The 55,477-nt window shown below is 66.9% G+C and carries 54 protein-coding genes and 1 pseudogene (2 of these 55 running past the window's edge); 33 read left to right on the top strand and 22 right to left on the bottom strand.

Features of this window, described 5'->3' with window-relative positions; all coding sequences use genetic code 11:
• The 7 genes from ACFWPH_RS05630 to ACFWPH_RS05600 all read left to right on the top strand — a co-directional run.
• A protein-coding gene (locus tag ACFWPH_RS05630; protein WP_378748356.1) for an ABC transporter ATP-binding protein crosses the window boundary here: on the top strand, positions 1-388 show its 3' portion. It extends 317 nt beyond the left edge of the window; 388 of the gene's 705 nt are visible here — the last part of the coding sequence; the start codon falls outside the window, past its left edge; it ends in the stop codon at positions 386-388.
• 1 nt (position 389) lies between these two features.
• The gene (locus ACFWPH_RS05625) at positions 390-1,253 is read left to right on the top strand and encodes an ABC transporter permease (RefSeq protein ID WP_378748355.1); all 864 of its coding nucleotides are present in this window, start codon (positions 390-392) and stop codon (positions 1,251-1,253) included.
• A 326-nt stretch (positions 1,254-1,579) separates the two neighbouring features.
• The gene (locus ACFWPH_RS05620) at positions 1,580-2,446 is read left to right on the top strand and encodes an ABC transporter substrate-binding protein (RefSeq protein WP_378748354.1); all 867 of its coding nucleotides are present in this window, start codon (positions 1,580-1,582) and stop codon (positions 2,444-2,446) included.
• A 58-nt stretch (positions 2,447-2,504) separates the two neighbouring features.
• Positions 2,505-4,634, top strand: coding sequence for an acetate--CoA ligase family protein (locus ACFWPH_RS05615; RefSeq protein ID WP_378748353.1), 2,130 nt, complete (start codon positions 2,505-2,507; stop codon positions 4,632-4,634).
• Complete coding sequence (locus ACFWPH_RS05610; RefSeq protein ID WP_378748351.1) at positions 4,631-5,800, top strand: transporter; 1,170 nt, start codon at positions 4,631-4,633, stop codon at positions 5,798-5,800. The genes ACFWPH_RS05615 and ACFWPH_RS05610 overlap by 4 nt, the downstream gene beginning before the upstream one ends.
• Complete coding sequence (locus ACFWPH_RS05605; protein WP_378748350.1) at positions 5,797-6,216, top strand: Zn-ribbon domain-containing OB-fold protein; 420 nt, start codon at positions 5,797-5,799, stop codon at positions 6,214-6,216. Before ACFWPH_RS05610 ends, ACFWPH_RS05605 begins: the two co-directional genes overlap by 4 nt.
• A gap of 44 nt (positions 6,217-6,260) precedes the next feature.
• Complete coding sequence (locus ACFWPH_RS05600) at positions 6,261-6,911, top strand: TetR family transcriptional regulator (RefSeq protein WP_378748349.1); 651 nt, start codon at positions 6,261-6,263, stop codon at positions 6,909-6,911.
• 31 nt (positions 6,912-6,942) lie between these two features.
• Here ACFWPH_RS05600 and ACFWPH_RS05595 read toward each other — a convergent pair whose 3' ends face one another.
• Genes ACFWPH_RS05595 through ACFWPH_RS05585 form a run of 3 tightly spaced genes read right to left on the bottom strand, consistent with a single transcriptional unit; the run spans position 6,943 to position 8,904 of the window.
• Entirely contained in the window at positions 6,943-7,311 is a 369-nt protein-coding gene (locus ACFWPH_RS05595; protein ID WP_378748347.1) for a thiocyanate hydrolase, read from the bottom strand.
• Between the two features lie 18 nt (positions 7,312-7,329).
• Positions 7,330-8,052, bottom strand: a complete 723-nt coding sequence (gene scnC / locus ACFWPH_RS05590; protein ID WP_378748346.1) for a thiocyanate hydrolase subunit gamma — start codon at positions 8,050-8,052, stop codon at positions 7,330-7,332.
• A gap of 30 nt (positions 8,053-8,082) precedes the next feature.
• Positions 8,083-8,904: an SH3-like domain-containing protein gene (locus ACFWPH_RS05585; RefSeq protein WP_378748345.1), complete on the bottom strand. Its 822-nt coding sequence runs from the start codon at positions 8,902-8,904 to the stop codon at positions 8,083-8,085.
• A gap of 119 nt (positions 8,905-9,023) precedes the next feature.
• Between ACFWPH_RS05585 and ACFWPH_RS05580 the strand changes: the two genes are divergently transcribed.
• Both ACFWPH_RS05580 and ACFWPH_RS05575 read left to right on the top strand, forming a co-directional pair.
• A complete protein-coding gene (locus ACFWPH_RS05580; protein ID WP_378748344.1) occupies positions 9,024-9,749 on the top strand; it encodes a DUF6882 domain-containing protein in 726 nt (241 codons plus the stop codon).
• Between the two features lie 399 nt (positions 9,750-10,148).
• The gene (locus ACFWPH_RS05575; RefSeq protein WP_378748343.1) at positions 10,149-11,414 is read left to right on the top strand and encodes an ATP-binding protein; all 1,266 of its coding nucleotides are present in this window, start codon (positions 10,149-10,151) and stop codon (positions 11,412-11,414) included.
• 43 nt (positions 11,415-11,457) lie between these two features.
• Here ACFWPH_RS05575 and ACFWPH_RS05570 read toward each other — a convergent pair whose 3' ends face one another.
• Positions 11,458-12,099, bottom strand: coding sequence for a TetR/AcrR family transcriptional regulator (locus ACFWPH_RS05570; RefSeq protein ID WP_378748342.1), 642 nt, complete (start codon positions 12,097-12,099; stop codon positions 11,458-11,460).
• A 70-nt stretch (positions 12,100-12,169) separates the two neighbouring features.
• On the opposite strand from ACFWPH_RS05570, the gene ACFWPH_RS05565 reads away from it, so the two are divergent.
• From ACFWPH_RS05565 to ACFWPH_RS05545, 5 genes and pseudogenes are all read left to right on the top strand, one after another.
• On the top strand, positions 12,170-13,063 hold the full coding sequence (locus ACFWPH_RS05565; RefSeq protein WP_378748341.1) for an NADP-dependent oxidoreductase: 894 nt from the start codon (positions 12,170-12,172) through the stop codon (positions 13,061-13,063).
• Positions 13,064-13,214: 151 nt separating this feature from the next.
• Positions 13,215-13,676, top strand: a complete 462-nt coding sequence (locus ACFWPH_RS05560) for a GNAT family N-acetyltransferase (protein ID WP_378748340.1) — start codon at positions 13,215-13,217, stop codon at positions 13,674-13,676.
• Positions 13,677-14,004: 328 nt separating this feature from the next.
• A pseudogene (locus ACFWPH_RS05555) lies at positions 14,005-14,712 on the top strand (GlxA family transcriptional regulator); the annotation flags it as partial.
• 10 nt (positions 14,713-14,722) lie between these two features.
• Entirely contained in the window at positions 14,723-14,941 is a 219-nt protein-coding gene (locus tag ACFWPH_RS05550; RefSeq protein ID WP_378748339.1) for a hypothetical protein, read from the top strand.
• A 120-nt stretch (positions 14,942-15,061) separates the two neighbouring features.
• Entirely contained in the window at positions 15,062-15,298 is a 237-nt protein-coding gene (locus tag ACFWPH_RS05545) for a hypothetical protein (protein WP_378748338.1), read from the top strand.
• A gap of 72 nt (positions 15,299-15,370) precedes the next feature.
• Here ACFWPH_RS05545 and ACFWPH_RS05540 read toward each other — a convergent pair whose 3' ends face one another.
• Positions 15,371-16,546, bottom strand: a complete 1,176-nt coding sequence (locus ACFWPH_RS05540) for a YbfB/YjiJ family MFS transporter (RefSeq protein ID WP_378748337.1) — start codon at positions 16,544-16,546, stop codon at positions 15,371-15,373.
• 70 nt (positions 16,547-16,616) lie between these two features.
• Here ACFWPH_RS05540 and ACFWPH_RS05535 point away from each other — a divergent pair, with 70 nt between their 5' ends.
• Both ACFWPH_RS05535 and ACFWPH_RS05530 read left to right on the top strand, forming a co-directional pair.
• Positions 16,617-17,477 (top strand): LysR family transcriptional regulator, encoded by an 861-nt coding sequence (locus tag ACFWPH_RS05535; protein WP_378748336.1) that lies wholly within the window; start codon positions 16,617-16,619, stop codon positions 17,475-17,477.
• Between the two features lie 125 nt (positions 17,478-17,602).
• Complete coding sequence (locus tag ACFWPH_RS05530; RefSeq protein WP_378748335.1) at positions 17,603-18,274, top strand: hypothetical protein; 672 nt, start codon at positions 17,603-17,605, stop codon at positions 18,272-18,274.
• Positions 18,275-18,291: 17 nt separating this feature from the next.
• Here the strand turns inward: ACFWPH_RS05530 and ACFWPH_RS05525 are convergent, their stop codons facing one another.
• Positions 18,292-19,536 (bottom strand): MFS transporter, encoded by a 1,245-nt coding sequence (locus ACFWPH_RS05525; protein ID WP_378748334.1) that lies wholly within the window; start codon positions 19,534-19,536, stop codon positions 18,292-18,294.
• A gap of 348 nt (positions 19,537-19,884) precedes the next feature.
• Here ACFWPH_RS05525 and ACFWPH_RS05520 point away from each other — a divergent pair, with 348 nt between their 5' ends.
• Entirely contained in the window at positions 19,885-21,033 is a 1,149-nt protein-coding gene (locus ACFWPH_RS05520) for a methyltransferase (RefSeq protein ID WP_378748333.1), read from the top strand.
• A 146-nt stretch (positions 21,034-21,179) separates the two neighbouring features.
• Positions 21,180-22,373, top strand: a complete 1,194-nt coding sequence (locus ACFWPH_RS05515; protein WP_378748332.1) for an MFS transporter — start codon at positions 21,180-21,182, stop codon at positions 22,371-22,373.
• Here the strand turns inward: ACFWPH_RS05515 and ACFWPH_RS05510 are convergent.
• Both ACFWPH_RS05510 and ACFWPH_RS05505 read right to left on the bottom strand, forming a co-directional pair.
• A complete protein-coding gene (locus ACFWPH_RS05510) occupies positions 22,354-23,223 on the bottom strand; it encodes a helix-turn-helix domain-containing protein (protein ID WP_378748331.1) in 870 nt (289 codons plus the stop codon). The two genes, ACFWPH_RS05515 and ACFWPH_RS05510, sit on opposite strands and share 20 nt — an antisense overlap.
• Positions 23,224-23,343: 120 nt before the next feature.
• A complete protein-coding gene (locus tag ACFWPH_RS05505) occupies positions 23,344-24,159 on the bottom strand; it encodes a hypothetical protein (RefSeq protein ID WP_378748330.1) in 816 nt (271 codons plus the stop codon).
• A 172-nt stretch (positions 24,160-24,331) separates the two neighbouring features.
• Here ACFWPH_RS05505 and ACFWPH_RS05500 point away from each other — a divergent pair, with 172 nt between their 5' ends.
• On the top strand, positions 24,332-25,225 hold the full coding sequence (locus ACFWPH_RS05500; protein WP_378748329.1) for an SDR family oxidoreductase: 894 nt from the start codon (positions 24,332-24,334) through the stop codon (positions 25,223-25,225).
• A 132-nt stretch (positions 25,226-25,357) separates the two neighbouring features.
• Here ACFWPH_RS05500 and ACFWPH_RS05495 read toward each other — a convergent pair whose 3' ends face one another.
• Together ACFWPH_RS05495 and ACFWPH_RS05490 are read right to left on the bottom strand one after the other, a co-directional pair.
• Complete coding sequence (locus ACFWPH_RS05495) at positions 25,358-25,963, bottom strand: CatB-related O-acetyltransferase (RefSeq protein WP_378749393.1); 606 nt, start codon at positions 25,961-25,963, stop codon at positions 25,358-25,360.
• Between the two features lie 104 nt (positions 25,964-26,067).
• The gene (locus ACFWPH_RS05490; protein ID WP_378748328.1) at positions 26,068-27,819 is read right to left on the bottom strand and encodes an ABC-F family ATP-binding cassette domain-containing protein; all 1,752 of its coding nucleotides are present in this window, start codon (positions 27,817-27,819) and stop codon (positions 26,068-26,070) included.
• Positions 27,820-27,971: 152 nt separating this feature from the next.
• Here ACFWPH_RS05490 and ACFWPH_RS05485 point away from each other — a divergent pair, with 152 nt between their 5' ends.
• The gene (locus ACFWPH_RS05485; RefSeq protein ID WP_378748327.1) at positions 27,972-28,577 is read left to right on the top strand and encodes a TetR/AcrR family transcriptional regulator; all 606 of its coding nucleotides are present in this window, start codon (positions 27,972-27,974) and stop codon (positions 28,575-28,577) included.
• 112 nt (positions 28,578-28,689) lie between these two features.
• Here ACFWPH_RS05485 and ACFWPH_RS05480 read toward each other — a convergent pair whose 3' ends face one another.
• The 3 genes from ACFWPH_RS05480 to ACFWPH_RS05470 all read right to left on the bottom strand — a co-directional run bounded on the left by ACFWPH_RS05480 (position 28,690) and on the right by ACFWPH_RS05470 (position 31,312).
• Complete coding sequence (locus ACFWPH_RS05480) at positions 28,690-29,583, bottom strand: hypothetical protein (protein WP_378748326.1); 894 nt, start codon at positions 29,581-29,583, stop codon at positions 28,690-28,692.
• 275 nt (positions 29,584-29,858) lie between these two features.
• Positions 29,859-30,254 carry a cupin domain-containing protein gene (locus tag ACFWPH_RS05475; protein ID WP_378748325.1) on the bottom strand — a complete coding sequence of 132 codons (396 nt, stop codon included), beginning with the start codon at positions 30,252-30,254 and terminating at the stop codon, positions 29,859-29,861.
• A gap of 35 nt (positions 30,255-30,289) precedes the next feature.
• Entirely contained in the window at positions 30,290-31,312 is a 1,023-nt protein-coding gene (locus ACFWPH_RS05470) for a zinc-dependent alcohol dehydrogenase family protein (protein ID WP_378748324.1), read from the bottom strand.
• A 262-nt stretch (positions 31,313-31,574) separates the two neighbouring features.
• On the opposite strand from ACFWPH_RS05470, the gene ACFWPH_RS05465 reads away from it, so the two are divergent.
• Both ACFWPH_RS05465 and ACFWPH_RS05460 read left to right on the top strand, forming a co-directional pair.
• Positions 31,575-32,450, top strand: a complete 876-nt coding sequence (locus ACFWPH_RS05465; RefSeq protein WP_378748322.1) for a helix-turn-helix transcriptional regulator — start codon at positions 31,575-31,577, stop codon at positions 32,448-32,450.
• Positions 32,451-32,542: 92 nt separating this feature from the next.
• Entirely contained in the window at positions 32,543-33,049 is a 507-nt protein-coding gene (locus ACFWPH_RS05460; protein ID WP_378748320.1) for a nuclear transport factor 2 family protein, read from the top strand.
• 39 nt (positions 33,050-33,088) lie between these two features.
• On the opposite strand, the gene ACFWPH_RS05455 is transcribed toward ACFWPH_RS05460, so the two are convergent.
• The 4 genes from ACFWPH_RS05455 to ACFWPH_RS05440 all read right to left on the bottom strand — a co-directional run bounded on the left by ACFWPH_RS05455 (position 33,089) and on the right by ACFWPH_RS05440 (position 36,471).
• Entirely contained in the window at positions 33,089-33,532 is a 444-nt protein-coding gene (locus ACFWPH_RS05455) for a nitroreductase family deazaflavin-dependent oxidoreductase (RefSeq protein WP_378748318.1), read from the bottom strand.
• A 363-nt stretch (positions 33,533-33,895) separates the two neighbouring features.
• Complete coding sequence (gene nrdF, locus ACFWPH_RS05450; RefSeq protein WP_280416452.1) at positions 33,896-34,858, bottom strand: class 1b ribonucleoside-diphosphate reductase subunit beta; 963 nt, start codon at positions 34,856-34,858, stop codon at positions 33,896-33,898.
• A gap of 205 nt (positions 34,859-35,063) precedes the next feature.
• A complete protein-coding gene (locus ACFWPH_RS05445) occupies positions 35,064-35,285 on the bottom strand; it encodes a hypothetical protein (protein WP_378748316.1) in 222 nt (73 codons plus the stop codon).
• A gap of 94 nt (positions 35,286-35,379) precedes the next feature.
• Complete coding sequence (locus ACFWPH_RS05440) at positions 35,380-36,471, bottom strand: ABC transporter substrate-binding protein (protein ID WP_378748315.1); 1,092 nt, start codon at positions 36,469-36,471, stop codon at positions 35,380-35,382.
• A 431-nt stretch (positions 36,472-36,902) separates the two neighbouring features.
• Here ACFWPH_RS05440 and ctaD point away from each other — a divergent pair, with 431 nt between their 5' ends.
• The 9 genes from ctaD to ACFWPH_RS05395 all read left to right on the top strand — a co-directional run bounded on the left by ctaD (position 36,903) and on the right by ACFWPH_RS05395 (position 47,865).
• On the top strand, positions 36,903-38,651 hold the full coding sequence (ctaD, locus tag ACFWPH_RS05435) for a cytochrome c oxidase subunit I (protein WP_280417039.1): 1,749 nt from the start codon (positions 36,903-36,905) through the stop codon (positions 38,649-38,651).
• Between the two features lie 358 nt (positions 38,652-39,009).
• Positions 39,010-40,227 (top strand): phosphoserine phosphatase SerB, encoded by a 1,218-nt coding sequence (gene serB / locus ACFWPH_RS05430; RefSeq protein WP_378748313.1) that lies wholly within the window; start codon positions 39,010-39,012, stop codon positions 40,225-40,227.
• Between the two features lie 514 nt (positions 40,228-40,741).
• Positions 40,742-41,578, top strand: coding sequence for an aminoacyl-tRNA hydrolase (locus ACFWPH_RS05425; protein ID WP_378748312.1), 837 nt, complete (start codon positions 40,742-40,744; stop codon positions 41,576-41,578).
• Between the two features lie 38 nt (positions 41,579-41,616).
• Entirely contained in the window at positions 41,617-42,450 is an 834-nt protein-coding gene (locus tag ACFWPH_RS05420) for an ABC transporter ATP-binding protein (protein WP_280460827.1), read from the top strand.
• 374 nt (positions 42,451-42,824) lie between these two features.
• Positions 42,825-43,658 (top strand): NUDIX hydrolase, encoded by an 834-nt coding sequence (locus ACFWPH_RS05415; RefSeq protein WP_378749391.1) that lies wholly within the window; start codon positions 42,825-42,827, stop codon positions 43,656-43,658.
• A gap of 11 nt (positions 43,659-43,669) precedes the next feature.
• On the top strand, positions 43,670-44,458 hold the full coding sequence (locus tag ACFWPH_RS05410; RefSeq protein WP_378748311.1) for an enoyl-CoA hydratase-related protein: 789 nt from the start codon (positions 43,670-43,672) through the stop codon (positions 44,456-44,458).
• A gap of 72 nt (positions 44,459-44,530) precedes the next feature.
• Positions 44,531-45,505, top strand: coding sequence for a class I SAM-dependent methyltransferase (locus tag ACFWPH_RS05405; protein ID WP_062979783.1), 975 nt, complete (start codon positions 44,531-44,533; stop codon positions 45,503-45,505).
• Positions 45,506-46,999, top strand: a complete 1,494-nt coding sequence (locus ACFWPH_RS05400) for a class I SAM-dependent methyltransferase (protein WP_378748309.1) — start codon at positions 45,506-45,508, stop codon at positions 46,997-46,999. It abuts the gene before it with no gap.
• A gap of 230 nt (positions 47,000-47,229) precedes the next feature.
• Positions 47,230-47,865, top strand: coding sequence for a GNAT family N-acetyltransferase (locus ACFWPH_RS05395; RefSeq protein ID WP_378748308.1), 636 nt, complete (start codon positions 47,230-47,232; stop codon positions 47,863-47,865).
• Positions 47,866-47,899: 34 nt separating this feature from the next.
• Here ACFWPH_RS05395 and ACFWPH_RS05390 read toward each other — a convergent pair whose 3' ends face one another.
• The 3 genes from ACFWPH_RS05390 to ACFWPH_RS05380 all read right to left on the bottom strand — a co-directional run bounded on the left by ACFWPH_RS05390 (position 47,900) and on the right by ACFWPH_RS05380 (position 51,923).
• Positions 47,900-49,372: an ABC transporter substrate-binding protein gene (locus ACFWPH_RS05390; protein ID WP_378748306.1), complete on the bottom strand. Its 1,473-nt coding sequence runs from the start codon at positions 49,370-49,372 to the stop codon at positions 47,900-47,902.
• On the bottom strand, positions 49,369-51,402 hold the full coding sequence (locus tag ACFWPH_RS05385; protein ID WP_378748305.1) for a hypothetical protein: 2,034 nt from the start codon (positions 51,400-51,402) through the stop codon (positions 49,369-49,371). Before ACFWPH_RS05385 ends, ACFWPH_RS05390 begins: the two co-directional genes overlap by 4 nt.
• A 290-nt stretch (positions 51,403-51,692) precedes the next feature.
• Positions 51,693-51,923 carry a hypothetical protein gene (locus ACFWPH_RS05380; RefSeq protein ID WP_378748304.1) on the bottom strand — a complete coding sequence of 77 codons (231 nt, stop codon included), beginning with the start codon at positions 51,921-51,923 and terminating at the stop codon, positions 51,693-51,695.
• Positions 51,924-52,079: 156 nt separating this feature from the next.
• Here ACFWPH_RS05380 and ACFWPH_RS05375 point away from each other — a divergent pair, with 156 nt between their 5' ends.
• Complete coding sequence (locus ACFWPH_RS05375; protein WP_378748303.1) at positions 52,080-52,634, top strand: DUF1697 domain-containing protein; 555 nt, start codon at positions 52,080-52,082, stop codon at positions 52,632-52,634.
• A 28-nt stretch (positions 52,635-52,662) separates the two neighbouring features.
• On the opposite strand, the gene ACFWPH_RS05370 is transcribed toward ACFWPH_RS05375, so the two are convergent.
• Positions 52,663-53,412, bottom strand: a complete 750-nt coding sequence (locus ACFWPH_RS05370) for an acyltransferase (protein ID WP_378748302.1) — start codon at positions 53,410-53,412, stop codon at positions 52,663-52,665.
• 207 nt (positions 53,413-53,619) lie between these two features.
• Between ACFWPH_RS05370 and ACFWPH_RS05365 the strand changes: the two genes are divergently transcribed.
• Entirely contained in the window at positions 53,620-54,930 is a 1,311-nt protein-coding gene (locus ACFWPH_RS05365; RefSeq protein WP_378748301.1) for a PQQ-binding-like beta-propeller repeat protein, read from the top strand.
• Positions 54,931-55,159: 229 nt separating this feature from the next.
• On the opposite strand, the gene ACFWPH_RS05360 is transcribed toward ACFWPH_RS05365, so the two are convergent.
• Positions 55,160-55,477, bottom strand: the 3' portion of a protein-coding gene (locus ACFWPH_RS05360) for a glycosyltransferase family 4 protein (protein WP_378748299.1). It continues 945 nt past the right edge of the window; the window shows 318 of its 1,263 coding nt (coding positions 946-1,263); its start codon lies beyond the right edge, outside the window; its stop codon occupies positions 55,160-55,162.

Here is a 55,477-nt window from a genome sequence, read left to right as displayed (position 1 = left end):
CTCCGGCGGAATGCGCCAGCGGGTTTCGATCGCTCGTGCCCTCGCGGCCGAACCGGAAATCCTGTTGATGGACGAACCCTTCGCCGCGCTGGATGCCCAGCTTCGCACGATCTTGCAGGAAGAGCTGCTCGAATTGTGCCAAGCCGAGCGTCGCACCGTCCTCTTCGTCACGCACAGCCTCGAGGAGGCGATCATCCTCGGTGACAGGGTCGTGGTGATGAGCGCACGACCAGGAAGAATCCTGGCAGAGCGACGCTCGCCGTATCCGCGGCCCCGGTCCGCCGCCGTGCGCGAGTCCCCAGAGTTCGCGGTGTTCAAGGCAGAGCTGTGGGAACTGCTCCGCGATGAGGTCGAAGCGGGGAAGAGTTCCGCTGGTAGGAGAAATTGAGATGGCGTATATCTCCGAGGTATCTACCGATCGAGTACTGGAGCGAGTACCCGGCCGAGCGGAAATAAACTCCGCCGGCGCCATTCGACGCCGCCGAGGTATCGACGCGACGCTGGCGATCGGCTTCCCGGTGCTGCTGCTCGCGCTATGGCAGTTGGCCAGCACTGTGGGCTGGATAGACAGTCGCCTCTACCCGTCGCCTACGGATATCATTCGAGACGGCTGGGAGCTGGTGAGAAATGGAACCCTCTGGCCCGATATCCGGGTGACGACCATGCGGGTATTCTATGGATTCATCATCGGCGCGTCCGCCGGAATTATTGTCGGTCTCGTCATGGGGTCCATCCGGTGGATTCGAAAGATGCTCGAATCGACGCTCGATGCGCTGTATGTTGTACCGAAACTCGCCCTGCTTCCGATATTGTTGAATATATTCGGGCTGGGCGAAGGGCCGAAAATAGCACTGGTCGCCACGACTGTGTTCTTCTTTGTCTGGATCTCCACCATGTCGGCGGTTATCTCGGTGCCCGAGGGTTACCGAGAGGCTGCACAGTGCTTCGGGGCGAACCGTTGGGATATGTTTCGGCACGTACTCATGCCCGCTTCGCTGCCGCAAATATTCGTCGCGATGCGAGTGGGCGCCGGGATAGCCTTCCTGGTCATCGTCGCGGCTGAATTCATCGTGGGAACCGACGGGCTCGGATATCTGATATTCAACTCCCGAGCACTGTTTCTCAACGGACAGATGTTCGTCGGCATCGTCGCTGTCGCCATCGGTGGCGTGATCTTCACCGAGATTGTCCGATTCATCGGACGACGGTTGACGAAATGGGCGCCGCACGACGGCGCCGCCACGAACGCCTGAAGGCGTGTCTCGTCCCCTACAAGAATGCTGAGGACAGCATGATAAGAACACGTACGTCACTGGGGATCGCCCTCGCCGCAGTACTCACGCTGGCCCTTTCGGCTTGCGGGAGTGGTGAAATGGATGCGTCCCGCGCGTCGGGCCCGATAGTCACCAGAGCGCCGGCGGGCCTTCCCGTCGACGGCTGTGCGGGCGGTTGGACCGATCCCGCCGACCGCTCACCGGACAGGGATCCCGCGCGATGCGTTGCGAATTCTCCCCAGCCGCGGCCGCTACCGAGCAAGACCAAGCTGTTGGTGACCTCCTCGACGCTGAAGAGTGAGTTCATGGCCAACGTTCGTCTCGCGATAGCGAACGGTGAGTTCGAAAAAGAGAACCTGGAGGTCGAACTCACACAGGTTCCCGCAGCGGACAGTATCAATCTCTTGGCCTCGGGTAAGACCGATATCTCTGTCGGTGCACCGGATTCGGCTTTCTTCAACGGGCTGACAGCCGGTATCGACCTCCGATGGGTCCTGGGGAACTACTTTTCGGCCGATGACTCCAAGGCCGGATTATGGGTTCGGGACGTGGACGGGCGCCCTGGGAGAATATCCGACCTGACGGGTAAGAACATCGGCGCGATTGTGGGCTCGGGTAGCGTCACCATGTATCCGCTCACTCAGGGATTCGCCGAGGCGGGTGTCGACATCGACGAGGTGAAGTTCCAGTCGTTGCCCGCCGCGGACCTGGTCACCTCGTTGGAGAACGGTGCGATACCCGCAGCGTGGCTGAGCGACCCGTACTGGACCCGTATCAGCGGCCAGAAGGGCTACACGTTTGCGGTCGGGCAGCCACCTGCGGAGCCGTTCGGCGGGATCATCTTCGGACCGAACATGCTCAAAGAGAAAGGTGATGCAGGTGTCGCCTTCGTCAGGGCTCTCGTGCGCACCGTCAACACGTACCTGACCGGCGACTACAAGGCCGATCCGGAGTCGGCGGCGAAACTGGCCGAGGCGATCGAACTGCCGGTGGACATTCTCACCGAAACCCCATCTCTGATATTCGACTGGGAGATCCGCGAGGGAACTTCGGACCGTCTGCAGGAGAGTTTCCAGAAGACCGGTGTATTCAAGGGAAATCAGATCCTGCCGGAGTCGGAGGTCGTGGATCGTTCGTACTACGAAGAGGCAGTGGGGAAGCCCGCCAGTTGAATTGGCAGTCCTCCGCCACTACGCGGTATCTGACAGTGCCCTCACCAAGGAGTGCTATATGGCGAATACTGGGTCGACAACGAAGCCCGCGCGTTCGGTGCGGGAATCGGATATCGCCTCTTCGGATCCATTGAACCTTCGGACTTTCTATCGGCCGCGGTCCATCGCGGTGGTGGGAGCCCATGACACGCGCGCGGGTCTGGAAAGCGTCACCAGCCGTGCGCTGGCACATGCCAACCGAATAGGCGCGGCCTTCTATCCGGTGAATCCGACCAAGGATGAGGTCTTCGGCATTCCGTCTGTGGCAGACCTCGCCGCCCTGCCGGGACCGATCGATGTGGTCCTGGTCCTGGTGCGAGATGCCGAGGCTGTGGTGAACTCCGCGCGAGACGCAGGGCTCGACGTGGGCTTCTTCCTGGTATTCGCGAACGGATATTCGGAACTCGGCACAGACGCGGGAATCGAACGGGAGAAGTCCCTGGTCTCAGCCGTGCACCGGGCGGGCGCCCGGCTGATCGGGCCCAATACCAATGCGAACGCATGGGATCCGCTCGACGAGCTGCCCGGGCGGCGGATCGGTGTGGTTTCACAGAGCGGCGCTCAGGGCCGGCCGCTGACTCAGGTACAGGAGCTCGGCGTCGCGTTGAGCTACTGGGCACCGACAGGGAACGAGGCGGACCTGGCCGCCGCGGATTTCATCGAGTTCCTGGCGAAGGATGCCGATACCGCCGTCATCAGTGCGTACATCGAAGGGTTCACCTCGGGCAAGCGTTTGCGGGAAGCCGCGGTGGCCGCGATCGAGAATGCGACACCGATCGTTCTGGTGAAGGTCGGGCGCAGCGAGGTGGGCCGTGCGATGGCCCAGTCCCACACCGGGCATCTGGTCGGCACCGACGAAGTGTGGGACGTCTTCTTCGAGCAGTTCGGCATCGTGCGCGTCGACGATTTCGACGAGCTCGTCGAGATCGGTGCGGCGCTTGCCCGCTGTCCGCTACCCACCTCGGACGGGGTCGTTGTGTGCAGCGTGTCCGGCGGCTCTGCCGCGCACGTCGGTGACCTCGCCACAGTTGGCGGTTTGTCTCTTCCAACACTCGGCCCCGCGACGCAATCTCTGTTGCGCGAGGTGATTCCCGCGGAATTGAACATCGCGAACCCTGTCGACAACGGTGGTGTGGCCGTCCTTGCCGGCCATGGGGCTCGCATCTTGGAGTTGTGTGTGCGCGACGACGCCATCGGTGTGATGCTGTGCCCTGTTCCGGCGCCGGGAGGCGGGCTCACCGAGGCCGTCGGCGCCGCCCTCGTCGAGTTCGCGCGAACAGCGAAGAAACCGGTATTGCCGATCTGGAACGGGTCATCTGTCGACCATCCGGTGTATCGGGAGCTCTGGGCCGCCGGCCTGCCGGTCTTCCGGAATGTCCGCAACGCTGTCGGTGCAGCGCGGGCGTTGCTCCGGCACCCGGCCCGAGATCCGGAGCTCCGCGAGGTTGTCCGGCTCGCGCAGGCGTTGCCCGATCCACCCGGTCCCGTACAGCCCGCCACCCTGTTGGATGAGAGTCGGTCGACCCGCTGGCTGGAGGATCGTGGTTTCGAGTTCGCCGCTCACCTGACAGCCGAAACCATTGCGGATGCCTGCGCAGCCGCCGACGAGATCGGGTATCCGGTTGTGTTGAAGGGCCGCGGCCCCGCTCACAAGACGGAGCACGGGTTTGTTCGAACCGGGCTCGACAGCCCCGAAGCCGTGAGTTCGGCCGCCGCGGATATGCGATCACGTGGCGCCGAGGGTTTCCTGATCGCCGAGTATGTCTCGGACGGGATCGAACTGCTGGCGGGTATCAGCGTCGACCCGGTACTCGGCCCGGTCGTCCTCATCGGTGCGGGCGGGGTCGACGCCGAGATATATCGCGACGTGGCCCGCTCCGTTCTGCCCCTGACGCGTTCGCGCGCGGAAAAAATGCTGGCAAGCCTGCGGATCTCTCCGCTGCTCGACGGCCGGCGCGGCGCACAGCCCGTCGACAGGACCGCGGTGGTCGATGCCCTTTTGCGTATCGCCGAACTCGCAGCAACCGGCGAGATCGCGGAACTGGATATCAATCCCCTGCTCGCGCGTGCCGATGGGGTTCTCGGGCTCGACGCGCTGGTGCGGCTGACGACTCCGACGGCCGACGTTCCCGATACCCGGGTGCCATGATGCGTCTGACCGATCATTGCGCAATCGCCGGCATCGGACAGACCGTCTATACGCGAGGAACAGACAGGTCGACGCTCGAACTGCATCTGGAGGCCTGCCGGCGCGCGCTGGCTGATGCCGGTCTGACGGTATCCGACGTCGACGGCGTCATTCCCAGTTCACTTGCCCAAGGCACGGTCGAGGATTTCATCGTCAACCTCGGTGTGCAGGACCTGGCGTTCAGCACCTCGGTCCAGCTCGGCGGTGCAAGCCTGATCGCCTCGGTGCAGAACGCTTGTATGGCGATCACCACGGGCGTGGCCTCGTGTGTCCTGATTCCGGCCGGTCGACGAGGATATTCCGGTGAACGGGTATCGACCGGCAAGGCCGTCACAGCGGCGTCCATGGCGACCGTCCGCGAATTCGAGTTTCCGTTCGGAAACATCGGCGCTGCACAATGGTTCGCGCAGGCAGCTCAGCGCCATATGTTCGAATTCGGCACAACCAGTGAACAACTCGGCCACGTGGCGGTGAACAGCCGTGCGAACGCCAACTTGAACAAGCGTGCGCTCATGTACGGCAAGCCCATGACGCTCGCTGATCATCAGAATTCGAGGATGATCACCTCACCGTTCCGCTTGTTCGACTGTTCACTGGAATCCGATGGGGCGGGAGCACTCGTGATCGTCAGCGCCGAGCGCGGCCGGGATCTTCGAAAGCCGCCGGTATTGATATCGGGAATGGGTATATCCCACAGCGATTCGCCGACGTCGATCACGCAGAAGCCACACATCCCAGGTGTGCCCGCGATAGGGGTGGCAGCGCGGCGCGCTCTCGGGATGGCAGGAATTGACGTGACGGATGCAGATTGTCTGATAATTCATGAGGGATTCACCTGGTATGTCATCGCCGCACTGGAGGCGCTCGGCGTGGTGGGTATGGGCGAAGGTGGACCCTATGTCGAGGAAGGCCATATCCGGCTGGACGGACGCACTCCCGTCAACCCCCATGGCGGTGCGCTCTCGGAGGCACACGTCTCGGGTATGAACCACATCATCGAGGCTGTCCGCCAACTCCGAGACGAAGTGGAGCCGGCCCGGCAAGTCACCGGATGCGAGAACATCCTTGTGGTGAACGAGGGCAACTTCTTCGACGGGGCCGTCCTCTCCTTGCGGGGTGCGTCATGATCCCGCGTCCCGCGCCGGAACCCACCGCGCTGACCCGCGGCTTCTGGGAGGCCGCGCGCCGTCACGAACTGGTGGTACAGCGGTGCTGCACCTGCGGTGTGTATCGCCATTACCCTCGTGTGCTGTGCCCGGACTGTCACAGTGCGGAGTGGCGATGGACCCCGGTCAGCGGTCGCGGCACGATCTTCACGTTCACCGTCACCCACCGGGCCTTCCATCCCGCCTGGGCTGATCGTGTGCCGTATGTCTGTGCCACCATCGAACTCGATGAGGGAGTCCGGATGGTCAGCGATCTGCCTGCCGAGGACACGGCACGCGCAGAGATCGGCATGCGTGTCGAGGTGTTTTTCGAGGAGCAGCCCGAAGGCGGTGCCACGCTGCCCCGGTTTCGTCTATGTGAGAATCCACCCACTTGATGTCGTGCACGTGTAGGACATTCGACCCAAAGGAGTATTTCAGTATGTCGCCGGAACCCTCTGGCCTCGATACCCAGCACATCAAGGCCAGCGATGGTCGCGTACCCCAGGCTCGAGGACTGGCCACGCGCACCAAGTTACTGGAGTCGACATCCGCACTACTCCGAGTACGTACGTACCACGAGATCACGGTGGCGGATATCGCCGGCGAGGCACAGACCAGTACCGCGACGTTCTATCAGTACTTCCCCGATATCGCCTCGGCTGCACTCGAACTGGTCCGGATCGTCACCGCCGAAGGCGGGCGCTTGACGACGATCGTCCGGGAAACCGACTGGAGTGGGCCGTCGGCGTATACCGGCTCCGAGGCCCTCGCGTCAGCGTTCCTCTCGTTTTGGAAGGAGCATATGGTGGTGCTCCGGGTGCTCGACCTTTTCCTAGCCGAAGGTGACCGGCGCTTCTACGAACTGCGTCTCCGGTTTCTCAGCGAGGTCACCGACGAGATCACCGATGTTGCCCACGTGTGCCGCGGTGAAGCGACCCCGGCCGAGCCGCGAGCCATCGGGGCAGTCCTGGTGTCGATGCTCGCACACGTCGCGGCACATCAGAACGGAATGGAGACCGAGGGTATCGCCACGACAGAAACACAGAAGGCCATGGCAGAGATCATTCACCATGCGATCACCGGCAAGTGAGTTCATGGCCGATGTCGGGAACTCGTCCGGTTCACGAGCCGGTACCGTCCGCTTCCAGCCTGGCCCGGACCTCCGCGATATGTTCGGCCAGCTCGTCTTCGTCGATGACCTTCCGGGCGATCAACGAATGTGCCAGCGCGACAAGCTGATTCTCCGGGAAAGGTAGCGCCGGGTACACCTCCCCGGTGAGACGATCCTCCTCGTCACGCCGGGCGAGCAGCGGCAGTGCGGTTCCTTCCCGATCGAGGGCGTCGCACACGCCGTCCAAGCTCGATTTCCAAGGCGGAGAGGGGTTCTCGACACCGTACTTATCGGCCATCCGGGACCACACCTGACCCCGGGTGATCATTTGCTCCAGCAGTCGAACCCTGATCCGGGTGACATCCTGGTCCACTGGCATCTGTTGTCCTCCGGTCGGTCAGTAGTTCTGCGCCGGGTGGACCGCGGCATGTACCGGGCGATCCACATCCGCGGTTCTTCCGGGCTTGGGCAGGGCGACCCCGATCAGACAGTCACGCGTCACGATCTGCGTGAGCTGCTCCTCGTTCCATCCCTGCGTACCGTCCGGCCGCACCGGTAACACCATGAACCGGTGCTTGGAATTGGAATCCTCGACTCGGATCCGGACGTCCTCGGTGAGGTAGAGGCCGAACTCGGCGAGAACCTGACGCGGCCAGCGGACGAGCCGGCGGCGGTAGTTCGGCGTCCGATACCACTCGGGTGAATTTCCGAGCAGCGGGCGGGGGTAGCAGGAGCACAGGCTGCAACAGATCACGTGATGCAGCGTCGGGGTGTCCTCGAGGATGTGGAGCGCCGTGAAATCGCTGGGGGTCCCGAACCCGGTCGGCTTCAACCAGTCGATGCCGACTTCGTGGCAGGCGGTGACGGCATCTTCCAGCGCGAGCCGCTTGAAATCGGGGTCCGACCACGCCTTGGCGACGAACCGCGCGCCCGGCGCCGGGCCCAACTGCTCGAAATACTCCGTGTACCGGCGGTGATCCTCGGCGGTGAACAATCCCTTCTCGATCGCCAGCTCGCGTAACGCGATTTCGAGCACCTCGAAATCGGTGACCTCCTCGACCATCGGCGCCGCATGCCGAGGGGCTGCGTCGTTTTCACCTTCGTTCGATATCCCGCCCATCGTGTTCCTTTCCTCGAGGTGCCACGGGATCTACGAGATCGGCTGAAGCCAGGGTTCCGATATTTCCGCTTGTAGAGTGTCGCCGGCGCACCCTCGATACGGGTCCCACAGCTCGGTCATATCGAAGCGCACGATGTAGAACCATTCGGGTCGCCGATCCTCGCGGTCGAACGCCTCGTCCTCCGGTATCGGGCTTTCATAGGACACCTTGACGACGGTGCCCTGTTTTCCGCGCAGATACTCCTGGGTGCGGGTGTAGAAGATTGTCGGAAGTTCCCGCACCGAAACCTGGTCACCGACCGCGAACCGGGGAGTGTCGGCTTGTCCGGCGAAGCATTGGGGGTCGCCCAGACCGACCGCGTCCCGGTGATGAATATTGCGAGCCACGGCGGTACCGTCCCCGGTGCTACGGGGTGCGGCTTCCAGCGGACCGGGCCGGCCTGCGTACCGCTCACGGATCTCCTCGGTGCGTTCGAGCAGTTCACGCAGCGTGATATGCCGTTTGTCGACGAGACAGCGGGCAATGGCGAGCACCCAGCGGCCGTAATAGGGAAACCCGAGATACTGGGTCCGCCCGATATCGACATTCCCGATCCGCCGGCGTTCCTCGGACGTCCAGATACCCCGCCAGCCGAGCACTTCGCAGGTGACGAACGTATTGAGCTCCCAGACCTCCTCCTCTTTGTCCTCGAAAACAGCGGGTGCATCGGGTTCGCCGCCCACATCGTGCGGGGTTTTCATGAATGCGCGGAAGAGTTCGTGATCTATCTGATCGGGGTAGGGCCAATCGCGGATCTGATGGAGCGCTACGCGCAACTGGCTGACGTAGTCGTCCATAACCGAATTTGCCATGTCAACCATCTCCCTGAAATGGGTAGGCCGCCCCCAACCTTAATGGGAGCAGGCCGGGTTTCCCGGTTTCGAAATCATCAAGTCTGTGACTCGGTACCGACCCAACTAGGCTGCTCGAGGTGCGCCCTACACCTGCCTTCGTGAACCTGCTGGACGACGCCGCCTTCCTCTCCCTCGAACACCAGCTGCACCTGGCCGACGTGCTGGGCGAGCATTCGTGGCAGGTGAACCTGCAGACCAGGTCGTTCACGTTCGACACCGAGCGCGGCAGCGTCGAATGCACCGACTTCCATTTTCTCGGGACCGCGGCACCCGGCCCGGATTCCTGGCTGTGGTCGTGGGCGAATCGGTCCGGGTTCCCGGAATCGGTGGCCGCGCTCGCGGCATCCGTCCGCGAGTTCGGAGTCGAGCACGAGATCAGCGAACTGTCCGCCCCGGAACTACCCTTCGACAGCCTCCCCTTCGACCAGCCGGAGCCGTACCAGGTCGCGGCTGTGCTGACCGAAGCGGCCAAGGCCGTCACCGCCCACTGGACCGGCTATCAGGGGCCCGCCGGCGACGACGGGACCCGCGCGGCATTTCTCGTGGACCATCCTGATTTCCGGCTTCCGCCGGCCGAGGGGGCGCGGATCATGCGGACTCTGACCGAGGGCCTGTCCGGCCTGGCGTTGTGCGACCAGCGCCGCGCGCTGAACAGCTACCTCTCGCTACGCGGGCTGAATCCGGTGTTCTCCGCCGACGAAAGTCAGCTGATCGTCGACTCGCCGGTCCTCGCCGGGACGATCGGATTCGCCGGGCATGGTGTTGCGGCCTCACTCGAGTTGACGGAGCTCGGTTCTCCATAGCGTGCGTGGCGGTACGGCGCCCGGAGCAGCGGTCGATCCGGTATCGGGGGCGGACCTACTGCGCCCCGTCTACACGAAGCGCCAGATAGTTCCTTGTGTGGTCGTGGGGCAAATCCAGGCGCAGAGTGTCGGCGAATACACGCCGCGATCGGCGCGGCAGTTCCACGGGCAGATCAGCGGCAGATCCGCACGCAAATGGCAGCAGATCCGCATGCAAACCAGCGGCAGTTCCGCACGCATACCAGCGGCAGTTCCGCACGCAGACCAGCGGCAGATCCGCACGCAGACCAGCGGCAGATCCGCGAGTATACTAGCGGCAGATCCACGGGCCGCCGGTCGGCAGTTCCACATACGCACCGGTAAGCGAGCCCTCGAGGACCAGCCGAGAGAAGGATCAACATGCAGACCCGACTGGGCCCCGCCTGGCCCCGACATGCGGAGGCCCAGGTCGCCGCGGCCCTGCAGGACACGCGTGTGGTGCTTGTCAATGGAGCTCGGCAAAGCGGAAAAAGCACGCTCGTTCGCTTGGTAGCGAGAGGTCGTGATGCCGAGTGGCGCGATCTCGATACCGCATTGATTCGGCGCGCCGCGTTGGACGACCCCGACGGCTTCGTCGACTACTCGGAACTGATGGTCATCGATGAGATCCAGCGGGCTCCCGAACTCCTGCTGTCGATCAAGGCGGAGGTCGATGCCGACCCCCGCCCAGGGCGCTACCTGCTGACCGGATCGGCACGCGTCCTGGGATTGCGTTCATTACCGGACACTCTGGTCGGCAGGATGGAGACCATCGAATTGTGGCCGTTCTCGCAGGGGGAAATCGACAATGCGCCGGACCGCTTCGTCGATGCTGTCTTCGCCCATGGCGGCCAGATGCGCCACCGGTCCAGTGTTGCGCGTACGGAGTATGCCGAACGACTGGTCCGGGGTGGATTTCCGGAGGCGGTGGCGCGACCCGACAGTCGCCGGCGTCGGAACTTCTTCAGTTCCTATGTCGGCGATCTGATAGCCCGCGATGTGCAGCAACTATCAGAGATAGAGCGAACAGCGGAAATGCGCGCGCTGGTCGGCCTGCTGGCTGCTCGATCCGGGGGGCTCCTGGTGACCGCCAACTTGAGCAACGAGCTCGGTCTGGGGGCCGCAACCGTCAAGAAATACCTCGCATTGCTGGAGGAGGTTTTCCTGATCAAGCGGATTCCGGCCTGGTCACGCAATATCAATAGTCGCGCAACGACCACACCGAAAGTTGCGCTTGTCGATTCCGGTATTGCGGCCAGTTTGATCGGCGCGGATGCGCGGAGCCTCCTACGCCCAGGAGGGCAGTTCGGGCCTTTGCTCGAGGGCTTCGTTTTGATGGAACTGGCACGCCAGCTCACGTGGTCCGATGAAGAGATCGCTCTCTTCCATTACCGGACCCGCGATCAGGTCGAAGTAGACGCGGTCCTGGAGAATCGCCGCGGCGAAGTCGTCGGAATCGAAGTCAAGGCGGCATCTACCGTCGGGTCGGATGATTTCCGGGGGCTGCGTCACCTGGCCGAACGCACCGGCGACGACTTCCTCGCCGGGATCGTTCTGCACACCGGTCAGCAGACACTCCCCTTCGGCCCCAAGATGCTTGCAATGCCAGTGGCGGCCCTGTGGGAAGCGGCGCCGACCAGCGGATGACCTGCCGTATCCTGTTCGGAAACCATGGCCTCTTTCGAGACCATCAGTGACTCGCACCGGCCCGATCGGCCTCCGTTCGGCGGGGAGGGGTAGTTCCCTGCGCAGGGGGAGAGGCGCGGGTTACTTCCCAGGCTGCCTCGATCATGCGGAATATTTCGTCCAGGGCAGCGTCGGGGTCGGGTGCTTCGCGCGCAAGTGAGTAGGCGTCGATCACGAATCTGGCGATTGTTCGGGCGGCCGTAGGGGTTTGGGCCAGGCCGGGGTCGGCGGCGATGGTCGTGGCGAGCGACTCTGCATGGCGTAGCCGCATCGAGTCCTCGTATTTCCGGAGGGGCGGGGAGTCGTCGATCATGCGCCAGATCGGGGCGGCGCCTTCGGCTGTGCAATGTCGTACCAGGGCGTGGATTTCGGTGCGTAACGCCGGGATGAGTGGGTCGTGGGGTGCGCGGGCGGTGACCGCCCGGGTGAGGCGTTGTTCGAAGTCCCGGTCCTGGTCGAACACCAGGGCTTCCTTCGAGGCGAAATGGGAGAAGAGTGTGGTGACGGCAACGTCGGCCTCGGCGGCGATATCGCGGATGCCCACCTCGTCGTACCCGCGTTCCAGGAAGAGCCGCAGGGCGGTATCGGCGATTTTCTGGCGGGTCGCGGCCTTCTTGCGTTCGCGACGTCCGGGCGGCTCGGTCATCCGCTAACACTATCAAGGCCAAAAGTGCAACAGTTTCAAAACACTAACCGTTAGTGTTAGTGTCGGCGGTATGAAGAAAGTGACCTTCGCCGAGTTCGGTGGCCCGGATGTCCTGCAACTCGTCGATGCCGAGGAACCTCATGCAGGCCCCGGCCGGATCCGCATCGCCGTGCGGGCGGCGGGCGTGAATCCCATCGACTGGCGGATACGGGAAGGTCAGTTCCGGCAGACCCGTCCGGCCCGGCTGCCTGCGGGGGTCGGGTTGGACGCCGCCGGGGTGGTGGACGAGGTCGGGCCGGGTGTCGAAGGGGTCGAAGTAGGTGACCACGTGTTCGGCGAAGGTGCCGACACGTATGCGGAGTTCGCCGTGCTGTCGGCCTGGGCTCGGATGCCCGAAGGGCTGTCGTTCGAAGAGGCGGCCGGCTACCCCTCGGTTGTGGAGACCGCGCTGCGCATTCTTCGGGAGTCCGGTGTGCAGCCGGGGCAAACGCTGCTGGTCAACGGTGCATCCGGAGGAGTCGGGTCGGCGGTCCTGCAGATCGCCCGCGACCGCGGCATCAGGGTGATCGGTACAGCCGGGGCCGCGAACCAGGACTACCTGCGCAGCCTGGGTGCCGTCGCCACGACGTACGGCGCGGGCTGGGTCGAACGGGTGCGACAGCACGGTCCCGTCGACGCCGCTCTGGATCTGGCCGGCTCAGGTGTGCTGCCCGATCTCGTCGAGCTGACCGGGGATGCCCAGAAGGTGATCTCCATCGCCGAGTTCGGTGCCGCGGACTTCGGTGTGCGATTCTCCGGTGTGGCCGGGAATCTGTTCGATGCGCTTGCCGAGGCCGCGAGCCTGGTCTCCCGGGGAAAGCTGCATATTCCGATCGCGAAGTCCTACTCGCTCGCCGATGCCGCGTCCGCCCATATCGACAGCCGAGCCGGTCACACTCGTGGGCGTCGGGTCGTAGTCATCTGAGTGTTCCCCGGCCGAGCGGCTCCCCAGTGTGATGCCGATCTCATTCCGTGGACTCCGGCATCGGCGACCGCCTGCGGGATCGCAGCGCACGATGGGGCCTTGCCGGGGAATACTCGTTGCGGAAATGGCGACCGCCGATACGCTCGGTCGAATGGACAATTCGGGTCGAGAGGGGCTGGTGCTCCGTCCTTGCCACGGCTCACAGGAGTGGCCCGTTCTCGTGCGGATCTGGCGCACCGCGGTAGAGGCGACGCACCACTTTCTGACAGTTGACGACATCGACTACTACGAGCATCGTGTGGCGAGCGAGTATCTCGGCGCTGTCGAACTGACAGTCGCGGAGTCGGACGGGGTTTCCGTCGGATTCTCCGGAGTTGCGGCAGGGAAACTGGAGATGCTCTTCGTCGACCGAGCGCACCACGGGCACGGCGCGGGTTCTGCTTTGCTCAGCAAAGCGCTGGCCCGGATTCCCGGCCTGCTGGTCGACGTCAACGAACAGAATCCGCAGGCACTCGCTTTCTACCGGCGCCACGGCTTCGTCGTACTCGATCGCTCCGATACCGACGCCGACGGCCGGCCTTTCCCGATACTGCACCTCGGACGGCGCGGCTGAACAGAGTCCGATCGGGCGCCGAGTCGGTGCCGGTTGTCCTGAGATGTCGGGCTCCTCCGAAGTCGCGCTTACGGTTTCGGAGAGCCCGACGGTTCAGTGAGTGTCGCAGGCAGGGGCCGGTCGTCAGGAGCTGGGTACGGGTGCGGCGGCCGAGCTGCCTGCTATCGCCGAAGCGACCGGATTGCTCTTGGTCAAAGGTGTGCCAGAGCGCAAGGTTCCGATCCATTCGGCCGTTGTGGCGACGGCCGCGTAGTTCGATTGCAGCAGCACCATCAGGGTCGTGTGCGGAACTTCCGCCGAAACCTGCCCGGCCTCGTTGGCGAGGTGGGCCGACGCGGGCCCGCTCGACGGACGCGCGGCCGTCACCCACTGGACCGCGATGCCGCTGCTGGCCGAGCGCCGCCCGGGGGTCCAGGTGGACACCTCGGTGCTCTACATCGACCACGGCGATGTCCTCACCTCGGCGGGCACCGCGGCGGCGCTCGATGCCTGCCTGCACCTGGTCCGTACGCATCTCGGTGCCGCAGCCGCGACCCGGGTGGCGCGGTCGCTGGTGGTCGCACCGCACCGGGAGGGTGGGCAGGCGCAGCACATCGAACGCCCCCTCGCACGACCCGCTACGGGGAGCACGCTGGGGGAGGTACTGGACTGGGCCCTGGCCAGGCTGGACCAGCCGCTCACCGTCGATATGCTGGCCGAACAGGCGCGCATGAGCCGGCGCAGCTTCGTCCGGCATTTCCAGCAGGCCACCGGTGCGACACCGGCCCGCTGGATCCTGGAACGCCGGCTCGACGAAGCGCGGGCGCTGCTGGAAACCACCGACTGGGGTATCGAAAACCTCGCCGCGGCCTGTGGGTTCGGCAGTGCGGTCACCTTCCGGCAGAACTTCACCGCCGCATTCGGCACCAGCCCACCGCCTACTGTCGGCGGTTCACCATCGAATCGGCCGATCGGTGAGCATTCGTCCGGGGTCGTCACGGCTCCGGTTGTGTGTCGCGAAGCCACCTCGATCAACGCTTGCGAGCCCGGGACGTAGCATCGGGGGCATGGTCGGTCCTGCGAAGCGCAATGGTCCCCTGAGTGGCGGTATGGGAGCCGGGCTGGCAATCGGGTTGGCGATCGGCGTGGCCGTGGGAACCGCGCTCGGCAACCTCGCCATCGGCGCGGGCATCGGTGTCGCGATCGGGATTTCCTTCGGCCTGGCGATGAAGGGCGACTCCGACAACGCGCCGGACGACCGGGACGAACCCGAAGTCGACAGCTGACACTTTCGCTGCGCGCGGTCACCGGCACCGATGGTCTTGGCATCGAGCTGCGCCGACTCCTCGCGGCCCGATCGGAAGATCGTGATCGGGTTGCGGGGAACGCCGGAACGAAGGGCGGATGTGGTTCTGCGCATCGGGGAAGACTTCGCGGGTTACCGGATCGAAGAGGAACTCGGTCGCGGTGGTATGGGCGTGGTGTATCGCGCAGTTCACCCGCGTCTGCCGTCGAAAACCGTGGCACTCGAGGTGTTCGATGGAGGTCACCGGCCGCTACGATTTGTCGACCAAATCCGCGATCCGTCAACTGCAGCAGCAGGCAGGCGGGCGGGCGGGTGGACGGAATATACGGCCCGCTGACCCGCGCGAACGTTCTGCAATGGCCGGTGTTCCGGGGATCGGACGGGAAGTTCATGGGATCTTGTCGGCGCCTCACCTGACTTCATTGCCGGACATACGATGGCCGCGCCCTACTCGGGTGGCCGCGCGGGCCAGGGCGGCCGACAACGCGATGATCGACGCGGCCACGGCGAACGCCGAGGTGAAGGAGGCGCCGACGAGGGGGACGACGAGTAGGGGTCCGAGGACCTGGCCGGTCGCGTAGGCGGCGGTCAGCACGGCGGCGGCGTGGGCGATACCGAGCCGGCGGGCGATATCCAGCGTCAGGACCACGACAGCCATGAAGGTGCCGCCGAAGGCAACGGCCGCGACCACGGCCGCGGCGACGCTGTCCGATAGTGCGGCCGTCGCAGTCCCTGCGGCCTGGACGAGCAGCGCCGTCACCAGGGCCGGGCCGGTGCCGATTCGCCCCGACACGGCATGCCAGGCCACTGTGCTCACCGCCGCGGTGAGTCCGACGAGCATCCAGACCAGTGCGCCTGCCGCCGCGCTGCCGGAGCCGGAGACGGCGGCGACGAGGAAGGTGCCGACGATGATGTAGCCGACGCCCTCGGCGAAATAGGACCCCAGGAGCAGCCGCCACGCTCGCCGTGCCACCGGACCACCGCCGGTTTCGGCGGTATCGACCGGTCGGGTTTCCGGGCGGATATCCAGCAGCAGTGCGGGAATCAACAGGATCGCGGTGAGCACGGCCGACCCGATCCACAAGCCCTGCCAGGACAGGTGTGGCGCCGCGAACAGGGTGTAGACACCGGTACCGGCTATCCCCGCGCCGACCCCGGCGAACGCCACACCGGGTGACGCGCCCTCGGCCCGATGCTGCGCGACGGTGGACGCGCAGGCGATGAAGATCGCCGCGCTGGCCACGCCCGCGAGGAAGCGCAACCCTATATGGGCCCAGACCTCAGCTGTCGCGGCCATCGCGACCTCACTCGCGACCAGCAGCAGTGACCAGGTCAGGAACAGTGCGCGGGTCCCGAGCCGGGGCCGGCGGGCCAGGAGCAGTGCGCCCACGAGGTAGCCGGCGTAGTTTCCGGTGGCGATCAGCGCACCGTCCCCGGCGCTGATCCCCGCCGACTCGGTCATGATCGGCAGGAGCGGGGTGAAGACGAACCGGCCCACACCCATCGCGGCGGCCAGCCCTGCCGCCGCGGCCACCCCCACCATCCGGCCCGGCATCGGCGGAGCGGCTATCCGTACCTCGCTCACGTCCCACTACGCTACGAGTTCGCGGAAGCACCCGGAAATGCCGGTTGATCATGAGGTATACGCTGAGCGTATGGACCTGCAGGTGCGGCACCTCGCCGCGTTCGTCGCGCTGTGCGAGGAAGGCACCTACACCGGCGCTGCCGCCCGGCTGCATCTCACCCAGCCGTCGCTCACCCGCATCGTGCAAGACCTCGAGCGGATCCTCGGTACCGCGCTCGTCGACCGCGGGATCCGCCGCCTGGAATTGACCGATGACGGCCGCGAGTTCCGCACCCGAGCCCAGCACATCCTCACCGACCTCACCGAACTCGAGGCCGATATGCGCGGCCGCGCGGAAGTACGGCTGGGTTTCGCCTGGCTACTGCCCTCGGAATGGTTCGGCCGAGTACGCGCCGCCTGGGAAGATCTCGGCGGTCACCTCGCCATCCACCGCACCGACGACCCGGTGGGCGATCTCGCCCGCGGTCGGCTCGATATCGCGCTCGTCCGTAACACCCGGAACGGGAGCGACACCATCACCTGGCATCGCATCGGCACCGAACGCCGCGTCCTGGCAGTCGCCGCGGACTCACCGCTCGCCGAACGCCCCGGCCTCCGCTGGTCCGAGCTCGCGGCCCACCCTCTGGTCGTCAATCCGCGATCCGGCACCACCACACCCGACAGCTGGCCCGACCCACACCCCGGCCGCGAGATCATCAACTGCCGCAATTTCGACGAATGGCTCGAACTCGTCAGTGCGGGCCGCGGTATCGGCGCGGTGCCCGCTATCGCCATCCACCGCGCACCACACCCGGGGGTGGCCTACCGAGAGCTTCCGGGCATCCCCGATTCTCCGCTCTATCTCGGTTGGCGTCGCACCCCGGCACCGTCCCGCTCCACCCGCCGCTTCCTCGACACCGCCCTGCGCCCGGACACGGCGGTCCCTCCGTGATCCCGCGCTAACACTGTCACCCGGACATCCGATGACCCGGTATCGGGCTTATCGGCGAGAGCCGCTCGGCCGGTCGCGCAGCTCACCGTGCCGGTCGTATCGTCCAGAACTCGGAGGTGCGGAACATGAATTTCCGGCGATCCGTTCTCGTACTCGTCGCCGCCGTGACGGGTCTCATGGCGCCGGCAGCGGTCGCGCAGGCGAACACCATTGCGCCTGAACAACTGCCGAACACACAACTGGGGTATGCAGGATTCCGGCGCAGTACCGACGCCTTCCAGGAAATCGACCCCGCCCTGGTGATGTATCCCTCGGCATGTGCACCGGCCACTGTCGAAGACCAGTACTCGGCTCCCTCCGCACACCGTGGCCGCGAATACCCGGTCACCGGATTCGCCGCAATGGGCAACACCGGCCCCGCGGGAACCGTAGGGGTCGACGTCTACGCCTACGAAGCCCCGGACCGGGCCGCGAGCGCCTTCCACCATCTGCGGTCATTGTTCGACCGGCAATGCCCGTTCGACCACGACTCGATCGCCTGGGAATTCTTCCGCGAGTCCCCGATCACCGGCACCGGCTCCCCGTATGCGCCGGCACAGGCCTTCACGGTGACCGCCGGCAACGAAACCCTCGGTTCACGGACCTCGGTGACGTTCTCACAGCGAGACGCCTACATCGTGGCTGCCGGCTACCGAGTCGATCCGGGCGGCGGATCACCGGACCCGGACAGCTCGGCCTACATTGCCGACCGGGCGGCCCGGGCCGCGCTGGAAGCGCTCGTCGAACGCACCGGCTAGGACGCCGACACGGTAAGTTATGTGGCCCGGACATTTTCGGCCGATGCGAGATCGGACTCCGCGAAATGCGACCCTCGCGGCAGCAGAAGCGGGGTGGCGAGCAGCAGCACACCGGAGACGGTTATCGCGGTGAGCGGGCTGGTGAAGGTAGCGAGTACGCCCCCGAGGACGGTCAGGCCGGCCTGGGCGAGTTTGCTGCCGACACTCCAGGTGCTGAGCACGCGGGCGGCGTGCTCCGCGGGGATGCGTTGCAGGCGTTCGGTAGCGTTGATCGGGTTGAAGACGCCCATACAGGTGATCAGCAGGGCCTCGACGACGATGACGGTGGCCAGCCCGGGGATACCGGGCTGGACGAAGGCCAGGCCCAGCGGGAACAGTGAGCGCGACCAGCCCGAGACGGTCATGATCCGGTACCGGCCGTAGCGATCCACGAGCGGAGCGCAGAGGCGGGCGCCCACGAAACCGCCGATCGCGGGGATACCGAAGGCGAGACCGTATTGCCAAGCGGGGAAATGGTATTCGCCGAGCAACAAGACGGCCATGAGTGGCACGGTGGCGGTGATCAGGCCGCTCACGAGAATCGAATTGCGGAACAGGCGGCGTAGGACGGGGTCGTGGTGGATGAGCCGCCCGCCGCCGAGGAGGTCCGCGGCATGCAGGCGGGCGGCGGGGTCGCGTGTGGTGGCGATATCGCCGCCGCGGATACGCAGGACCATCAGCGCGGATATCAGGTAGCTGAAGGCGTCGGCCAGGACGGTGATCACCGGTCCGAGCAGTCCGATGAGCGTGCCGCCGAGCGGTGGACCGATCGCTGTCGCAACCCAGTTGGTGCCCTCGAATCTTCCGTTCGCGGCAACGAGTTGCTCGCCGCGGACGAGATGTTTCAGGTAGGCACCGGAGGCGGCGGCGAAGGCGATATTCGCGGACCCGGACACGACCGAAACGATCAGCAACTGCCCATAGGACAGCGCGCCGAGGAAGTACGCGACCGGAATACTGGTCATCGCGGCGAACCGGATCAGATCCATCCCGACCATCACCGGCCGTTTGGCCCGCTGATCCACCCACGGCCCGAGCGGGAACGCGACCACGGCCGCCACCGCGAGCCCCGCCGCCCCCAGCAGCGACACCGCGAAGGGTGACGAGTGCAGCACCTCGACCGCGAGCAGCGGAAACGCGCCGAAAGCGATCCACGTGCCGTATGTACTGACCGCATACGCCGACCACAGCCGGCCGAAATCGGACCCGAATCGCCCGTGCACCTGACTCCTTGGAAAACACCGATATCAGAGCATCACACCGGATACGGGTACGAAATCTCCAACAACCCGCTCGCGCTGGTTCACAACCATCGGTTGTTGCGGCAGCGCCCTGGCTCCGGGGCATCGCACGCGGCCGTGTCGCGGATCGGCCCGCGTGCGAGGATGGGGGTACACAACGGAGGGAATCGACCGTGGTCATGGGCATGGTGCTGGGCGACAACTGTTGCCGCGCTTCGATAAGGGGTGCGCTCTGCCCGGTCCGCACGCCCGCCGCCGGGTAGTTCCTGCCGTACTCCTGCATCGAAGCGATGCCGACCCGAGGCACCTTCGTTCCCCCAGGAGTACGACATGACCATCATCGGCTGGACAGAGCACGAGTCGACATTCTCGGCGCGCTGGCATTCCGAGAACGCGTCCCCGGCACCGGCCCGCATCGTCGTCATCGACGACAGCACCACGGCGAACGCCGCGCATCGCCTCGCCAAGGCCGGAACAGGGCTGTTGTGGCGGGGTGATTACCACAATGCCCGCCAGCTCATCCGGGCTATGGAACGTCGCCGGCAACGCAGACCGCACGCCGCGGTGACCGGAAGTGATCTGGCCTCGCTCTTCGAGCGCCAACGCGTCGAACGGGCGGCGCGCGCCGAACTGCTCGGCAGAGTCCTGGTGGTACTGGAACCCGGATATCAGCTCGGGCTGCGCCGGGCGCCGGATGTGCGAGGGGCCTGCGAGCACGCCTACGGCACCGCCCCCGACGGCCCGGCAGCCGGTGGCACCGAACCGATCTGCGTATCGCTACCGGAACTACTCGGTGTGCTCAGCGCCCACCAATGGCATCTACGGGGCGTGGACATACCCGCGCTGGACGCACGTATCCACCCGGACTACGGCGTCTTCTCGCCGGTCCGCGGTGAATACATCGACCTCGTCGCCCGCGCACCGCTACCGCCGGATCGCGAACAGCCACAGGTATTCGATCTCGGCACCGGCACCGGTGTGCTCGCCGCCGTCCTCGCCCACCGCGGTGCCCGGGTCGTAGCCACCGATATCAACCCGCGTGCGGTGAACTGTGCCCGCGCGAACCTGCACCGCCTCGGTATCGCAGACCGGGCGCGGGTCGTCGAGGCGGACCTGTGGCCCACCGGCCGTGCCGACCTGGTCGTATGTAACCCGCCCTGGCTCCCCGCCCGGCCGACCTCCACCCTCGAACTCGGCATCTACGACCAGGACTCCGATATGCTGCGCCGCTTCCTGCGTGGACTCCCGGATCACCTCACGCCCGGCGGCGAGGGCTGGCTCATCCTGTCCGATCTCGCCGAACGCCTCGGCCTGCGCGGCCGCGACGAACTCCGCACCCATATCGCCGAGGCCGGCCTCCGCGTCGCCGGCCGCTACGACACCTCGCCACAGCATCCGAAGGCCACCGATGCCGCCGACCCACTCCACGAGGCGCGGCGGCAGGAAATCACCTCCCTGTGGAGGTTGGTGCGGGACTGAATCCCGGCACCACTGCATCGCGGCGATCCACCACCCTGTCGGTACGAGGCGACGGTCCGCGCGGACCCTGCGCAACCGTGGCGTTCGAGTCGGTTGCTGTGGCGTTTCGGTCGCGTGCCCGGCGCCGTCCGCTTGTTGCATCGGGCATGACAACGAGCACTTTGCCGCCCGGCGCGGCGACAGCGGAATCGACCCGGCGGGCGTGGCCCGCCCTGTTCATCATGTTTCTCGGCAGCTTCTCCCTGGTGACCGCCGAATTCCTGCCGCCCGTCGTATTGACCACGCTCGCCGACGATTTGAACGTTGCCGAGGGAATCGTGGGACTGTCGGTGAGCGCTACCGCACTGAGCGCCCTGCTGGCGGCCCTCGGGCTGAGTTCGTTGTTCCCCAGGGTCGACCGGCGCACGCTGCTGGTGACGCTCACCGTCGCCGCCGCGGTCTCCAACATCGTGGTCGCCGTGGCGCCGAATATCGTCCTGTTGCTGATCGCCCGGCTCCTCCTCGGCGTTGCCGTCGGAGGCTACTGGTCGATGGCGTTGGTGATCGCGTCGCAACTCGTGCCGGCGGACAGGCTCGGCAAGGCCATGATGATCGTGAACGCCGGAACCACGGTCGCGACGGTGGCCGGAGTGCCGCTCGGTGTGCTGCTCAGCACCTTCGCCGGGTGGCGGGTCGTTTTCGTGGTCGCGGCGGGACTGACCGTGCTCACCGCGGTCGCGGTGCATCTGGTTCTGCCGCGTATCGCACCGACACCGGGAATCGGCCTGTCCGCGATGGGCAGCGCACTGCGCGCACCGGGAGTGGTATTGGGCCTGGTCAGCGTCGTCGCCGTGATCGGTGGGCACTTCGCCGGGTACACCTATGTGCGGCCGGCGCTGGCCGAACTGCTGGGTGCCGGGCCGGCCGTGATCCCGGTACTGCTCGCACTGTTCGGAATCGGTGGTCTGATCGGCAATTTCGTACTCGGCGCGCTGGCCGATCGGCAGCTGAGCGTGCTGCTGCCGGCGGTCCCGGCCGTTATCGGGCTGTCCCTGATCGCGATCATCGCCTCCGGTGATTTTCCGGCCCTCGGTTACCTGGCGACCATGCTGTGGGGCGCGGCGTTCGGCGGCATCCTGAACCTCGTCCAGGTGTGGATCTCTCGTATGCTGCCCGACCGGATGGAAGCCGGGAGTGGTCTGGTGGTCGGCGGTTTCCAGCTCGCGATCATCCTCGGCTCCGCGGTCGGCGGGCGGGGCGTGGACGGTCTCGGCCTCGCCGCGACCTACGGTCTGGCCGCCGCGGCGGCGGTGATCGGCGGCATCCTGCTCCGGATCTCGCTCAGCCGGGCGCCGCGCTAGCCCGCTCCACGGCCGGCACCCGGGCCGCACGCCGCCACTCCGACGGCGTGCGGCCCGTATGCCGGCGAAACGCCCGCCCGAACGCTGTCTCCGACCGATAGCCGAGTTGCCGGGCCAGGGCACTCACCGAAATCTCCTGCTCGGCCAGGAAGCGCTGCGCCCGCTCGATCCGCAGGTTTGTCAGATAACGCCCCGGTGTGCGGCCCGTCGCCGCCTGGAACCGGGCCGCGAACCCGGATCTCGACGCCAACGCGACCCGCGCCAGCGCTTCGACCGTCCAATCCTGCCCGGGGTCGGCGTGCATGGCGGCCACCGCCCGCGCGATTCCCGGCTCGTTCACGCGCAGCAGCCACCGCTTCGGGGCGCAGCCGCGGGCATGCCAGGTTTCGATCGCCATCGACGCGATCAACGTGGAAACCCGGTCACCCTGCACACCGTGGGGGTCGGGGCATTCCTCGACCAGATGCTGCAGCATCGTCGCGGCCAGTGGCGCATGGCGGGTGAACTCGGTCAGCAGAACCCGCGGCGGCAGCGCGTCCATGGCACCGCCCGCGGTGACCGGCGCGAGCTCGATGCGCAGTACCCGGGCCTGCGATAGGGCGTTGAGAGCGAAACGGCCGGTACGCGGGACGAACAGGAAATCCCCGGGTGCGAGGTCCTCCGCCTCGTCCAGGCCTTCTACCCGGATCAAGCCTTCGGTGACGATGAGCGCACTCGGCTCGCCCGTCAGGAACTGCCATCCACCCGGCTCCAGCACGAACACCTCGCGGCGGACGAACCGCCACCGCAGATCGGCCAGAACCTCATCGAGACCACCCGGGCCCGGAGCGACCAGTGTCACTGTGCACATCCTTCTCGATGCCGATCTTGCCGACTCCACGGTAGTCGGACGGTGATGTGGTGCCGGCGAAGGGCAGTGACCCGATGGGAAAATACGCGGATCGTGGGGGCCGGAGCGGTTGTCGCGGGGTCAGCGGCCCGGGTTCTGGGTTGGATACGGTCCCGCGGGATGCTGGGATGCTGGATACTGCGTAGCCGGGTACTGCGGCGCCTGGGATATCGGGTTCTGCGCTACGGGATACTGAGGTGCCGGATACTGGGCTACCGGATTCTGGGGAGCAGGGTACGGCGGAGGCGACGGGTAGGGCATGCCGTACGGCGCCGGCCGGGCGGTGCGACCCGCACCGGCGGTCCGAGCTATTCCGCTGACGGCACCGGCGAATATCGCGGCGAACAGGAAGAGCACCGTCGTGAGATGCGCCAAGCGGAAGCTGAGCATCTCCGATATCGCACTGTTGACGAACGGTGCGGCCACCGCGGCCAGGACGCCGAGAACCGCCACCACAGTGGCCGCGACAGCCCGCGGGCCCTGGACCCGTCGCAGCACCGCGACGGTGACTCCCAGCGCGACGCCCGCGCCGAGTCCGCTGATCGCACGCCCTGCGAGCAGCATCGCGCCACCACTGGCGAACGAGGTGAGGAGCACACCGGCGACCGTGACGCCGAGCGCGGGAAGTACCGACGCTATCGGAGAACGCCCGCCGAGCAGGAACCCCACCGCAAACGTCATCGCGGCGGCTACCAGATACGAGACGATGACCATCAACAGGAATTCCCGAGGCATCAAGCCGAATTCGATCATCACGTGCGACGGCCGGCCGTACTCGTACACGGAGGTGAGCAAGAACAAGCTTGTGATCGTGGCGATTCCGGGTCCGATCAGCATCCACCAGGGCAGACCTGCTTCGGAGACAGCGTGATTCCCCGTAGGCGGTATGGCGGCCATACGCTCACGATAGCCGCCGAGGGGCGCCCGGCGTGGGGTAAGCGCTGCACCTCGGCTATCCGGCCGGGATCAGCGAACCATCCCAGCGCAGACCCCGTGACCGGTGCCATCGATCTGCCGATCTGCGGGCGGGGTCTTCCGATGCGTGACCAGCAGGTTTAGGCTTGGGGCCATGACCGGTTTCACCGGCAAGGTCGCACTCGTCACCGGCGGCGCGAGCGGTATCGGCGCGGAGGTCGCCCGGCGGTTGCGAGCGCGCGGCGCGCGTTTGGTGCTCATCGATATCGACGTGGTTCCGCTTCGGGAACTCGCGGCGGAACTGGGTGGAGATGAACAGATCGTGGCGGTTTCCGCCGATGTGTGCGATCTCGCCGCGATGGAGGCCGCCGTGGCGCGCGGTATCGAACGGTTCGGCGGTATCGATATCGTCCTGGCCAATGCAGGGATCTCCAGCTATGGGTCGGTCCTGGCGGTGGACCCCGTCGCGTTCCGGCGGGTGATCGATGTCAACCTCGTCGGTTGTTTCCACACCGTCCGCGCCGCTCTGCCCTCGGTGATCGAGCGGCGCGGTTACGTCCTGATCGTCTCCTCCGTCGGCGCTTATTTGGCGATGCCGGGAGTGGCACCCTACGACGCGTCCAAGGCCGGGGTCGAACAATTCGCGAACGCGTTGCGGCTCGAGGTCGCGCACCGCGGTGTCGATGTCGGGTCCGCGCATATGTCGTGGATCGACACCTCACTCGTGCGGGAAACCCGCATCGATCTGCCCGCGGCCGCACAGGCAATCGCCGCAATGCCGCGTCCGCTGAACAAAACGATTTCGGTGCAGCAGTGTGGCGCGGCATTCGAGCGCGGAATCGAGCGTCGCTCCAGGCGTATCAATGTGCCCGCGTGGGTCGGTGCGCTGCGCTGGCTGCGGCCGGTGTTACAACTGCCGCTCGTCGAGCGAATCGCCGGCAGAACCACCCCTGCACTGCTGCCGGAGATGGACGCCCAGGTGGCCGGGCTCGGTCGTTCGTTCAGCGCTCGGACACAGGCGCTCGGCGAGGACCAGGAGCGCAGGTAGCCGGGCCCGGCCACCCGCCGTGGCCGGCGCGGGCCACGGCGGACGGTCAGCGGCTCGTGGGGCGGGAGCGGCCGAGGAAGGCCGCGAGGCGTTCGGTCCTGCGCCCGTTCGCGTTCGAGCCCGCTGCGATATTCACTTCGGTGGTGCCGCCGCCTCGAGGCCGGCGAGATCGCCCGACATGACGGTGCGGATATGTTCGGTGAGGTGGTCGAGCGGCCAATCCCACCAGGCAACCGCCAGCAGCCGGGCGATATCGGTGTCGCCGAAACGTTTCCGGATCAGCCGGGCCGGATTACCCCCGACGATGCCGTAGTCGGGGACGTCGCCGGTGACCACCGACCCGGTGCTGATGATCGCGCCGTTGCCGATCCGGACACCGGGCATCACCGTCGCGCCGTTACCGAACCAGACATCGTGGCCGACCACGGTGTCCCCGCGGGCCGGCAGATCGGTGATCAGGTCGAAATGCTGCGACCACGAGCCGCCCATGGTGGGGAACGGGAACGTCGAGGGGCCGTCCATGCGGTGGTTGGCGCCGTTCATGATGAACCGGACCCCGGTGCCCAGGGCGCAGAATTTGCCGATGATCAGTTTTTCCGGTCCGTAGTGGTAGAGGACGTTGCGGGTTTCGAAGGCGGTGGGGTCGTCGGGGTCGTCGTAGTAGGAGAATTCGCCGACCTCGATCAGTGGCGAGGTGACCAGTGGTTTCAGCAGCACCACGCGTGGTTGGCCGGGCATGGGATGCAGCACGGTGGGGTCGGCGGGAACAGGGGTGCAGTGGTCGGGCAATGCGGAAACTCCTTCGGGAAAGCCGGGCGTGGGTCGAGTTGTCTCGCTGTGGATCAGGAAACTCCGGCGGGTGCGGGGGCCTGCAAAGTCAGGTGGGCACCCCGCCACCGGCTGCGCAGCCGACGGTCGTGGCTGACGATCACGAGCGCACCCGAATAGTTGGTCAGGGCGGTCTCCAGATCTTCGACGAGGCCGGGGGAGAGGTGGTTGGTGGGTTCGTCGAGCAGGAGCGCCGCCGCCGGGTCGGTGACCAGCCGGGCCAGCGCCAGCCGCTGCCGCTGGCCGGTGGACAGCTCACCGACCCGGGTCGTGAGCTGGGCGCGGGTGAACAGGCCCAGCGCGAGCAGCCGCTCGGCATGCTCGTCGGCAACGCCTGCGCGGTTGTGCGCGAAGGCGGCCAGCAGGGTGCGGCCGGGATCGCCGGTGCGGGGTTCCTGCGCGAGATAACCGATGTGGCCGCGACGAGTGACCGTGCCGCTGTCCGGTGCGAGTTCACCGGCCAGCACACGGAGCAACGTGGTCTTACCGGCGCCGTTCGGGCCGGTGACCAGCACGCGCTCACCCGCCGCTACGGACACACTCGTGGAGGCCAACCTGCCGGCGACGCCGATATCGCCGGCTTCGAGCACTGCACTGCGCGTCCCGCCGGCGTCGCCCTGCGTACTGCCGGGTTCGTCGCTCCGAGCCCGCCCGGTGTCCGGTGCGCCGTCGAGTCCGTTGCGGTCCGGCTGATCGAGTCGCGTGCCGGGCCGTTTGTGGTGCGCGGTGGTCATATCGCCCGTCGCCCGCGGGATTGCGCTGAACCGCAACGGCTCCGGAGGCGGTGGCACGGGATCGGCCAGGAGGCGGCGCAGTCGTTCCTCGGCATTGCGGACCCGGCCGGCCAGCGACTGCTGAACCCGCCCGCCTGCCCGGTCGTAGGCCATCTTGTTGTTGTCCTTCATCGCCCGGCCCGGGGCCACGCGGCGCGCCGTGGTCGCGAGGGTTTCGCGCAACCGCTCGGTATCGGACTGCCACTGCGTATGCGCCTGAACCCATCGCTGCCGCGCCGCGGCCTTCTCGGTCAGGAAGCCCTGGTAGCCGTTGCCGTAGCGGATCACGCACCGGTGGTCCGCGTCGACCTCCAGCAAGGTGGTGGTGACCCGTTCGAGGAAGACTCGGTCGTGCGAAACCGCCACCGTCGTTCCCCGCCGGGTCCGCAGATGCTCCTCCAACCAGGTCAGGGCATTGTCGTCGAGGTGATTCGTCGGCTCGTCCAACAGCAGTATCTCGGGCGCGGCCGCGAGCAGGGCGGCCAGCCGCAGGCGGACCTGTTCGCCGCCGGACAGCCCGGCGACGGTGCGTTCCCGGGAAACCAGCCCCAGGCCGAGCCCGTGCAGGGCCCGCTCCACCCGGGCGTCGGCGTCGTAACCGCCACGCAGCTCGAAAATGGTGGTCAGATCGCCGTATTCGGTCAATCCGGAATCGTCGCCCGCGGCCATCCCGGCCTCGAGGTGACGCATCCGTGCCTCGATCCGGCGCAGTTCGCGCAACGCCCGGTCGATGATCTGCTGGACCGTCAGCTGTGCCGGTAGCTGTTCGTCCTGGGCGAGATAGCCGACACCGCCCGCGGCGGCGACGACGATTTCGCCCTGATCGGGCTGTTCCCGCCCGGCGAAAAGGCGCAGCAGCGTGGATTTACCGGACCCGTTCTCCCCGACGATCCCGGTACGTTCACCCGCGCCGAGCGAGCACGTGACCTCGTCGAGAACGAGCCGGCCGTGGAAGGATTTGCTGACCGCGCGTGCGGTGATCTGAGTGGGCATACAGGAACTCCGAAGTTTTCGAGGATGCGGCCATCGACGGCCGCAGGACCGGGGAAACACTTCGGAAGAACATCGGCACCCTCACTAGTGCGACAACAGTTGCATTAGGATGATGCCACGACACCACCCATTCGAGCAACCGGATACCGACGATGAACCCACCCGCTTCGCCCCGGCCCCGCCCGGGCGGCCGCACCGCCCGCATCCGCGAACAGGTCCTCGACGCCGTGCGCGCGGAACTCACCGAACACGGCTACGACGCCCTCACCGTCGATACGGTCGCCGCCCGCGCCGGCGTGCACCGCACCACGGTGTACCGCCGCTGGTGCGATACCGGCGGCCTCATCGCCGACCTCTTCGCCGCCGCCGCCGATATCGACTGGCACCCCCGCGACACCGGCTCGCTACGCGGCGACCTGGCGGCCCTGAACGCCGAAATCCAGGACTCCTTCACCGAGCAGCCTTCCATCGCGGCGGCGCTGGTCGCGGTGTCGTTCCGCTCGGACGAGGCGGCCCGGGCCCTGCAACAACTCTGGGAAGACCGCTACACCCAATCCGAGATCGTCGTCGAACGAGCCCTCCGCCGCGGTGAACTCCCACCCCACACCGACCCCCGCGCTCTCCTCATCGCCGCCACCGCCCCTCTCTACCACCACCTCGTACTTCTCCGAACCCCACCCGACGCCGCCCTCCCGGACCGCGCCGCCCACGCCGCCACCCTGGCCGGTCGAGCCGGGGCCTTCACCCCACCGCAGTAGCGCTGTTCCCACCGGGCCGACACCCTTGGTGCCGATCGGGTTGCCTTGTGTCGTGCGGGCTACCTACGCTTCGGGCCCTGGCTACGGTGCTGGCGCACAGCGGATCCGGTGATCAGGGAGCGGGGTACTTCTTCATCAGCGCGTCGCGCGCGCGTTCCACGGCCGAGTGATCGCCGCCGAGAACGGTCACAGTGGGCACCGCATCGCCCGCCACCGGCGGACCGACCACGAAGGTGTAGCCGATCTGCTCACCGTCGCCGAAACCGAACGCGAACACCTGCCGACCGTCGAGAATGACGATCTCGTCTTGCATGATCTCCGTCTCGACCTGGTACTCGTACCCTATCGTCAGCGCGGGCACCGGCTCGACACGGCAGAGGTGCACCACCTGGTTCTCCGCTGCCGGTAGCGCCGGAGTGGCGCCGATTTCGGGAAGGATCTCGCAGGGGTCGGCGCCGGTGAGCACGCTGCGTGCCGAATCGGGTGAGGTGCCGTAGGGCGGGCTCGCGGGCAACTGGGCGATAGGGGACTCGATCAGTTCGTCTCCGATAGCGCAGGTGTCCACGGCGGGCGGGCCTTTCACGCTCAGCAGGATCTGCGTCATGGACGGGAATTGCGCGGTGACCCAGCAGGCGTTGACCTCGTTGGCCGAACTCTCGCCCGAGGGATCGAGAATTTCGACCGATACATCCCCGACCCGTCGATCTTCGTCGACCTCGCTCCCGCCGGGCGCCCACGCCAGCGTCCAGGTGAGCTCGAGCGGCGCGGACTCACCGTCCACCGTCGCCCGGCAACCGGCGATCATCGCACTACCCGAACGAACTTCGCGTACGGTCCCGTGCTCCTCGAGAGCCGACCGCGGCAGCAGAGCGCACGGATCGACCTCCCGGATACGCCGCATCAACTCCCAGTGCTGCTCATCCGTCGTCGCCACCTCGAACCAGATCGGGTCGGCCGTCGCGGCGTCGCTGTCGCTCTGGCACGCGGTGACCGCGAGGATCGTCATTGCCAGCAGAACTGCCGACCCGGCCGCGAGTACGCCACGGAATCGCCGTGCCGTCCATTGCCGGGCTCGCCCCGGGCTCGACCCGGCAGAACTTCCGGTGCCCGGCGCGCGACGCAATGACATCCCCCTCCGTTCGCTGCGCTCAGCCATGCTGAGCGACAGGTGTATTCGAGCGGTAACTCTACGGCGTGCCGGGCCGCCGAACCAGTGGGACCGCCGGTGCCCGGACGAATTCGGGTACGAATCGCGGTATCGGCAGTCCGGGAACAGATTTGTCAGAGGTAGGTGGCGGCCCGGTTGTAGTCTGCGGCATCGACAGGTTCGGTCCACACGACGTCGTCACCCTCCCAGAGCGCGAAGTGGGTCATGAAACGGTCGGGTCCGGCGCCGTGCCAGTGCTCCTCGCCGGGTGGGCACCAGACGGTATCGCCGGGGTTCAGGACCGCCACCTCCCCGCCGCGGGTGACGACCAGTGCGGTGCCCTCGGTGACGTGCAGGGCCTGGCCGAGGGCATGGGTGTGCCAGTTCGTGCGGGCGCCGGGGCCGAAGTGCACCGCATTGAGCCGTGCTCTGGAAGGCTCTTCGCCGCGATAGACGGTGTCGAACCAGACGGGGCCGGTGAAGAGCTCGGCGGGCGCCTTGGTGGTCGCCGGTTTACCCAGTATGTCCATCGGATCCTCCCGGGTCGTATCGAATGGGCCGGATATCAGACGGTCAGCAGGACCTTGGTGGCGCGGCGTTCGTCCATGGCGCGGTAGCCCTCGGCGGCCTGTTCCAGGGGGAGGGTGAGATCGAAGACCTCACCGGGGTCGATATCGCCGCGGACGATGAGATCGATCAGGTCGGGCAGGAAGCGGCGTACCGGGGCGGGGCCGCCGTGCAGGTGCACGCCGGAGAAGAACAGTTGCATACCGTCGAGTTGCACATCGTGGGCGACACCGACGTAGCCGACGTGCCCGCCGGGGCGGGTCGCGCGGATGGCCTGCATCATCGACTCCTGGGTGCCGACCGCCTCGATGGTCGAATGCGCGCCCAGCCCGCCGGTGAGTTCCTTGATTCTGGTGACGCCGGCCTTACCGCGTTCCTCGACGATGTCGGTGGCACCGAACTTCCGGGCCAGTGCCTGCCGGTCGGCGTGGCGGCTCATGGCGATGATGCGGTCGGCGCCGAGTTGTTTCGCGGCGAGGACGGCGAGCAGCCCGACCGCGCCGTCGCCGACGACCACGACGGTCTTGCCGGGCCCCGCCTCGGCGGCCACCGCGGCGAACCAGCCGGTACCGAGCACATCGGAGGCCGCGAGCAGGCTCGGATACTGCGCGGCGGTCGGTTCGCCGGGGACCGGGACCAGGGTGCCGTCGGCCCAGGGGATACGGGCCCGCTCGGCCTGTGTGCCGATAGAACCGATCGGTATGTTGTGTACGCAGCGGCTCTGATAACCGGCCCGGCAGATCTCGCAGGTGTTGTCGGAGGCGAAGAACGATCCCACCACGAAATCGCCGACCGCGAGATCGCGCACCCGGGCCCCGATCTCCTCGACCACGCCGATGTATTCGTGTCCCATCGGTGCGGGCCCATCGATCTGCTCGACGCCGCGATAGGGCCACAGATCCGACCCGCATATGCAGGTGGCGGCGATCCGGATCACCGCATCCGTGGGTTCGATGATCTCCGGCTCGGTGCGCTCTTCGACCCGCACATCGCCGGGGGCGTACAGGATGACTCCACGCATTGTCAGGTTCTCCTTTGCTCGTTGTCCGGAGATCGTTCCGCTTCCGGGCCGCGACCTCACGGCACCACGCGGCGTCGTGACACCGCGGAGACCACGTAGCCGCCGGTGCGGACAGTCACCCGGTGATTCGCCGGGCGGCACCGGCAACGGATGTTCACCGGTGGTGCCAGTCAACCCCGGTTGCGGCGATCCGGGGAGTCTCCCTCGAGACGTGTACCGGCAGGGCACCCCAGTAGCGTCGGCACGCCCCTACGCTGGGGCTATGGGTAATCGGCAGGAAGTGCGCGAGTTCCTCATGTCGCGGCGCGCCAAGATCACCCCGGAACGCGCGGGGCTGCCGGCCGCACCGAATCGCCGGGTGCCCGGCTTGCGCCGATCGGAAGTGGCGGCGCTGGCCGGGGTCAGCGTCGAGTACTACGCGAAACTGGAACGCGGCGCCATCGCGGGCGCTTCGGCATCCGTACTCGATGCCATGTCCCGGGCGCTGCAACTCGACGACACCGAACGCGCCCACCTGTTCGACCTCGCGCGCGCCGCGGACGGAATCCCCATCTCCGGGCGCCCTCGTCGCCGCGCGACCAAACCCGCCGCCGCGCGGCCGAGCCTGCAGTGGGCGGTGGACAGCATCCGCGACGCCGTCGCCTTCGTCCGCAACCCGCAGCAGGACCTCCTGGTGACCAACGAACTCGGACGTGCGTTCTACTCTCCGCTGCTCGGTTCCGCCGGGCGGATACCGAATCTCGCGCGCTTCCAGTTCCTCGACCCCGCAGCCCACGACTTCTATCCGGATTGGGACCTGTTCGCCGAAATGTGCGTGGCGATCATGCGGACCGAAGCGGGCCGCGATCCGCACGACCGCGAACTACAGGACCTCGTCGGCGAATTGTCCACACGCAGCGAAACTTTCCGCCGTCTCTGGGGTACCCATGATGTCCGAACCCACGGGTCGGGTACCAAACGGTTCTGCCACCCCGAAGTGGGCGAACTGGTGCTGGCCTACGAGGAACTCGCCATCACGGCCGAACCGGGGCTCATTCTCATGATCTACACGCCCGAACCCGGCTCACCCTCGGCCCAGCGTCTGCAGATCCTCGCGTCGTGGGCGCGGACTGTAGGTGCCGAGACCGAACAGCACTGAGCGTCGAGGCGCGGAGCTACACTGCGCGAGGACCGAACCGCTCAGCCCGCCGATTCCGTCGGCCGCCTGACCCTTGTCCGAGGAGGGCCCCTATGTCGCCTGCACCGCTACCGCAATCCGAGGAAACCGATCTGGCGCAGCGGCTGGCGCGATTGGAGGCCGTCGAGGCGATCAAGGCTCTCAAGCACCGTTACCTGCGGGCGTGTGACGCCAAGGACCCGAAGGCTTTCCGGGAGTGTTTCGTCGCCGCGGGCGCTGCGGTCGACTACGGGGCGCTCGGCTCGTTCGATGCCGACGGTATGGCGGCGGTGTTCGAGAAGATCGCGTTGCAGAAGGTCGACGGGAAGAACGTGATCCTCGATATGCATCACGGGACCCATCCCGATATCACCGTCCACGACACGGAGCGCGCCTCGGGGAAATGGACGCTGAAATTCCGGCAGGTGAACCTGATCGAGAACACCGAGACGGTGATGACCGGGGAGTACGACGACGAATACGTTGTCGAGGACGGCGGATGGAAGATCGCCGCGTGCCGGTTCGAGCAGTACTGGTCGATCACGCGGCCGGTCGACGACACCTGCCGGGTCGCGCAGTAGGGGGCGCGAACCGGCAGGCGCGCTCGCGAGGAGAGGGTGTCAGGCGTCCTCGATACGGAACAACGTGCACCGGCCGGCCAGTGCGGCGAATTCGTCGGGGTCGTCGCCGGTCACGACCCCGGACTTGATCATGACCGGGACACCGGTGGGCACCAGCCGCGGGAACTCCCGCAGCACCGGCTCGCTGTCGGCGGCCGGGACCTCCACCAGGCGCACCGTCCGCTTCCGCCGCCCGATCTTCAGTTCCGCGGTGTCGGCGGCCCGGACGTTCTTCACCCAGTCGGCGCCGGGAATACCGCCGAGAACGTATTCGGCGCCGTCGTATTCGAACGGTGTCACCGGCGTGGTGCGGAGCTTGCCCGATTTGCGGCCCGGAACGGTGAGCAACGCCATCGGCAGCGCGACCCCCACCCGGCTGACGGCGACCATCGCCCGATTCATGGGTTTCAGCCAACCGGGAATCTTTACGGTATCGCCTGCCATCGCGCGCTCCTCGAACTCGGGCGCCGCATCCGCGCCCCGACCGGATCGAGCCGTCCGATGCGGCCCGCTCCGGCAGCGTAGCGGTTACGGGCGACAGCCGCCGTCCCGTCAGCATCGTGCTCGCCCTGATCCCATGGCGTAATGCCGGCCCCGCACCCGTCACGGACGCATCCGGCAACCCGTCACACGAGGCCGTCACTCCGGCCGGGGCACTGTTGCTGAGCCGGCGTCACCCCGAAACCCGGACGACGACGAGATCCCGCCGCGGCGGGGGAGTCGACCGGCCACCGCACGTAGTCCGACGATCCGAAGGTCACCGGCACGGTTCCGAGTTCCTCGGATGCCCGTGCCGGTGTGCGGGGATCAGAAATCCCAGTCGTCGTCTTCGGTGTTGACGGCCTTGCCGATCACATAGCTGGAACCCGAGCCGGAGAAGAAGTCGTGGTTCTCATCGGCGTTGGGGGACAGCGCCGACAGGATCGCCGGGTTGACCTCGGTTTCGTCCTTCGGGAACAGGCCCTCGTAGCCGAGGTTCATCAGCGCCTTGTTGGCGTTGTAGCGGAGGAACTTCTTGACGTCCTCGGTGAGACCGACCTCGTCGTAGAGGTCCTGGGTGTATTCGACCTCGTTGTCGTACAGCTCGAACAGCAACTCGAAGGTGTAGTTCTTCAGCTCGTCGCGTTCGGCCTGGGTGACCTGCTCGAGGCCGCGCTGGTACTTGTAGCCGATGTAGTAGCCGTGCACCGCCTCGTCCCGGATGATCAGGCGGATCATATCGGCGGTATTGGTGAGCTTGGCCCGCGACGACCAGTGCATCGGCAGATAGAAACCGGAGTAGAACAGGAAGCTCTCCAGCAGCGTCGAGGCGACCTTGCGCTTGAGCGGGTCGTCGCCGCGGTAGTAGTCGAGGACGATCTCCGCCTTGCGCTGAAGGTTGCGGTTCTCCTCCGACCAGCGGAAGGCATCGTCGATCTCCCGGGTGGAGCACAGCGTGGAGAAGATCGAGCTGTAGCTCTTGGCGTGCACCGATTCCATGAACGCGATATTGGTGAGCACCGCCTCTTCGTGCGGGGTCAGCGCATCGGGGATGAGGCTGACCGCGCCGACCGTGCCCTGGATGGTGTCCAGCAGGGTGAGCCCGGTGAACACCCGCATGGTGAGCTGCTTCTCGTCGGGAGTAAGGGTGGCCCAGGACGGGATGTCGTTGGATACCGGCACCTTCTCGGGGAGCCAGAAGTTACCGGTGAGCCGATCCCAGACCTCGGCATCCTTCTCGTCGGGTACCCGATTCCAGTTGATGGCCGAAACCCGATCGATGAGCTTCATGCTTTTTCCACGCCCTTCCCAACGACTCCGACTACGACTGACTGCCAGCGCTCCGCGTGCCGTAACACTACCCCTGAGACGGCGAATAGCCACTATCCCTTGGGGGTGGATTGCCAAGCGGTACCACAAGTTGTGTTCTGCGCGTCGGATGCGCTAGAGAGCGGAACTTCGGCGCGCCGTGACCGCAGGCGTCGCCGAGCGTACTTCAGTCGTCGCCGGGGGGCTTGTGCCGCCCGCCGGAGCCGTCGTCGCCCGAGGACGAGGGGGACATGGCCAGGCCGAAGGCCAATCCGAAACCGATACCGAGACCCACCCCGAGGGCAAGATTGCCGAGGACCGCGAGGCCGAGCGGGATCCCGATCGCCACTCCGATGGCGATCCCGATACTCAACCGGTAACCGAGTGAGCGATCACCACCGGCGCCCATACTTCGACGGTACCGGCGTCAGACGCTCTCACCTGCGATTTCGGTATTCCGAGATGGTCTCGGGGAGGTTGCGAACGGGAATTCGGCGCCGGGCTCACTCCATCACGTAGGAGTTGAGGCTGTCCTGGATATCGGTGAGTACCGCACGCGCCGAGGTCAGGCCCGTGGTGTGCCAGAGGGCGTCGTCGACCACGAAGGTGCGGCCGTCGGTGGCCGCACCGAGTTCTTTCCACTCCGGCGAACGCATCACCGATTCGCCGTGCTCCTGCCCCTCCGGGCCGGCGAACATGACATAGATGAGATCGCCCTCGGCGGCCACGGGATCGGATTCGTCCAGCGGTTCCGATTCGTCGCGCTGCGCGGCCGGTCGCTGCGCGCCGGTATCGGCGAGGACCTGCGCCGCGAAGGTTTCACTGCCCATGATCTCGCTGCCGGTGGCGGTGAACCGGACCAGGGATGCCTCGGTGAACGCCGCATTGATGGATTTACCGGTATCGGCGGCCTCGGTGCGGTAGTTGTCGAGCGCCTCCCGCCCGGCCGTGGCGCGGCCCATGGCACCCGCGAACGCGCTGAACTGCTCCTCCCAGGTCTTGTCGGTGCCGATCAGGACCGTCGGGGCGATATCGCTCAGGGCGGCGTAGTCGGCCCGGCCGGCCGGTACCTCGCCGATGATGAGATCGGGATCCAGCTGGGCGATGAGCGCGGGGTCGGGATCGGTGGCGAGACCGACGCCGGGGACCTCCAGGACCCCGTACCCCAGGTATCCCGGCTGGGGAGACGGACCGGGCACGGTGGTGGCGCCGACGACCCGCTCCCACAGGCCCACGGCGCAGGTCGCATCGAGCGCGGAGGTGCCGAGCACCACGATCCGCTGCGGATCGGCCGGAACCCGCGAATCCCCCGAGGCATGCCGGACGGTGCGAGTGGGGCCGTCGGCCGGATCGGCGGGAGTGGGCAGGGAACAGGCCTGTGAGGTATCCCGCTCGATCCCCACCACGCCCGCGCCGGCGATCTTGGTGGTGGTGCGGACGATCGACGCCGAGTTATCGGGTTGGCTCGCACAACCGGCCACCGCCACCGCGATACAGGCGAGCGCGGCGCCCACGAACCGGTGGGCGCGGCGCACCCGGGTGGAGTTCCGGGGTTTGCGCACGGCTGGGGTACGGACAGCAGGGCTCACCGGCATGCCGGGAAGGGTACATGCTGTGTCATGGCGCCGCCTCCGGCGTCGCGGGGTTCGGGGCCCCAGAGGTCTCGTTCTTCACTCCTCCGCTCCTCCGCTTCGCTCCCCCGCTCCGTCGCTCCAGAACGAGACGGGCCCCGAACCTTTGGGGTGGGCCGGGTGTTCTTGTGCCCTGGCGGGTGGGGTTGCGGTTCGGTGTTCGGAGGGGCGGTGGGGCGACGTACCGGTGGGCCGGTGTGCTGTTGGCGGGCCAGGGTTGCGGGGGCCTCGGGGAGCCGGTAGTACGACACAGAGTAGGACCCGTTCGGTCGCCGCTCGGCGGACGGTTTACGATTCGAGAAGCGCAAGCTAACCGTTGGCTGTCCCGCGCGACGGGGCAGCGGGCAAACAGTGGAGCCTGCGGAGCGACCCTAAAGGCACCTTCAGGAGGATCAGTGACTGCCGTAGAGCCCAAGCCAGTCCCGCAGGGGGTGGAAGCGACTCGGCCATTTCCGGCACGATTGGGGCCGAAGGGGTCGTTCATATACAAGGCGGTGACAACCACGGACCCGAAGGTCCTGGGTGTCATGTACTTGACCACCTCGATGGCGTTCTTCCTCATCGGCGGCCTGATGGCACTGATGATGCGTGGTGAACTCGCTCGCCCAGGCCTGCAGTTCCTTTCGCCCGAGCAGTTCAACCAGCTGTTCACCATGCACGGCACGATCATGCTGCTGTTCTATGCGACCGCGATCGTGTTCGGTTTCGCCAACATCATCCTGCCGCTGCAGATCGGCGCCCCCGACGTCGCCTTCCCGCGACTGAACGCCTTCAGCTACTGGCTGTACGCGTTCGGCGCCACCATGGCGACCGCGGGCTTCATCACCCCCGGCGGTGCCGCGGACTTCGGCTGGACGGCGTACGTGCCGCTCACCGATATCCTGCATTCGCCGGGCGTGGGCACCGACCTGTGGATCATGGGCCTGGCCGTCTCCGGTCTGGGCACCATCCTCGGTGGTGTGAACATGCTGACGACGGTGGTCTGCCTGCGCGCTCCGGGCATGACCATGTTCCGGATGCCCATCTTCACCTGGAACATCGCCGTCACCAGCGTGCTGGTGCTGCTCGCGTTCCCGCTGCTCACCGCCGCCCTGATGGGTCTGGCCTACGACCGCCACCTCGGCGGCCACATCTACGACCCCGGCACCGGCGGTATCCTGCTCTACCAGCACCTGTTCTGGTTCTTCGGGCATCCCGAGGTGTACATCATCGCGCTGCCGTTCTTCGGCATCGTCTCCGAAATCTTCCCGGTGTTCAGCCGGAAACCGATCTTCGGATACACCACCCTGGTCTACGCGACCCTCGGTATCGCGGCCCTGTCCATCGCCGTGTGGGCACACCATATGTACGCCACCGGCGCGGTCCTGCTGCCGTACTTCTCGTTCATGACCTTCCTGATCGCGGTCCCGACCGGCGTGAAGTTCTTCAACTGGATCGGCACCATGTGGAAGGGGCAATTGACGTTCGAATCACCGATGTTGTTCTCGGTGGGCTTCCTCGTCACCTTCCTGTTCGGTGGTCTGTCCGGTGTCATCCTGGCCAGCCCGCCGCTGGACTTCCACGTCACCGACTCCTACTTCGTGGTCGCGCACTTCCACTACGTGCTCTTCGGCACCATCGTGTTCGCCACCTACGCCGGTATCTACTTCTGGTTCCCGAAGATGACCGGCCGCATGCTGGACGAACGCCTCGCGAAATGGCACTTCTGGACCACCTTCCTCGGCTTCCACCTCACCTTCCTGGTGCAGCACTGGCTGGGTGCGGAAGGTATGCCCCGCCGCTACGCCGACTACCAGGCCGGTGACGGGTTCACCACGCTGAACACCATCTCCACCATCGGCGCCTTCATCCTCGGCGCCTCGATGCTGCCGTTCCTGTGGAACGTCTTCAAGAGCTACCGCTACGGCGAAGTGGTGACGGTGGACGATCCGTGGGGTTACGGCAACTCGCTGGAATGGGCCACCAGCTGCCCGCCGCCGCGGCACAACTTCTACGAACTGCCGCGGATCCGGTCCGAACGTCCCGCCTTCGAATTGCACTACCCGCATATGATCGAGCGGATGCGCAAGGAAGCGCACGTCGGATTCAACGGTGGAGCCAAACACCACGATCCCGACGTGGAGAAGAAGCTGGTCAAATCCTGACCCGCTCCCGCAGTACACAGACACAGCCCGTCGGCCCAGGTCGGCGGGCTGTGTCTTTTGGCGCCGCCTTCGGCGGCGCGGGGTTTCGGCCCTTCAGGTCCATGCTTTCCGCCCGCGATACTCGCGGCTGCGCCGCATTGTCTCGCGGGCGGAAAGCATGGACGGGCCGAAACCCTTTCAGGTGCCTCGCTGAACTCGGCGCCGTGGTTGGGCGGTTCGGCCATGGGCGGGCGGTATCGGGTGGGGTGGGGGGAACTTTCGGCGGGGCTTGCGCTTAGATTGTGGTGGGGTTTTCGGTCCTGCGACCGGCGTAGCGTTGCGCATCCCGGAGGCGACGCGGATGAATACAGGAGAGGTTTTGGCCGAGACGACCGTTCTCGTCACCGTTACCGGGCCCGACCGTCCGGGCGTGACGTCGGTGTTGTTGACCGCGCTGTCGCGGCATCGGGTGAGTCTGCTCGATATCGAGCAGGTGGTGATCCGCGGCCGGCTCACGCTGGGCGTGCTGGTCAGCTGCCCCTCTGATCCCGAGGCTTTGCAGGACGAGCTCGAAGAAGCGATGAACACCGTCGGCATGCAGGTCGATGTGAATGCCGGTGCCGATGCCGCCCGGGCCCCTGTTTCCACGCATGCCGTGGTGGTGCTGGGCGCGCCGGTGACGGCGCGGGCGTTCAGCGCGGTATCGCGGGAGCTGGCCGCGCTCGGTGTGAACATCGATCTGATTCGCGGGATCGCCGACTATCCGGTCACCGGGATGGAGCTCATGGTCACCGCCCCCGATCGGGCGGGCGATACCGATTCGCAGTTGCGGACGGCGCTGGCCGAGGTCGCGGTCACCGAGCGCGTCGATATCGCGGTGGAGCGGGCCGGGCTGGCACGGCGGGCCAAACGGCTCATCGTGTTCGATGTGGATTCCACCCTCATCCAGGGGGAGGTCATCGAAATGCTGGCCGCCTACGCGGGTGTGGAAGAGCAGGTGCGCGCAGTCACCGAGGCGGCGATGCGCGGTGACATCGATTTCGCGGAATCGCTGCGGCAGCGGGTCGCGACCCTGGCCGGGCTGGACGAATCGGTGATCGCGGAGGTCGCGGCGACCATCGCCCTGACACCGGGGGCGCGCACAACCATTCGGACCCTGAAACGTCTCGGTTTCCGGTGCGGTGTGGTCTCCGGTGGATTCCGGCAGGTGATCGACCCGCTCGCCCGCGAACTCGACCTCGACTTCGTACAGGCCAATGTGCTGGAAGTGGTCGACGGCACACTCACCGGCCGGGTGGTCGGGCAGATCGTGGACCGCGCCTACAAGGCGACCGCACTGCGGGCGTTCGCGGCCGAATCCGGGGTCCCGATGGAGCAGACGGTCGCCGTCGGCGACGGGGCCAACGATATCGATATGTTGAACGCGGCGGGTCTGGGTGTGGCGTTCAACGCCAAACCGGCGCTGCGGGAGGTCGCCGATACGGCCCTGTCGCATCCCTACCTCGACGCGGTCCTGTTCATCCTCGGGGTCACCCGCGACGAGGTGGAGGCCGCAGACGCGGAAGACGGGCTGCTACGACGGGTACCACTGGGGTAGCTGTGTTTTTTGGCGGCGCCTGCGGCGCCGCGGGGTTCGGCCCTTCAGGTCCATGCTTTCCGCCCGCGATACTCGCGGCTGCGCCGCATTGTCTCGCGGGCGGAAAGCATGGACGGGCCGAAACCTTTCAGGGCCTCGCTGAACTCGGCACCGCCGTTGGTTGCGTGGGTGTCCGGGGCTGGTGGTGACGTGTCCGGGGCCGGTGGTTGCGTGGGAGTCCGGGATCGGTGGTTGCGTGGGAGTCCAGGGTCGGTGGTTGCGTGGGAGTCCGGGGCGGAGCTTCTGCACATTCGACGATGTCCGGCGGTGAGCGCGGTTCGGTGTGGTCGCTCGATTGGACGAGTCTCGGAATGTCTCGCGAGCTCGATGCTGCTGGACGCGTGACGTCGGTCGGGCGGTGCGTACCTGCTGCGCTGCCGGAGGGGATTGCGGAAGCAGGTCCACGGCGGGCGGGGCGCGGATGCGTAGGTAGGCTGTCGACCGGTGTTGGTCGGGTGCTTGGAGGCTTTGTGTGATGCTGCCGGATAGCGGCGGGAATATGGTGGCAGGCGGTCACGAATGGGACGAGGTGGGGGACCTGCCGCCGGACCCGGAGGCCGATATCTTCGGTGACCCAGGGTTTTCCGAGCGCCACGCGGAACTCGCCGCGGGGTACGGGGGCTCGGGCGACCCCGACGATCCCGCCCAGGTGCAGGCCATGCAGATGGTGTTGCATCTGCCCAAGACCGATCCGCCCGCGCGCAGCGATCTGCTCGCCGCCGCGGCCGGTGCGGCGGTGGCGCTGTGCCTTGATCCGCGGGTGGGTTCCGCGGGCGAATGGGAGCAGCCGTATCTGGCGTGGAAGCGGTCGCGGATCCGGAAGGTCGCCCGGCGGGCGCGGGGTGCGCAGTGGGCGGCCGCGAACGAGGTGCCCGGGGTGACCGTCGAAAGCGGTGGTGCGCTGGTGCGGGCGTTGGTGCCGGGACCGGTGGGGTCGGTGGATCCGCGGATCCGGCGGCTCCAGATCGGTGGCACCGACCTGGAATCCGACGATCCGGGCCCGGTTCCGCTGGATGTGCCGGTGTTCTGGGTGAATGCCGCGCTGGGGATGACGGTCGGTAAGGCCGCGGCGCAGGTCGGGCATGCGAGCATGTTGTTCGCCGGCGCGCTGCCCGTGGAGCAGGCGCGGGCCTGGGCGCAGCGCGGATTCGCCTGCGCGGTCCGCGAAGCCGAGCCCGACGAATGGGAGATGCTGCGCACCGCGGTGGCGCGTAGCGCGGCGACCGCCGTACGTGATGCGGGTTTCACCGAGGTGGCCCCCGGTTCGACCACGGTGATCGCCACCCGCCCGGCGCGACTCGATCAGCGGTAGCGTGCCCGGTGCCGCGGCCGAGGATGTCTCGAGACAAGATGGAGGCCGTGGCGCACCCCGATCCAGATCTGCTCATCGACTTCACCGACGTCTCCATCCGCCGCAACGGGCATACGCTCGTCGGGCCTGTCACCTGGCAGGTCGAACTCGACGAACGCTGGGTGATATTGGGGCCCAACGGGGCCGGTAAAACGTCGCTGCTGCAGATCGCGGCCGCGGAAGCCCATCCTTCCTCCGGAACCGCCTACGTGCTGGCCGAACGCCTGGGCCGGACGGATATCAGCGAGCTGCGGCCGCGGATCGGCCTGTCCTCGGCGGCGCTGGCGGCCCGGATCCCCGCCGAGGAACGGGTCGCCGATCTGGTCGTCTCCGCGGGGTACGCGGTACTCGGCCGGTGGCGCGAGAAGTACGACGATGTCGATACCGACCGCGCGATCGATATGCTGGAAAGCCTGGGCGCGGAACACCTTCTGGACCGCACCTACGGCACGCTCTCGGAGGGCGAACGCAAACGGGTGCTGATCGCGCGCGCACTCATGACCGACCCGGAGCTGCTGCTGCTCGACGAACCGGCCGCCGGTGTGGACCTGGGGGGTCGCGAGGAACTGGTGGAAAGCCTCGGCGATCTCGCCGCCGACCCCGACTCGCCCGCCCTGGTGCTGGTCACCCACCACGTCGAGGAGATCCCGCCCGGTTTCACCCACTGCATGCTGCTCAGTGAGGGTGAAATCGTCACCCAGGGCCTGCTGGACGAGGTGCTGACCGCGGAGAACCTCAGCGAGGCGTTCCGTCAATCCATCGCCCTGGACCGTATCGACGACCGCTATTTCGCGCGTCGCGCCCGCCGCCTCGGCCGCCACCGCTCCCGCTGAGCTGTATCCATGGCGCCGCCTCCGGCGGCGCGGGTTCGGGGCCCTATTGGTCTAGTTCTTCACTCCGCCGCTCCTCCGCTTCGCTCCCGCGCTCTGTCGCTCCAGAACGAGACGGGCCCCGAACCACGGAGGCTGCCTGATCGCATGCGGAGAAACGGGCTGGAGTCGGATGTGGACCGGCCGGGCGGTATCCGAACCGGAGCGCCCGGTGGGGCGCCGAGTTCAGCGGTGCCCCACGCGCGCGGCCACTCGGGCCCGGCGCTGGTGGTGGGCGATCGTGGTCGGCGGAGGACAAGAGTTACTGTGCAGGGGTGAGTGAGACGACTGTGCCGGATTCCAGCGAGGTGCCCGAAGCCAAGGATGCATCGACGGTGATGCTGGTGCGTGACGGCGCGGCCGGCCCGGAGGTATTCCTGCAGCGGCGGGCCGGGGCGATGGAGTTCGCGGCCGGGATGACAGCCTTTCCCGGTGGCCGGGTGGATCCGGTCGACGCGGAGGTCGATATCGACTGGGCCGGCCCGGCACCGAGCTGGTGGGGGCAGCGGTTCGGGGTATCCGAGGCGCGGGCCAAGGCACTCGTCTGCGCGGCCGTGCGGGAGACCTTCGAGGAATGCGGGGTGCTGCTGGCCGGCCCCACCGCGGACACCGTGGTCGCGGATACCGCCGGTTACCGTCGGCAGCGCGAGCGGATCGAGGGCCGGGACCTGACGCTGGCCGAGTTCCTGGCCGAGGAGAAGCTGGTCCTGCGCGCCGATCTGCTGCGGCCGTGGGCGCGGTGGATCACCCCGACCGTGGAGCGACGCCGCTACGACACCCATTTCTTCGTCGCGATGCTGCCCGCGGGCCAGCTGGCCGACGGAGCGACCTCGGAATCCGACGGCGTGCACTGGTCCACCCCGGCCGCCGCGCTGGCCACCTGGAAAGCCGGCGAACAGGTCCTGCTGCCTCCGACCTGGTCGCAGCTGACCTCGCTCGGCGCATTCTCCGACACTGCGGAGATCCTCGCCGCCGAACCCCCGATCGAACCTATCCAGCCGGAATTCGGTCCCGTGGACGGGAAGATGCTGCTGCAATTCCCCGACAACATGAGCTATTTCGCCGACATACCGGATACGTCCCGCCTGCAGGGCTCGAAGGGGATGCGCGATACCGATCCCTCGCTGCTGGGTGGCTCCGGGCGCGGCGGCGCCGGTTCGGGCGCCCGGTAGCGTATCGGCTCATGGCCGAATTCGTATCCCTGTCCCGGCTCGAACCCGACCACACGGGCGGTTCCGGCCGCTGCGTGGCGGTGCTGCGGATCGCCCGGCCGCCGCTGAACCTGTTCGGCACCCAGCTGATCCGGGAGATCGCCGCGGCAGCCGAGGCCTGTGGCGCGGATTCCGGGATCGCGGCGCTGGTGGTCTACGGCGACGAGCGGGTTTTCTGTGCGGGTGACGACCTGGCCGAACTCGCCGCCCTACCGGCGGAACAGGCCACTGCCATGGCCGCCGATCTGCAGACGGCACTGGGCTGCCTGGCCCGCATCCCGCAACCGGCAGTCGCGGCGATCAGCGGGTATGCGCTCGGCGCCGGGCTCGAACTGGCCCTGGGCGCGGACCGGCGAATCATCGGCGACAACGTCAAACTCGGACTTCCGCAGATCGGCACCGGAATGATCCCGCTCGCCGGCATCCGGCAGCTGTCGATGCTGATCGGCCCGGGTGCCGCCAAGGACCTCGTCTACACGGGGCGTTTCGTCGAACCCGGCGAGGCCGCGCGGCTGGGTCTGGTGGATCAGGTGGTCGCACCCGACGATGTGCTCGATTCGGCAATCGCCTGGGCCCGGCAGTTCAGCACCGGCCCGGCCCGTGCGCTGGCGGCCGCCAAAGCGGTGTTCGAGGCGGGACCGCACGGCCACGAACGGGCCCGCACCGAATGGGCACACCTGTTCGATACCGCCGACCAGCGCCTGGGAACACGGTCCTACCTGCAGGACGGGCCGGGGTTCGCGGAGTTCACCGGCGCCTGAACGAGGCCTGGACCACCCGGACCCACCCGGTGGTATCAAGCCACCCCGAAGCAAAGGATAGGCTCTCCGACCATGACGGTACGCCCCGACGACCCCGCACCACATCCGCACGCCACCGCCGCGGAGGTCGAAGCAGCATTCGAGGACACCAAGCTCGCCCAGGTGCTCTATCACGACTGGGAAGCGGAGACCTACGACGACAAATGGTCGATCTCCTATGACGAACGCTGTATCGAATACGCCCGCGGCCGGTTCGACGCGGCGGTCGGCGAGGCGGATCTGCCGTACGAGCGGGCCCTGGAACTGGGCTGCGGAACCGGTTTCTTCCTGCTGAACCTGATGCAGTCCGGTATCGCGAAGACCGGTTCGGTGACCGACCTGTCGCCCGGCATGGTGAAGGTCGCGCTGCGTAATGCCGAGAACCTGGGTCTGGATGTGGACGGCCGGGTCGCGGACGCGGAAACCATCCCCTACGACGACGACACCTTCGATCTGGTGGTCGGTCACGCGGTGCTACACCACATCCCGGACGTCGAGCAGTCGCTACGCGAATGCCTGCGCGTGCTGAAGCCGGGCGGCCGTTTCGTCTTCGCCGGTGAACCCACCACCGTCGGCAACTTCTACGCCCGCAATCTGGGCAACATCACCTGGAAGGCCACCACCGCGATCACCAAGCTCCCCTTCCTGCGGGATTGGCGCCGGCCCCAGGAAGAACTGGACGAATCGTCGCGCGCCGCGGCCCTGGAGGCCGTGGTCGATCTGCACACCTTCGACCCCACCCAGCTCGAGGATATGGCCCGTTCGGCGGGCGCCGTGGACGTGGCCGCGCATACCGAGGAGTTCGCCGCCGCCCTGTGGGGCTGGCCGGTACGCACCTTCGAGGCCGCGGTACCGGACGAGAAACTCACGTTCGGTTACCGGATGGCGATGTACCGGGCATGGCTCGGGCTGAGCTGGGTGGACGAGAACGTGATGCGTCGCGTGGTTCCGCGCCAGTTCTTCTACAACGCCATGATCACCGGGGTGAAGCCGGCCGCCGGCAAGTAGATGGGGTACGGCTTCAGCGCGGCCGATATCGCCTTCCTGGCGTCGCCGCCGGGCGCGGCCGCGCTGGCCGAGGTCGCGGAGCTGGAGCTCACGACGGCCTCCCAGCTGCACGATGTGGCGGCGGTGCGCCGCGCGCACGGGGACCGGGCGCCCGCGCTGATCGAAACCGTGCGCCTGCGCCGCCGGGCAGCCGCCAAGCTGTCCGGGGCGCAGAACTGGTTGTTCACCGACGATGCGCTCCAGCAGGCCACCCCGACTCTGGTGGCCCGGCATCGCGCCGCCCGCCTGGCGGGTCGCGATGTACACGATGTGACCTGCTCGATCGGGGCGGAACTGGTCGAGCTGGCGCGGGTCTGCCCACGGGTTGTCGGCAGCGATCTGGACCAGGTGAGACTCGCGATGGCACGGCACAATCTGTCCCGCCCGGTGTCTCCGGCGGATGTCCGGTGGGGGCCCGGGCCGGCGGCGTGGCCCGGTACCGGGCAGGAGTTCCGCAGGGACGAGTCGGCTTCGGCGGTACCGGATGCGGCGTGGTCGCCGTCAACCGGGTCCAGTGCCCGGCCGCACTCAGTGGAACCGGCCGGGGCAGCCGACGAACTCCCGAACAATCGTGGGGGATCGACCGCGGTGCCTCCTACCGCGGTGGGCACGGCACCTGTCGACGCGCTGGGAGCAGTGCCGTGCACCGCGGCGGGCACAGCGCCTGCCGACGGGCCGGGAGCGGTGTCGTTCGCCGGGGCGGGAGGGATACCGACGAACACGCTCCTCGTCCGGGCCGATGCGCTGGTGCCGTGTACCGCCGGCACGGTGATCATCGCGGACCCGGCCCGCCGGGCGGGTGGTAAGCGCACCTTCGACCCGGCCGCTCTGCAACCACCGCTGCCGGACCTGCTGGCCGCCTATCCCGGCCGGGACATCGCTGTGAAGTGCGCGCCCGGACTGGATTTCGATCGACTCGGCTGGGCGGGTGAGATCGAGGTGGTATCGCTGGACGGGGCGGTCCGCGAAGCCTGTCTGTGGTCGGCGGGGTTGAGCGAACCGGGCGTCACCCGCCGGGCCACGGTGCTCACGGGCTCGGGCACGGTTACCACCCTGACCGACGCCGAGCCCGACGAGATCCCGGAGCGGGCGCCGGGGGAGTGGATCATCGACCCGGACGGTGCGGTGGTCCGCGCCGGGCTCGTCCGGCACTACGCGGCCCGCCACGGCCTGTGGCAGCTCGACCCCCGCATCGCCTATCTCACCGGCGACCGGCTGCCCGCCGGTGTCCGCGGGTTCCGGATCATCGATCGGCTCGAGTTCCGCGAGAAGACGCTGCGGACCGAACTGCGCCGCCACGACTGCGGCGCCCTCGAAATCCTGGTTCGAGGTGTGGATATCGACCCGGATGTGCTGCGGCGGCGATTGAAGCCCACCGGGTGCCGGCCCTACACGCTGGTGATCACCCGGATCGACCGCACCGCAACAGTCTTCCTGTGCCGTGCTTCCCGATGAACCGTCCGGCGCCGGTGCGATGATTCCCGTAATTCGGGCTCGTGCCGGCTGACACGGCTTGTCTTGTCGTCCGGACCGATGGTCCGGGCGATACCTTCGGCTGTGCCGGTGCGGCCGTTTTCGGGCCGGCGAACTGGATCGGCCCTCGGTGTGCGCACGACCAGTTGAAACACACTGGTGCCGACCACTGTTGCCGGTGTAGACAAGCGGTAACCGACGCGAGGAGTGCCATGCGAAGCGAGTTCTGGCAGCACCCACCCCGGATACGCGGCGACCATGTGCTGCTGCGCCCTCTCGAACCCGGCGACGCCGAGGATCTGGCTGCCGCCCACGACGACCCCGACACCCTGCGCTACTTCCCCGAGGGCATCGAATCACAACCGCCCTCCGCCGAAACCGTGGCCCATGCCCTGTCCAGCGGTCGCCAGGTGCTCGTCCCGGTCGACCTGCGTGACAACCGGATCGTCGGCACCACCTCGCTCTACAACATGGATGTACAGCACGGGCGGGTCACCATCGGTTTCACCTGGTACTCGCGCCGAGTCCGCGGCACCGTGATCAATCCCGAAGCGAAACTACTGCTGCTCGACCACGTTTTCGGCACCCTCGCAGCCCATAGGGCGGAATTCACCGTCGACGACCGCAATACGCTTTCCCGCGCAGCCGTCACCGCGCTCGGCGCGACGCAGGAGGGCATTCTGCGGCAGCACGCCCTGCGGCGGGACGGCAGCCGCCGCAATACGGTGATCTACTCGATCCTCGCCGAGGAATGGCCGGCGGCCCGTGATCGCCTGACCGAACGTCTCGCGCGCCGCGCTGCCGAGGCGGTGCCACCGGATACGCGCGCGGCCCCGCCCGGATGCTGAACCGTCCACCCGCGTCGGCGGCTACTCCGGTCCGCTACCGTGATTCGAGATAGAGCGGTGGCGCACCGTTCTGCGCCTCCAGGATCAAAATGGGCTTATTTATCGGCTGCCCTTTGTCATCGAAGTCGAGTCTCCCGCTGGCGCCGTCGAACGCCACGGCCGAGTGCAGTTGTATCATCGCCTGAAGAACAGCGTCCGAGTCCACGGGGGTGTGGTGCGGCCCGGATGCGTTCCGGATCGCCTGGACGGCCGTTTTCACGGCGTCATATTCCATAACGGCTGCGAAATCGTGCACACCGCCATCGGAGAATTCGGAGTAGCAGATCGGACCTTCGCATCCGGGCGAGAACTGGTCGACCGCGTACAAGTCGAAACCGCCGGGGTTTTCGTGCCAGGCATCGGGGTGTACATGTCCGGTGTACCGCACCGTGATGTTGGCCCCGTCGAGCGCCTTTCCTGCGAGGCTCTCCGAGAGCTGGTGGTACGGCATATCGTCTGCGGTGATCACCTGGATCGGTAACTCGCGGCATTCGCGCTGGGCGAGTTCGTTGAGGAATTCGAGGGCGTCGGCACCTCGTCCGGCGAAATAGATGGTACTCGGCTTTTGATTGCAGACACTGTGCATGATGGTGCGAAACGCGTTCGCTACGTGTCCGAATTGGGCATTGTAGGGCTGTGGTCGCCCCGCGAATCGTTGCGAATCGTCGGGATATTGCGCTTCGAAGGCATCGGCGAGGGTGCGGCCGTAGTGGTCTATTTCGTTGTCGTCGCGAACGATCATGATCCGTTCGTCGTGGTCGGCGAGGTATTCCGCGGCGGCCCGCGCGTGCTCCTCGGCGGGTGGCGAAACCTTCAGGAACCCGCGCGTTGTCGGAAGGTCATCGATCGTGAGGGTGGAGGCGATCACCCCTATCGGCTTTTGCTCAGGGGGCGGACCGGTGAGCTGTTCGATGGTGTCGAGCGCGTTCTCGAGACTGAACGAGATCCCGGTGACCGCGACGATATTCTCGTCCGCGCGGCGGTTCTGTATCTCCTCGACCACAGATTCCCACGAGGAAAAATCACTGCCCGGGTTTGCCAGTAGTAACCGGATTTGGGGGCTTGCACTGGTCTCGTTCGCGGCGAGCTGGGCCAGATGTGCGCCCGCCAGCCGATGCCGGATACCTGCCATCGTGACGAAGCCGTCTTCGTTGTTGCCGGCCGTCATCGGCGTCAGCAATACGACGCTCACCCATGGCTCCCCCTCCTCTACGACGGCCGTGTTCTCGTCGTCGATGCGCTGTACGAGATCGTCGATTTCGGTATCGAAGCTCACGCTACCGTCGCTGAGCCTGACGCATTGGCCGTTCTCGTTCCGTACGGCGCCGTCCTCGCAGCCGATGTCCTCGCGGAAGAGATCGGGCAGCACGATCACCGCGGCGACGACCAAGGCGACCACCAACAGTGCGGCGGGAACCCACCACCATTTCCGATAGCTGGGAGGTGGCGGCTGGATCAAGGTGGTCATCGATACCTCTCCGCTCGTTCATACAGCAGCAGCGCCCCGCGGCCGAGACCGCGGGCGAGCTGCCGAAATTCGTTCTCGATGGTGCGATCGAGGGTCCGTTGCGGATCGCCCAGTGGATCGTTGGACACCCACAGCGCGGCGATCAGCCACGCCATCTCGTGTTCGGGCTCCAGACCGTTGTTCCGGACGATCGTCTCGACCTGTGTGAACGGATTCTCGTCGGCGTCCGGGCGACGTGGGGCCGAGGTGACCAGATCCAGATCGGACAGCCATGCAGTGGCGGCGGTGTGACCGAACTCGGCCTGCCCGGGCAGGAACGGCCGTTCCAGGTATTCGATGGCGGCGCCGAGTTCACCGAGCGCGAGATCGTGGTAGGCGGCCGCTATTTCGGCTGCCGCCTCGCCTTCCTCGGATTTGCGCCGGTAGACATCCCGGCAGATCATATGGGTGGCGTCCCAGTTCCGGGGATCGTCTGTTTCGCGGTCGGCGAGTTCGCAGAGCAGGATCCGGCGCAGCCAGGTATCGAGCACCATCTCCGGTTCCGGCCCACCGGTGGTCCGGATCCACAGCCGGTTGCGCAGTTCCTGGAGCAGAGCCTCTCCGTCCGGCAGGGCGGAATCCAGGATCTCCCGCTGATAGAGCACATCCACGGTGCGTCCGGCGGCGGCGGTGACCAGATCACGCAAGCTCTCGGGGGCCGCGAAATCCGCCAGCAACCGTTCGCGGGCCCGCTCCAGCACGGTGCCGGGCGCGTCGACCGGTTCCTGCAGGGGATCGTGGTGAGTGCCTACGGCACTGGTGAGGACGGTCCGCGCGCAGGCGAGTGGATCGTCCTCACCGGTCTGCCCCAGCGCGGCGAGGACATCGGTGGTTGCGGCGGCGTTCCCCCCGGTGAGGGCACGGACGAAATCCGCGACCCGGGGCACCGAGCGCATCCGCTGGTCGGCGGCGAGATCACCGGTGGTCTGCGCGCTCAACCGGCTCAGATCAACCAGGTACCAGGGAAACCAAGACGCTGCCGGATTATCTGCGGACGCCCAGTCGGTGTAGATATCGGGTGGGGTACGCGGTTCCGGCCATTCGAGACCGCCGGTCCGGTGTTCGGGTTCGCGGCGTTCGGTGATATCGCTGAAGCGGTGCATGCCGGGACGGTGCCAGCATTCGCTCCAGGCGGGCAGCCACTGCGCGCTGGTGGCGACGACCACCAGCGGATCCGGTTCGGCACCGTTGCGCCGCCGCGCTTCGCGCAGGGTCTGCAGAAAATGCCGGCCGGAGGGGCTGTGCGCATTGTCCAGCAGCAGTATGGAATTGAGGGTGCGCCCCGTACCCCGCATACCGGTGTAGGCGTGCCGCAGATCGTGCAGGAATGCCATCCCGAAAATGGCGTCGGCCTCGGCGCGGGATTCGTCGTCGCCGTGTGCCCATTTGGCGAGGTCGATCAGCATATCGTCGCGTTCGACCTGTTCGCCGGTGAGCCGTGGTCCGCGCTTGATACGGCGCCTGATACTGAGCCGGTTCAGGCTCTGCAGCAGGCTTTCCACGGCCATACCCACCCACGGCGACAAACCTTCGGGCACCTGACCGGCGGCCTCGAGGATATCGGCGACGCTCTGACTGCGCGCCTCCATCGGCTGGGCGCTGGAGACGACCTGACGCAGGCTCTGTAGCGCCGCCCGACGGTTGTCGGCCTGCATATGCAGCGTGCTGCCGACCGCCACGACACACAGCCACAACTGCGGAAAGGTGATACTGCCGAATTGTGCGCGTTTGCGGCCGAGTTCGAAGGCGAGTTCGCCGAAGATCTCGCGTGGCGCGCGGTCACCCCGGCCCAGATCTACGTGGGCGAGTGGGAGTTTCGCGCAGCGCTGGGCAAGCGAGTGCAGCAGAACGGTTTTCCCGCTCCCGGGCGGCCCCACCGCGACCACCACCGGCAGCAATCTGCTCCGGCCGTCCGGCCGCTGGACCAACTGTTCGATCAGTTGGCCGGTGATCGGTTCCAGCCCATGCAGTACCGGGCCTTCTCCTGGCATCGCCCCTCCCGCGTTCGGCAATCGATATCCGGCATATCGGTAGCCGGTGCCACAGTGTGAACCGGCGCTCGGAGCGGGCCGGGTGAACTGCTGGACGATATCGATCAATGCAGCCATCGTAGGCAAATCCGCCCAGGCTGTTGGAGTAGCCATGAGATCGCAATATGAAACGGGGAGGAGCGAATTGCGTTTCGGGAGCGGCTACGGCATACGAGAGGAGGGCCGGTCGTCGACCGCCGAAACGCCCCGGGGAAGGTGAAAACAGCCCCGGGGTCGTCTCGGCGGTGGGGTCAGCCCGCGGTGGACGGTCCCGAAATCGAGGCCGACAGCGACGACAAGAAGCAGAGGGGGGACGGGGGGTACTGCATGGTGCAGACGAGCCCGATGTCCTCGGACGCCTCCGGCTCGACGGCGGGCTGGGCCTGCGGGACGAGCGGCACGGCCGAGGCGGTGGCCGCGCCGGCGACCGGGATCGTGAACAGGGCCGCTGCCAGCAGGCCGGCCCGGAGAGTACGACGCATGATTACTTCCTTCCTGACCGGAGCGTACCGATCAGCAGCGAACGTAGTGCCGATTCCGGTCGCCGCCCAGCCCCGAGTTGCCCTGCCCGTGGTTTCGTGGGCAGGACACCGGCACAGGCCCCGGAAGATGTCGGGGCGCCGGGGTACGGTCTGCCCATGACCAGGTACGCGGCGTTGCTACGCGGCATCATGCCCAGCAATCCGAATATGAGCAACGAGAAGTTGCGTGGTGTGTTCACCGGGCTCGGCTTCGAATCGGTGGCGTCGGTGCTGTCCAGCGGCAATATCGTATTCGCCACCGAGCAGGCCCCCGGCGCGGAGCTCGAGGAGCGTATCCAGCAGGCTCTGAACGCCGAACTCGGGATCGCGGGCGGCACGCTTATCCGCGACCATGCCGAACTACGCGCCCTGCTGGACCGCGACCCCTTCGCCGGTTACACCCACGGCCGCGAAACCTACCTGACCGTGACTTTCTTCAAGGACGGCGCCCACTCCCGCGTCGAAATGCCCGCCGATACCGACCCGCGTACGAAGGTCGTCGGCTACGACGAGCAGACGCGGGCCTTTCTCTCCATCATCGACAACTCCGCGCCGAACACCCCGAATTTCATGATGTGGCTGGAACGGAACTACGGGAAGAACATCACGACCCGGACCTGGCTCACCGTGCAGCGAATCGTGAAGAAGATGGAATCGCTGAAATCGCCGTAGCCTCGACCAAGGCGGCGGGCCGGGCCGGTTACGCGTCCTGTGCGACCCCGTTCTTCTTCCGTTCGATATCGGCCAGCGCCGCCTCCCGGGCGGCGCGTTCGGCGGCGCCGGCCTCCCAGGTCGATTTCCGGTTCTTCACCACCCGGGCGGGGGCACCGACCGCGATGCTGAAGTCCGGGATCTCACCCTTCACCACGGCATGCGCGCCCAGGACACAGCCCCGCCCGACCCGGGTTTCGCGCAGCACGGTCACCTTGGCGGCGATCCAGGTGTCCGGTCCGATCCGTACCGGGCTCTTCACGATGCCCTGGTCCTTGATCGGCATGGTGATGTCATCCATCCGGTGGTCGAAATCGGTGATGTAGCACCAGTCCGCGACCAGTGTCGATTCGCCGATCTCGATATCGAGGTAGGTGTTGACCACGTTGTCCTTGCCGAACACCACTTTGTCGCCGATCCGCAGCGAACCCTCGTGGCAGCGGATGGCGTTACCGTCGCCGATATGGACCCAGCGCCCGATCTCGAGCCGGCCCAGCCCAGGGGTGGCGTGGACTTCCACTCGTTTACCGAGGAAGACCATGCCGCGCAGGATCACATGCGGGTTGGCCAGCCGGAATTTGAGCAGGCGGTAGTACCGCACCAGGTACCAGGGCGTGTAGGCACGGTTGGCCAGGACCCAGCGCAGCGAATCGCGGGTGAGGAAACGGGCCTGCCCGGGGTCCCGGCGCCGGGAACCCTGCCATCGCGTGCGCAACGGTGCGCCCCACATGCTCGTCACGACGTCTCTCCTGAATCTCTGGGCAGCGAGCGGCGCCGCCCTCCGTGGTTACGCAAGTTGTCGCCTGCGGGCGCCGCCTGCTCCTGCCGGGTATCGCGTGGCCCCTACCGCCGAACAGCCTACTTTCGTGCTCCGCGGGCCCGGCCTATACCCTTCCGTTAATCTCACACATGGCCGGGGCGACAGGACGACGGAGGAGACCAGCAGGTGCGTATCGGCGGCGGCGTACGGACCGGGTCCTGGCTCGCGGTGATTGTCGCGGCGGTGGGTGTGCTCACCGCGTGCGGAACCGATGTGGACGACATCACGGTCGGCCGGGGGCTGGGCTGGCCCGCGGCGGGACACGAGGCCCGTAACAGCGGTAATACCCAGGTCACCGGGTCACGGGCGTTGAGCCTGCAGTGGTCGCGTCCGGTCGGCGGGCCCGTCGCCCAGCCGGTGACGGTGGGTTCGGAGGGGCAGATCTTCCTGACGACCCGAACCGATGCGAATTGTGAGATCTACTCCTACCAGATGCCGACGGGGCGTAAACGTTTCTGCAATCCGCTGGGCCCGCATGCCATCTACTCGCCCACCCTGCTCGACGGCGCGAGCAACGTGTATGTGGGGCTGGACAGCGCGGTCGAATCGGCGAACCAGCTGGGCCAGCCGCGCTGGCGCACGCCGGTGGCGGGAGTACCGACCGGGATGCAGTTCACCGGTGACGGCCATCTGCTGGTGATCACACAATCGGGTCAGGTCGATGTGCTGGAACGGCAGACCGGTAAACGGATGGTGCCCACCCAGCAGTTGCTGCCCACGCCCGATTTCCTGAAGACCCCCAATGTCGACTGGCCGCCCCCGGGCGAGGGGCTCGAAGATTGCGCCACCGGTGGCCCGAACTGCGCGGTGGCCACGATCGCCGCGATGGAGGTCGACTCCGGGCGGATCTATGCCACGGTGCGTAAACCGGGTGAACCCGATGCCGCCCTGGTGGCATTGCGCTATGCGGACGGCAAAGTCGTCCAGGAGTGGAGCAGGGAGATCCTGGCCGGGGGAAGCGCCACCGATCCCGCCCTGTCCGCCGACGGGTCCACGCTCTACGTCGGTGACAACAGCCGCCGCCTGCTGGCCGTCGATACCGCCGACGGGAAGCCGAAATGGGAAGCGCATCTGGACTGGGAGCCGCGCCGCGGGATCTCGGTCTCCGACGACGGCCTGATCATCCCGGCCGGCGACGACGGCTACCTGATGGCCCTGCGCGATACCGGTGCCAGCTATGAACGAGTCTGGGAGCGTAAGGACCTGGCCCTGCGCGGCGCTCCCGTCCAGACGGCCGGCGGTACCGGTTACGTTCCCGCCGCCATCGGCGACGGACTGAACCTGATCACCTTCGACACCGCTACCGGCGCCACCCTCGACTCCGATGTTCTGCCCGGCGCATCGGGCACCACCACCGGAACGGCCGTGGGCGCCGAAGGTGAAGTCGTGGTCGCGACCCGGATCGGCGAGATCTTCACCTTCCGCGAAAAAGCCTGATCCGGCTGCGCGACGGCGGCGCCCTGAACCGGTCGATACCGGAACAGGATGCCCGCCGGCGTAGTTACCGTCTCAACCGACTCCGAGCGACGCGGAGCCATCGACCCCGGTATTGAGATGCCACGGACCCACCGTGGGAACGAATCGTGAGGGGTACCGATACGGCGCAATCGCATGACGATCACTCGAAGCTGTAACCAGGGGAACTCCGGTGTCTACCGGTCGTGGCTCACAACGGCTGGGCGGGGTCCCTTTCGGGGAGCGGGCGGCGGTCGATCTCGGGCCGGCCGAGGGGAGTGCGGACCCGGCGTTTCGCACCGGAGTACACCCCGGCCGTTTCCGCGGCCACCACATCCCAGGCGAAATCTTCGGTGAGCCGGTCCCGGGCGGCCCGCGCGCGTTGCTGCGCGGCGGTGGGGTCGTCGAGGACCGCGATCACCGCGTCCACCAGTCCGTTGACGTCCGCGGGTTCGAACGAGGCCCCGGTCACGCCGTCGATCACCGCCTCGCCGAGTCCGCCCGCGGTCGAGGTGACCAGAGGTGTTCC

The organism is Nocardia sp. NPDC058499, from assembly GCF_042719915.1.
Classification (GTDB): Bacteria; Actinomycetota; Actinomycetes; order Mycobacteriales; family Mycobacteriaceae; genus Nocardia.
The sequence above is the reverse complement of the archived record's forward strand: the minus strand, read 5'-3'. Positions and strand labels throughout refer to the sequence as shown.

Bases quoted from the DNA above. Each gene is read 5' to 3' on its own strand.
- ACFWPH_RS05625 (WP_378748355.1), top strand. From the start codon at position 390: ATGGCGTATATCTCCGAGGTATCTACCGATCGAGTACTGGAGCGAGTA.
- ACFWPH_RS05620 (WP_378748354.1), top strand. From the start codon at position 1,580: ATGGCCAACGTTCGTCTCGCGATAGCGAACGGTGAGTTCGAAAAAGAG.
- ACFWPH_RS05615 (WP_378748353.1), top strand. From the start codon at position 2,505: ATGGCGAATACTGGGTCGACAACGAAGCCCGCGCGTTCGGTGCGGGAA.
- ACFWPH_RS05610 (WP_378748351.1), top strand. From the start codon at position 4,631: ATGATGCGTCTGACCGATCATTGCGCAATCGCCGGCATCGGACAGACC.
- ACFWPH_RS05605 (WP_378748350.1), top strand. From the start codon at position 5,797: ATGATCCCGCGTCCCGCGCCGGAACCCACCGCGCTGACCCGCGGCTTC.
- ACFWPH_RS05600 (WP_378748349.1), top strand. From the start codon at position 6,261: ATGTCGCCGGAACCCTCTGGCCTCGATACCCAGCACATCAAGGCCAGC.
- ACFWPH_RS05595 (WP_378748347.1), bottom strand. From the start codon at position 7,311: ATGCCAGTGGACCAGGATGTCACCCGGATCAGGGTTCGACTGCTGGAG.
- scnC (WP_378748346.1), bottom strand. From the start codon at position 8,052: ATGGGCGGGATATCGAACGAAGGTGAAAACGACGCAGCCCCTCGGCAT.
- ACFWPH_RS05585 (WP_378748345.1), bottom strand. From the start codon at position 8,904: ATGGCAAATTCGGTTATGGACGACTACGTCAGCCAGTTGCGCGTAGCG.
- ACFWPH_RS05575 (WP_378748343.1), top strand. From the start codon at position 10,149: ATGCAGACCCGACTGGGCCCCGCCTGGCCCCGACATGCGGAGGCCCAG.
- ACFWPH_RS05570 (WP_378748342.1), bottom strand. From the start codon at position 12,099: ATGACCGAGCCGCCCGGACGTCGCGAACGCAAGAAGGCCGCGACCCGC.
- ACFWPH_RS05565 (WP_378748341.1), top strand. From the start codon at position 12,170: ATGAAGAAAGTGACCTTCGCCGAGTTCGGTGGCCCGGATGTCCTGCAA.
- ACFWPH_RS05560 (WP_378748340.1), top strand. From the start codon at position 13,215: ATGGACAATTCGGGTCGAGAGGGGCTGGTGCTCCGTCCTTGCCACGGC.
- ACFWPH_RS05550 (WP_378748339.1), top strand. From the start codon at position 14,723: ATGGTCGGTCCTGCGAAGCGCAATGGTCCCCTGAGTGGCGGTATGGGA.
- ACFWPH_RS05535 (WP_378748336.1), top strand. From the start codon at position 16,617: ATGGACCTGCAGGTGCGGCACCTCGCCGCGTTCGTCGCGCTGTGCGAG.
- ACFWPH_RS05530 (WP_378748335.1), top strand. From the start codon at position 17,603: ATGAATTTCCGGCGATCCGTTCTCGTACTCGTCGCCGCCGTGACGGGT.
- ACFWPH_RS05520 (WP_378748333.1), top strand. From the start codon at position 19,885: ATGACCATCATCGGCTGGACAGAGCACGAGTCGACATTCTCGGCGCGC.
- ACFWPH_RS05515 (WP_378748332.1), top strand. From the start codon at position 21,180: ATGACAACGAGCACTTTGCCGCCCGGCGCGGCGACAGCGGAATCGACC.
- ACFWPH_RS05510 (WP_378748331.1), bottom strand. From the start codon at position 23,223: ATGTGCACAGTGACACTGGTCGCTCCGGGCCCGGGTGGTCTCGATGAG.
- ACFWPH_RS05505 (WP_378748330.1), bottom strand. From the start codon at position 24,159: ATGGCCGCCATACCGCCTACGGGGAATCACGCTGTCTCCGAAGCAGGT.
- ACFWPH_RS05500 (WP_378748329.1), top strand. From the start codon at position 24,332: ATGACCGGTTTCACCGGCAAGGTCGCACTCGTCACCGGCGGCGCGAGC.
- ACFWPH_RS05495 (WP_378749393.1), bottom strand. From the start codon at position 25,963: ATGCCCGGCCAACCACGCGTGGTGCTGCTGAAACCACTGGTCACCTCG.
- ACFWPH_RS05490 (WP_378748328.1), bottom strand. From the start codon at position 27,819: ATGCCCACTCAGATCACCGCACGCGCGGTCAGCAAATCCTTCCACGGC.
- ACFWPH_RS05485 (WP_378748327.1), top strand. From the start codon at position 27,972: ATGAACCCACCCGCTTCGCCCCGGCCCCGCCCGGGCGGCCGCACCGCC.
- ACFWPH_RS05480 (WP_378748326.1), bottom strand. From the start codon at position 29,583: ATGACGATCCTCGCGGTCACCGCGTGCCAGAGCGACAGCGACGCCGCG.
- ACFWPH_RS05475 (WP_378748325.1), bottom strand. From the start codon at position 30,254: ATGGACATACTGGGTAAACCGGCGACCACCAAGGCGCCCGCCGAGCTC.
- ACFWPH_RS05470 (WP_378748324.1), bottom strand. From the start codon at position 31,312: ATGCGTGGAGTCATCCTGTACGCCCCCGGCGATGTGCGGGTCGAAGAG.
- ACFWPH_RS05465 (WP_378748322.1), top strand. From the start codon at position 31,575: ATGGGTAATCGGCAGGAAGTGCGCGAGTTCCTCATGTCGCGGCGCGCC.
- ACFWPH_RS05460 (WP_378748320.1), top strand. From the start codon at position 32,543: ATGTCGCCTGCACCGCTACCGCAATCCGAGGAAACCGATCTGGCGCAG.
- ACFWPH_RS05455 (WP_378748318.1), bottom strand. From the start codon at position 33,532: ATGGCAGGCGATACCGTAAAGATTCCCGGTTGGCTGAAACCCATGAAT.
- nrdF (WP_280416452.1), bottom strand. From the start codon at position 34,858: ATGAAGCTCATCGATCGGGTTTCGGCCATCAACTGGAATCGGGTACCC.
- ACFWPH_RS05445 (WP_378748316.1), bottom strand. From the start codon at position 35,285: ATGGGCGCCGGTGGTGATCGCTCACTCGGTTACCGGTTGAGTATCGGG.
- ACFWPH_RS05440 (WP_378748315.1), bottom strand. From the start codon at position 36,471: ATGCCGGTGAGCCCTGCTGTCCGTACCCCAGCCGTGCGCAAACCCCGG.
- ACFWPH_RS05425 (WP_378748312.1), top strand. From the start codon at position 40,742: ATGCTGCCGGATAGCGGCGGGAATATGGTGGCAGGCGGTCACGAATGG.
- ACFWPH_RS05420 (WP_280460827.1), top strand. From the start codon at position 41,617: ATGGAGGCCGTGGCGCACCCCGATCCAGATCTGCTCATCGACTTCACC.
- ACFWPH_RS05415 (WP_378749391.1), top strand. From the start codon at position 42,825: ATGCTGGTGCGTGACGGCGCGGCCGGCCCGGAGGTATTCCTGCAGCGG.
- ACFWPH_RS05410 (WP_378748311.1), top strand. From the start codon at position 43,670: ATGGCCGAATTCGTATCCCTGTCCCGGCTCGAACCCGACCACACGGGC.
- ACFWPH_RS05405 (WP_062979783.1), top strand. From the start codon at position 44,531: ATGACGGTACGCCCCGACGACCCCGCACCACATCCGCACGCCACCGCC.
- ACFWPH_RS05400 (WP_378748309.1), top strand. From the start codon at position 45,506: ATGGGGTACGGCTTCAGCGCGGCCGATATCGCCTTCCTGGCGTCGCCG.
- ACFWPH_RS05395 (WP_378748308.1), top strand. From the start codon at position 47,230: ATGCGAAGCGAGTTCTGGCAGCACCCACCCCGGATACGCGGCGACCAT.
- ACFWPH_RS05390 (WP_378748306.1), bottom strand. From the start codon at position 49,372: ATGACCACCTTGATCCAGCCGCCACCTCCCAGCTATCGGAAATGGTGG.
- ACFWPH_RS05385 (WP_378748305.1), bottom strand. From the start codon at position 51,402: ATGCCAGGAGAAGGCCCGGTACTGCATGGGCTGGAACCGATCACCGGC.
- ACFWPH_RS05380 (WP_378748304.1), bottom strand. From the start codon at position 51,923: ATGCGTCGTACTCTCCGGGCCGGCCTGCTGGCAGCGGCCCTGTTCACG.
- ACFWPH_RS05375 (WP_378748303.1), top strand. From the start codon at position 52,080: ATGACCAGGTACGCGGCGTTGCTACGCGGCATCATGCCCAGCAATCCG.